The organism is Bacillus mexicanus, assembly GCF_050445615.1.
GTDB classification, from domain to species: Bacteria; Bacillota; Bacilli; order Bacillales; family Bacillaceae; genus Bacillus; species Bacillus mexicanus.
The window spans coordinates 230,687-287,332 of record NZ_JBCEYV010000004.1 but is presented as its reverse complement, the minus strand read 5'-3'; the positions used below and the strand labels follow the sequence as shown (position 1 = coordinate 287,332).

Genomic DNA, 56,646 nt, shown 5'->3' with positions numbered 1-56,646 from the left:
CATCTCCAAAGCAGGAATTGAGTGAACGGTCGCGGCCGTGGAAATTTTCACCGTTGCCAGATTGTACTTTTTCAATATCGGTCCCTGCGATGTATCGACGTGCTGTACCCTGACCATCGGGACAATCACACGCGTCACCACAAAAATGCCTGACTGAATATCTATTTCATGTTCATGGACTTCATAGCGCCACACTTTATGACGGATCTTCGGAACGATAAAAACCGTCACAATCGAACCCAGCAGCCAAACCGCTCCGAGCCCGCCGCTGATCCAGTATGGCCAGTGAAAATAATAGCTTAACACTGCAGCCGCTATGATGATAAGCAAGCAGACAGCGGATATGATGATTTCTTGAAGTCGCCAAACCTTTAATCCGTCTGGACTGATTTGGTTTTTTGGCTGGTCTCTCAAATTACCTACCTCCCTTTTTTTCGTTGGTTACCTATACGTCTCTTATATAGAAATGGTTTCATTTTTAAGCATACATAGAAAAACAGCATTCGTCAGCTGCAAGTTTGCTGAATAACCAATCGTAAACATAAAAAAGCCCAAAACGTCATGTTTTGGGCTTTAATTAATCGTATTAGTATGATTTTTTCTGGCGTCTGTCACCTGAAGAACGGCGATCGTTTGAACGCTTTTTGTCATAGGAAGAACGGTTGTTGTTGCTGCTTTTCCCTTTTCCGCCGCCGCGGTAGCCGCCGCCTTGTCCGTCTCTTCGCTTAGAAGAACGCTGGTTTTTGTAGCGTTTGCTGACCATTGGCGCTTCGTCTGTCAAGCGAACCGGTGTAGCATCCGGCTCTTTTGTAGACATTTTGATAGCCGCCGCAACCACTGTTACTGCATCATGATCTTTAAGCAGCTCAGCTGCCGCTGTCATGTAGAAGTTCAGGTTGTTTTCACTGATAGCCGTGCGAAGACGTTCAACAGTAACCTGCTGCTGGCCTTCTAACGCTTCATCAAGTGTAGGCTCCTTCATGTGGTCCATTTTGCGTTTTGTTGTTTGTTCAATTGCGCGAAGCATGCTTTTCTCACGCGGTGTGATGAACGTCATTGCCATACCTGTTTTTCCTGCACGGCCTGTTCTTCCGATACGGTGAACGTAGCTTTCAGGATCTTGAGGCACGTCAAAGTTGTATACGTGTGTTACACCTGAGATATCAAGTCCGCGAGCGGCAACATCAGTTGCGACAAGAACTTCGATTGCACCTTCTTTAAATTTGCGAAGCGCAACCATACGTTTCGCCTGCGTTAAGTCACCATGAATTCCTTCAGCCGCATATCCGCGAAGGTTCAGAGCTTCAGCCAGCTCATCGACACGGCGTTTTGTACGTCCGAATACGATCGCAAGCTCAGGAGACTGAATGTCAAGAAGACGAGTCAATGTATCGAATTTTTTACGCTCTTGCACTTCTAAATAGAACTGCTGAATGTTAGAAACTGTCATTTCTTTCGCTTTTACTTTTACGTGTTCCGGCTCAGTCATAAATCGCTCTGCAATGCGTTTGATCGGCGCTGGCATTGTCGCAGAGAACAAAAGTGTCTGATGCTCGCTCGGCACGTTTGAAAGAATAGATTCAATGTCGTCAATGAATCCCATGTTGAGCATTTCATCCGCTTCATCCATTACAACAGTGTTTACATTGTTTAAACGAATTGTGCGGCGGTTGATGTGGTCAAGAAGACGTCCAGGTGTTCCCACAATAATATGCGGATTTTTCTTTAATGCTCGGATTTGCCGTCCAATATCCTGACCGCCGTAAATAGGAAGCACCTTCGCACGCTTATCTTGTCCGATTTTATATAATTCTTCAGATACTTGAATGGCTAATTCACGGGTTGGTGCGATTACGATTGCTTGAATATTAGGAGACTCGTGGTTAATTTTTTCAACAAGGGGTATACCAAACGCAGCTGTTTTACCTGTACCTGTTTGCGCTTGTCCAATGACATCTTTATTTGAAAGTCCGAGCGGTATCGTTTGTGCCTGAATTGGTGTTGCTTCTTCAAATCCCATACGATTGATTGCCTTCATGAGATCAGAACTTAAATTAAAATCTTGAAACGTTATAGTCAAATTATTCAAACTCCTTCTAATTGCTGTTTCAGTAATGTCGTGGTTTACCACTTAAAAACTGCCCTTTAGACAGAAAGGACAGGATCCATACGTATACAAAGCCCGAATTACTTTATATTTTATATTACCATTACACTATTTGTTTTTCAATAAGATGAGAAGCAGATCGGCTTCTCGAATATGCCGGCTGGCTCATCCGCTCTCAAAAGTCCGGCGGAGAACTTCGGGTCAGCGGATGAAAGTCCGGACGAATATGTTCGCATTGCGAAATAACCTGTATATATTGTATCATAGCCGCAGCCTGCCAGACATACATAATTTCATGCCGGCATACATTAGTGTTTGCACATCATATTATTTTATGACGCAATATGCGTTTTTCCGCAGGATTTTTTTCTTATAAAAGCGGGCTCTCTATTAAATCTTTAACGATTTCTTCAAGCTTCATACCTCTGGACGCTTTGAATAAAATCAAATCTCCCTTAGACGCGCTTTCCTTCACCGCTTGGAGGAGATCTTTTTTCTCAGTGTAATGACTGACGCGGTCTTTTTCAAAATGTTTCAACGCGCCCTCCGCGATAAACGCTCCCAGTTTTCCGTACGTAAAGACGCGATCGATTTTCTCAGGGCTGATCACAGCGCCGCACTCTTTATGAAATGTTTCTTCAAGATCGCCGAGTTCAAGCATATCGCCGAGCACGAGCATTTTTTTCCCGTAGCCGTCAAGGCTTTCTGTCAATTGAATGGCAGCCTTCATGGATGTCGGGCTCGCATTATAAGCGTCATTGATAATCGAAACCCCACTGTCTGCTTTGATGAGCTCAAGTCTCATGCCAGTTACCTTTAGTCCGCTCAGCCCTTTTGCCGCATCCTCAAGTGTGATGCCGAAATAAGCTCCTGCTGCAATCGCAGCCATGGCGTTCATGACATTGTGCTTGCCGAGTATCGGAATAAAAAACGTTTTTTCCATTCCTTTAATTGTAAAATGGGTTCCTGCTTCACTCTGGCTGATATCCTGAAGCTGGTAATCATTTTGCGCACCAGTTCCGTACGTTTTCGTTTGGCAGCTGTATGCTTGTTGAAGGAGCGGTTCGTCTCCGATATAAATCAGCACGCCGTCTTCCTTCAGCCCGTTAATGATTTCCAGTTTCGCCTCCGCAATGCCTTCTCTTGAGCCAAGGTCTTGCATGTGGGATTCACCGATATTCGTAATTACTGCCGCATCCGGGTTTGCCAGACGGCTCAAAAGGTCAATTTCTCCTTTGGCGCTCATTCCCATCTCCAATACAGCGATTTCTGTATCTTCAGGCATGGCTAAAACAGTCAGCGGCAGGCCGATGTGATTATTGAAATTCCCTCCTGTTTTATGGACACGGTACCGGGTTCCCAGGACGGCGTGGATCATATCTTTTGTTGTCGTTTTGCCATTGCTTCCAGTTACCCCGATGACACGAGCGCCAAGCTCTTGCAAATAAGCTTTCGCAAGCTGCTGAAGAGCTAGAAGAGTATCGTCTACTAAAATAACCGCATGATTCTCAGGCGGATTTGGTTCAGACCGATCCCACAGAACGGCTGCTACACCGGCTTCAAATGCCCGCGGCACAAAAGTGTGACCGTCAAAACGTTCCCCTTTCAGCGGGATAAAAAGCTGATGTTGCTCCAGTTTTCTTGTATCAGTTGCCACTCCATGAATGATTGTTTGTTCATATTGCGGATTTGTCAGTGTGCCTTTGACCATCTCGGCAATGTTCTTTACTGTTCGCTTAATCAAGTGAGATTCCTCTCTTTCTTTTGTATATACGGGAAAAGACACTGCCCTCTTACCGGCAGTGTCCATCTACATTAGAATGTATGCTTAATGAATTGTTTCTCAGCGTGGCGTTCTTTTGCAAGTTCTACAAGCTGTTCAATCAAGTCCGCATATTCCACTCCGGCCTCTTTCCAAAGCAACGGGAACATGCTGAAAGGTGTAAAGCCAGGCATTGTATTGACTTCATTGATCAGAACCTCGCCGTCAGCTGTCAGGAAAAAGTCTGCTCTGACAAGACCTGAACCATCGATCGCTTTAAACGACTTAATCGCCATATCACTGATTTTCGCGTATTCCTCATCGGTCACAATCGCCGGGATTACAAGGTCCGTGTCGCCGTCCTCATATTTCGCTTTGTAATCGTAGAAATCAGTTTTCGGCGCGATTTCTCCCACAACAGAGCATTTAGGATCGTCATTTCCAAGTACACCAATTTCGATTTCGCGACCGTTAATTCCTTCTTCAACGACGACTTTTCGGTCATATTGGAATGCAAGCTCAAACGCTTTTTGCAGTTCTTCACGGTTTCGACATTTGCTGATTCCGACACTTGAGCCAAGGTTAGCCGGTTTTACGAAGCAAGGGTAGCCTAATTCCTGTTCGACCTGCTCACAGCTTTCTTCCGGAGAACGCGTCCACTCTTTCTTAAGGAAAGCTGCGTATTTCGCCTGAGCAAGGCCGGCCTGCGCGAATAAATGTTTCATGACTACTTTATCCATGCCGGCTGAGGAAGCAAGCACACCATTGCCGACATAAGGAATATTCAGCAGTTCAAGCATCCCTTGGATCGTACCGTCTTCTCCGTTTGGTCCGTGGAGGAGCGGGAATACGACGTCGATGGCTTCATTTTGCTGTGATACTTCCTGCGGAAACATCTCTTGGTTCAGAGCAGCTGGAGAAAAAGCACTGCCCCCTTGCTCAAATTGAAGCATTTTCACATTTGAAACAGGCTCAGTTAAACGGGCGCCTCTGACCCATTCGCCTTTTTCAGTTATATAAATTGGATGTATATCAAACTTCTCAGTATTTAACGCTTTGATTACAGCCAGAGCTGTCTGCAGAGAAACATTATGTTCTGCCGACTTTCCTCCGTACACTAATCCTAGACTTGTTTTCAATGGATACTCCCCCCACTACAATTCATCTTTACTATCTTATCACTTTCACGAGAAAATGATCTAATTATTTTTGGGCATGCTGATGTTGAAGGCATATGTATGTAATTCCTTTTTATTTTATATTAAAATGACATTGAAAAGGAGATGTGACATATGAAAAAAATCACAACAAACGAACAATTTACTGAACTGATTCAATCTGATAAAGAAATCGTCGTGAAATTTTATGCTGATTGGTGTCCAGATTGCACACGCATGAATATGTTCATCGGCGACATCTTGGAAGAGTACAATCAAAACGATTGGTATGAGCTCAATAAAGACGAGCTTCCTGATTTGGCTGAAAAATACCAAGTAATGGGCATTCCTAGCTTGCTTATTTTCAAAAACGGTGAAAAAACAGCTCATCTTCACAGCGCCAATGCCAAAACGCCTGAAGAAGTGACTGAATTTTTATCTGAACATATAAGCTAATTCGTTTGACAGTCTTATTTTATGTCGTCAGGCTCTACATGAACATGAACATGAGTGACATCATGTTCATGTTTTATTTTGTCTTCTACTTCATCTGCCACGCCATGTCCTTCTTCTACTGTAAGCTTCGGATCAACCGTGATGACCATCTCAATATGAACTGCGCTCCCTAGATATCTTGCTTTTACATCTTTTAAACGATGTACATTCTCAATCCTGCCAACGGTCTGTTTGTAAGGCTCCAAATCTTTCACATGAAATCCGTCTGTTAAAGAATGTGAAGCGTCTTTAAAGATATCCCATGCCGTCTTGCAAATGATGAGGCCAATGATAAAAGCTGTTACCGGATCAATCCACGGCAGCTGCAGCCGGGATGCTATCACGCCGATAAATGCTCCGGCACTAACAAAAGCGTCTGACCTGCTGTCCTTTGCCGCTGCCATCAGGGCAGAGCTTTTAATGGATGCGGCCAGCCGTTTATTATATAAATAGACGCCGTACATAAACACGGCACTGCCTAAAGCCGTCCATGCGGCGATTAGACTTGGCGTTTCTGTTGTTCCGCCCGTAATCGCTCTTCCTCCGCCGATTAACACTTCAATGCCGACAGTCATCATAAGAAAAGACGCAACAAGAGACGAAATCGTTTCAGCCCGATAATGGCCATATGGATGGTCACTGTCAGCCGGTCTTTGAGAAATGCGCAGCCCGATCAGCACCGCTGCTGACGCAACAATATCTGTCCCATTATTTAATCCGTCTGCTCTCAGCGCTTCAGAGTGATAGAGAGTCCCTATGAAGAGCTTCACCACAGTAAGAATGACATATGCCAAAATATTGAGGAGCGCCCCTTTTTCTCCCTTTTTCAGATTTTCCGTCCGCTCCATTGAATACCAGCCTCCATTCTCTGGCTTAGTATGGTTCAAAATATGAAAAATAGCAGAGACAGCATACAATGAAGAGTGACATTTCGACAGAAAATATTGCCCGGGAAACTTTTTGTCGATCTGTTGAACACTTTAATTTATCAGAAAAATAAAACTACTATTGTCTTTACAGGCTATTCTGAACATTGTATACTCGATTTAATTGATAATGATTATCATTTTTATTTGATTGGAGGTTAGTGACACAATGACACCTCAGTCAGCAGACATCAGAAAAACAAAGCTCATTCATCTGTTAATACAGAATGGTATATACAAAAAGTCAAAGCGTCATTTGTATGAATTGTCGCTGACGGAGTTAGAAAGCGAATATACACATGTCAGGAGGGCGCAGGGATATGCCGAAGCGTAAAGTGAAAACCTACCAACAACTGATTCAGGAGAACAAAGAGGCGATTATCGGGAATCCAAAGCTGATGAACATCATTTATGACAGGATCGACCGCAAGCATCAAAAAAACCTGCAAAAGCAAAACAATGCATAAAAAAGAGCCGTGAAGGCTCTTTTCCAGATTGTTGACAAAATCCTAAAACGGTTTGCGTTTTAGGATTTTGTTATCTTTTCTTCATGACTCAAATGCTTCGGCAGCCAATTTTTGGATCACCGCGTCATCCATCGGCGGGTTATGAAGACCGGCGCGCACATCGCGATAATAGCGCTGAAGCGGATTGGTTCGTTCAAGGCTTCTGGCTCCGACAATTCTCATTGCTTTATCGACAACAGACATTGCCGCATTTGTAACGATATGTTTCGCCGCACCGAGCTCACTTCTTAAATGAGGGCGGCGCTGAGGATCATCATACAATTGAGCGATATGAAAAAGAAAATGTTTGGCATTGAGCAGCTCAAGCTCCATTTCGCCAGTTCTTTGCTGTACGGCCGGGACATCTTTGATCGGCCCCTTCAAACTGTTTGGCGAATACTCAGATGCGAATTGGACCGCATAGTCTCGTGCCGCTCGAGCAATGCCCAGATAAACCGCCGGGATGTGAAGCAGCCAGCCATTCGGCTTCGCTCCCCGAGGCCCTTGAAGCAATTCCACCAGCTTCTCCTCTTCAAGCGTTACCTCATTCAGTACAAGGTCATGGCTTCCTGTCGCCCGCATCGCACTCATATCCCACGTTTCTTTAATCGACAAACCGGGGTCATCTTTATGAATGAGAAACACGCCTGTTGTTTGTTTTTCCTCAATCCATGCCGTCACTAAAAAATAATCCAATGCTTGTGACATCGTGGTGAAGGTCTTTCTTCCGTTCACTGTCCACTTGCCATTCTTTTTAACGGCGTTGGTGCCGGGACGCCCTCCTCTTGTCGGGCTTCCAGTTTGCGCTTCTGTCGCTGCCCTGTTGATGACGGCTCCGTTTTGAACTTCCTTCGCAATACATGCAAACACGTCTTTATCCCAGGTGTTTCCTTCTCCAAGCTCTCCGATTACGCTCAAATGCCAGCCGATACTTAGTGCTGTGGGAGCGTCTCCCCGCGCAAGCCGTTCTTGAAACAAAAGCATATCGTAAACAGAAATGCCTTCTCCTCCAAAAGATGACGGCAATGTTAATGACGTATACCCGGCATCACGCAGTTTTTGTATTTTTCCCACAGGAAAACGCCCCTGTTTGTCATCTTCAGCTGCTGTTTGCTGACATTCATCCGCAATCCGTCCGATTTTCTCCACCCATCGCCGCTGTTGATCGTTTTGTATAAATAATGACATCCGGAAGCCCTCCAATTTCTAATTCCGATAGATTTAATAAGTATTATAGATTTCCTGCCGGCATTCCGCAACTGTTAACCTTTCTCTCCGGAATTGAAAAAACGCCGTTCCTCTAAGGAACAGCGCGATTACACAGGATTTGCATCCCGGTCTTGTTTCATGCCGAGATAAATCAGCATATATGTCAGGTAACCCATTGTCATCACCAGACCGCCGAAGAAAAAGCTCGAAAAAATCGGCTCTTCAAAAGCAGTTACTGCCGCAAGCACAATCCAGCTTGCATACAGATAGACGATAAAATAACGGATACCCGTCTTCATTTTATATATCATGTACAGCCCCGCGAGAGAAAACAATCCAAGTGCGAGTCTGAAATAAACAAGATGTTCAAACTGAAACATGAATGACACAAATGAGAATCCCAACAGCAATACAATCGGTAAAGCGGTAATAAAGTTTCTCAGATCGAGACACCTCCGTTAGTACCTATAGTATAAACCAAAAGATCAAATCATATTGATTTACGTGAGCTTTTTCACAAAAATGTCATTCTTTTCCTCTAAACCCGAACATCCCTTTTGCAGAAGCACCACCAGCCAACGGCGATAAAAAATATGGCATGTATGATGATAATTCCTACTGAAAACCACGGCGTCATGCCTGAAAACAGGACTGTCTGTCCGCTGCTGTATTGAGTGAAATCAGTATTTGCAAAAAGCAAAAAGCTGCCCCATTTGTTTTCAAAGAGCTTCATGAGCTGAACAAGTGTACTCGCTCCATATAAAACAACAAAAGAAACGACAACTGCAACTGCGCTGTTGCGGAACAGCGAAGAACAAAGCAGTCCGAATAACCCCATCATGACAGCTTCAAGCCAATTTGACCCAATCAGCTCCAAAGTATTCATCAGCAATGTCTTTGAGTCTGCGCTTACGGATGTGCCAAAAAAGATGAGACCGAATAACAATGCCAAAATGTAGTATGCCAGATACAAATAGAAACTGACCAGCACAACTGTGATTAATTTGGACCAAAAAACCTTTTGGCGTTTTACCGGGCGAATAAGCAGAAATTTGATCGTCTTTTTATCAAATTCCATTGAAACAATTGTCGCTGCAATCACGATCGTTAAAGCCTGCAGCAAGATGTTCAGGCTCGGTGTATATGATAAATAGCCGATGAAGTTTTCATCTGTTCCGGCACTGATGACTATCCGTTTAATGATCAAAGCCATGAAAAATTGAAACACCGCCATCAGGATGAGAGATACCAGTGTGACCTTCCGATTGAAAAGTTTCATATGTTCATTCCAAATTAATTTAGACAAGCTCTTCTCCCTCCTCTTGATGAGCGGTTGTCGCTTTTATAAATTCATCCTCGAGTGATTGCGTGTAAGGCGTAATGGAAAAGACATTCAGGCCTTGTCCGACAAGTGAACGGTTTAGCTCCGGAATGTTTTCTTTCGCTATTTCAATCACAATTGCTCCGTCTTGCCGCTCCGCATGATATTGATTGCCTGTCAGCCAATTGAGCGCTTTTTCTTCCGGCTGCACTTCAATGACCGCTTTCTCTGTTTTTTGATCTGTTCCATGCAAGCTGACTTCCGCTTTGATCTCACCTTTTTGAATAATGATGACACGGTCGCACAGGTCTTCAACTTCACGCAATAAATGAGTGGCGAACAGGACTGCTGTTCCTTCTATTTCTGCGAGCTCCTTGATATGATCACGAAAATCTTTCATACCCGCAGGATCGAGACCGTTTGTCGGTTCATCTAAAATAAGAAGCTTCGGCCGGTGAATAATCGCTTGTGCAATACCGAGACGCTGACGCATGCCAAGGGAATAGGTTTTCACCTTATCGTGAATCGCTGATGTCAGACCGACACGTTCGACTACCTCATCAAGCCGTTCATCTGCAATCTTTTGATGCATATTCGCAAAGTGCTTGAGGTTTTCCCAGCCAGTCAAATACGGATAAAATTCAGGATTTTCGACGATCGCCCCAACGGCCTCCAGCGCTTTTTCAAACTCTGTATCATGATGGAATCCGCTGATTGTCACACTTCCGCTATTTTGTTTTAACAGCCCGACGATGATACGGATGAGCGTTGTTTTTCCAGAACCATTCGGACCGAGGAGACCGATGATTTCACCCTCCATGACATCCATGCTAATCTGTTTTAAAATTTGAGTAGACCCTATCTTCTTATCGAGGCCTTCAATATGTAAAATCGGCTCAGCCATAAAGCCTTCCTCCTTTTTCGGGCAAAAATAAACAGTGCCTAAACATTAGGCACTGTTTGTATTATAGCATTTATTGCTTCCAAATGTTTGGTTAAACCGATAGAGTCGGCGCTTGCTCAGGCTGCTTATTCTTCTCTGTTTCTGTAATGACGACGGCACAGGCCGCGTCTCCTGTTGTGTTCACTACTGTGCGGAGCATATCAAGCAGGCGGTCAATTCCGAGAATTAACCCGATCCCCTCAACAGGCAGGCCGACAGATTGAAGCACCATGGCGAGCATAATCAGGCCGACTCCAGGAACACCCGCGGTTCCGATACTTGCTAAAACAGCCGTCAGTATCACCATCAGCAGCTGAGTGAATGTCAAATCATGACCAAATACCTGCGCAATGAATACGGTGGCTACCCCTTGCATAATGGCTGTTCCGTCCATATTAATCGTGGCGCCGAGCGGCTGCACAAAGCTGCTGATCGGCTCAGGCACTTTTAATTTCCTCTGTGCCACATCCATGGATATCGGCAGAGTCGCATTGCTGCTGGATGTACTGAATGCAACGACCATGACCTCTGAGAAATTTTTAAAAAATGTAATCGGATTTTTTCTGGCTATAAGCGCAATCGTAGATCCGTAGGTCACGATTGCATGGATCAGTAATGCAATCGTGACCACAATCATGTACAAACCCATCGCTTTCATTGCACTGAATCCTTGGCTTCCGATAGCTGTCGCAATCAGACCGAATGTACCATACGGAGCGAATTTCATGACAAGATTCACCAAGTACATCATCAATTCATTTCCTTGTTCAACGACTTTGAGGAGCATATCCGCTTTTTTTCCGAGCATTGTAATCCCAAGCCCGACAAAAATGGCAAAAGCGATAATTTGCAGCATATTTCCTTCTGTTATCGCTTGAACTGGATTCGCAGGGATAATGTTCAGAAGAGTGTCGGCAATACTTGGGGCTTTTTCAGCAGTGAATTCGGCAGACGATATATCATACGTCCCGAACTCTCCCGGTTTAATAACAAGAGCTAAAATGATGGCAATGGTAATGGCCACCGCTGTTGTGATGAGAAAATAAGAAATCGCCTTGACACCGATTCTGCCAAGCTTCTTAGGATCACCCAGACCGGCTACTCCGAGTGTCAGTGAGAAAAAAACAATCGGAACGACAAGCATTTTAATAAGGTTTAAAAAGATGGTGCCAAGCGGACCGAATACAAACTTATTTAAATTTTCAAATAATTCAGGCGATGTGACATTAAAAACAATCCCTGTCACCGCACCTAGCACCAAGGCGATGATAATCTTTGTAGCCAGTTTCATCTGCATTCCTCCCCTTTTTTTGAAAAAAGCCCGCGAGAGACCCCCGCGGACTTTGAATCATCAAACCACAGGACTCTCTTCACGCTGATGAGGTTAGCTGACGGGTTCGGACGAAGAGATGTCCGTTTTTCAGATGAAAAATTAACCCCAAAAGATCGGGTCCCCCACTCCTTACGAAAGGATTAAGCGTGTGGCTTACTTTTATATGATTAGTTTATTTATACAGAAAAGTTCCAATTTTGTAAACTATTTTTTGTTACTTTTTTCTCGCGATCTTTTAGGTCCTTCTTCCTTGTTAGTGACATCTAGAATATCAAGAAGAAATACAAAGATCGGAATCCCAATAATTAAACCCCATATGCCGAAAAAGTGCTCAGAAAAAATGAGGACTGTGAAAGTGAAAAAGATCGGCAGCTCCGTTTTCGCAGACATCAGCTTCGGATTTAAGAAATATGTTTCGACCGCATGAATGGCGAATATGACGAGCACAATGTAGAGAACGTAAATTCCGCCGCCAGTGCTGTAGGCGATAATACTGAGCGGGATCAAAGAAATGACGACACCCGCTACAGGGATCAATCCAAGGAAGAACACCATAATCGAAAGCCCGAACAGCTGCGGGAAATGCATAATCGAAAGCGCGATAAACGTCAGCACACAGTTGACGAGCGCAATGATGAATTGAGCTTCAAGCACCTTGCCGAACGTTCTTGCAAATTTGCTTCCGAAAAAAGCAATCTCCTCATAAAAAACCGCCACTTTGCTCGTTTTAAATTTCGCCATGAATTCAGAAAGCCGCTTTTTCTCAAATAAGAAAAACATGCTGAGAATGAGCGCCATTACGATCTGCAAACCGAATGTGCTAATATCGGCCAGATACGTATACACCACATTGAAACCCTCTTTGACATACGAGCTGATATTAATATCTCCGAAAACACTTGTGATTTCATCAAAGAAAGGGATGGTGTCTGGGTGGTACGCAATATGTTTAATCTGCTTCACCAGCTGCTGAATCTGCGCCGCGACGACCGGATAAAATACAAATCCTCCCACAGTAAGCAAAACGGCCAACAGGATATAAAGAAACGTTATAACAACCCGCTGGCTCACGCGGAAGAACCGGCTTACAAACTGTCGTACAACAAGTTCTAACCGATCCATAAGAAAAGTGAAAATGAAGGTCAGCAATATTAAGTTGATCATGCTCTTAAATAGATATAACACACCAGTTAATACGACAAAGATGGAAAAACGTCTTACACCCGGGTGCTGAAAAAATTTAACTAAAGCGGTCATTTATACACTCCTGTTAGGACAAACGTCCTTCATTCAATATAGTATCCATTTGTAAATTATATAACAAAAAAATGCTGAGGTCTCTGTCCATACCTTAATAATTCTTAAACAATTAAAAAAACGGCCCTTGATGGACCGTTCCGGATAGTTGATAACATCCTAAAACGGGTTATCGTTTTAGGATGTTATCATTTTTTCAAAAAAATTGAAACTCTTGAAGTTCAGTAGGGACGAGCACCTGACACCGCATGCAAGAGTATGACACCGTTTTTTCAGACTGCTGTTTTCATTTTTTTCATGCCGTCAACAGCCTCTATGCTTTTGGCTTCATCGAATTCGTTTTCGCTTTTTGCAACAATGATCGTCGCGATTCCGTTTCCGATCAGGTTCACTATCGCTCTACCTTCACTCATAAACCGGTCGACTCCCAGCAGAAGCGCAAGTCCCTCCAGCGGAATGACCTGAAGCGCTGACAGTGTTGAGGCAAGGACGATAAATCCGCTTCCCGTCACACCTGCCGCTCCCTTCGATGTCAGCATCAGAACGAGAATAATTGTAATTTGCTGGCCAATGCTGAGGTCTACTCCAAACACCTGTGCAAGAAAAACAGTCGCCATCGATAAATAAATGGATGTGCCGTCAAGGTTGAACGAATAGCCCGTCGGAATGACAAGCCCGACAACGGATTTTGAACAGCCGTACCGCTCCATTTTATCCATCATTCGGGGAAGCACCGATTCTGAAGAGCTGGTGCCAAGCACGATTAGAAGCTCATCTTTAATGAAGCGCAAGTAATTCCACAGGCTGAATCCGTACAGCTTACAGATAAGATTTAAAGCAACAAATACGAACAGGAACATCGTAATATAAACCGACATCATTAAGCTTGCGAGCGGTTTGATAGAGTCAAGACCGAAGTGCCCGATCGTATATGCCATCGCCCCAAATGCCCCAATAGGTGCGGCGCGCATGATGTAGCCGATGATTTTGAAAAAGACGTGAGAAATCTTGTCGAAGAAATCAATGACGCTTTTTCCTTTTTCACCCAATGCCGCAAGACCGACTCCGAAAAGAATAGAAAAGAATAAGACCTGCAAAATGTCCCCTTTTGCGAAGGCATCAACCATGTTAGACGGAACAATATGTGTGATAAATTCAATCCAGTCGATTCCCTGACCGCCATTTTGCGTGTATTGTGATACATCTCCCTTTTCAAGCTTGCTGTAATCAAGACCCGCGCCCGGCTTCATCATATTGACGACAAATAAACCGATAATAAGCGCGAGGGTGGTGACAACCTCGAAATAAATAAATGCTTTTCCGCCTACTTTCCCGACCTTCTTCATATCGCCCATTTTTGCAATCCCAAGAACGATTGTGAAGAAAATGATTGGAGCGATCACCATTTTAACTGCATTGATAAATGTATCGCCTAGCGGTTTCATTTCTTTGCCGGCATTTGGCCAGACCAGCCCGACAATGACCCCGATGATGACCGCAGTTATGACCTGAACTGTTAAATTTTTAAACAGTTTCATATTCTTCATCCCCCTGTCCTATTCGCCTTTGTGTCTTTCTTACTATAATGATAGCGTTTTCATATAATTGGGGGAAGTTTATGATCATAACGGACATTTTGGTCTTTTTGGTCTCAGGTTTATCTTTTCAACACATAGCGATTGACGGGCCGGCCGACTCCGCCGTATTGAACGTCCAATTGAATCGCTCCGGTTTTCTCCAAATAATCAAGGTATCGTCTGGCTGTCACTCTGGCGATGCCGAGCGCCTTGGCGACCTCTTCCGCAGAAAGAGATGCGTTTTGTTTGTTCATAATAGCAGTAACTTCATTCATCGTGAAATGATTGAGCCCTTTCGGCAGATTTTGCACGGCCTGCTGCGGAATATTCAGAATCGCATCAAGCTGTTCCTGAGACAGCGTATCGCTCGCTTCTATTTTTTGTTTGTATTGCTTGTACTTTTCAAGCGCCTGTCTCATTCGCTCAAGCTTAAACGGTTTTAAAATATAGTCAGCCGCCCCATTTTGCAGCATAAGAGAGATCGTTTCTTTGTCTTTTGCAGCGGAGACGACAATGACATCGACTTCAATTTTTTGCTTTCTGATCTCCTGTAAGGTTTTGATTCCGTCTTTTTTCGGCATGTACACATCGAGAATGACGAGATCGGGCTGTTTTTCTTTAATCAGCTTGATCCCTTCTTCACCGTTTCCTGCTGTTGCACAGACGGTAAAGCCTTTGACAGTTGTGATGAAATCCTTATTTACCTCTTGAACCATCGGATCGTCTTCGATGAGCAGAACCTTCCATTCCTTACGAGCCATGCTGCAATTCCTCCCCCTTCATTGGAAAAACGATAGAAAAAGATGTTCCCTTACCCGCGTATGAATCAACCTCTATCGCGCCCGATCCTTTGTCTGTTATTTGTTTCACTAAATAGAGTCCATAGCCTGTGCCGCCTGCTTTATTGACCGTGAATCCTTTGTCGTAAATGCGCGGCATGTGTGCCGGTTCAATCCCGCAGCCGTTATCTTCTATTAAAATAGCAAGGATATCATCTGCTTGTTCGATGCTGATATCAATGCGTTTGTCATCAGACTGAACCGGTTCAAATGAACCGAAAGCATTTTCAATCAGGTTGCCGAGAAGCACGACGAGATCATGCTGATCAACGAGCTCAGGAAATTGCTGAAGACTGCTGTTTTCATCAATATGAACAGCAATGCCGAGCTCTCTTCCCCTTCTGGTTTTACTTAATAGCAGACCGGCAACGGCATCATTTTGAATCGAGCGGTGCAGAAATTCGGTCGCGTTTCCCTGCTCCGCTGACGTCTGGAATGCAAGCTGCAAGGCTTTTTCAGATTTCCCCAGCTGGATCAGACCGGCGATCGTATGCAGCTTATTCATATGCTCGTGATTTTGGACGCGGAGCGCTTCCACAAAGTTTTTGACGCCAGTCAATTCCTCTGCCATCTTCGCCGCCTCTGTTCTGTCCTGAAAAATCGCGACAGCCCCGATAACTTTTTTCTTCATGACGATTGGAATTCTGCTGCTCATGATCACCTTTCCGCTGACGCGAATTTCTTCATTATAAACCGCTTTGTTCCGCTCCACGATTTCGGGCAGGCGTGAATCCTTGAGAACCTCCCAGATGACCATGCCGATCAGATCCCCCTGCACCTCAAAGATCTGTTTCGCTTTTTCATTGAAAATCGTAATGATAAGCCGGTTGTCGATGGCAATCACCCCTTCGTTCATAGAGTGAAACGTCGCTGTCCGTTCTTCATACATGCGGACAATCTCATGAGGCTCAAGCTGAAACATTTGTTTTTTAATATGGCGGGCCAAAAGAAAGGAACCTGCGAGGCCGAAGCCGAGTGTCATCACAACGATGAATGTGATATCACGCTTCAAATGAAGCAAAATGTCTGTGATCCCCGGCAATGTTTTTCCGACAAGCACAACGCCTATCTGGTTCAGATCATGATCCTTCACCGGATAAAAAGCGCGGACCGCCGTGCCGATTTCGCCCTTTGCTTCTGAGAAATAAATGTGCTCCGCAAACGCCGCCTCTTCGTCGGCACCCTCGGATTTTTTGCCGATGCTTGTGCTGACAGGATGTGTGTAGCGGATGTGGTTCATATCCATGACGACAATATAGTCTGCCTCATTAATCATCCTGATTTCTTCAACTGCGTGGCGAAGATCTTCTGTTTGATTTTTTCGCGCCAAAGCCTCTTTTGCTTCTGTCATTTCCGAGACTGTCCGAGCAGTATTCATCAAACGTTTTTTCAGCTCCCGCTCCTCTGTGTGCTGGATATTGCCGATAAGCACAATGCCGCCGATCAAAAAGGAGAAAATGACGAGAATGTAGGATAAGATCGTGATTTTCCAACGGATTGAGAGCTTCTTTTTGTTCATCAGCTTCTCCTTTCAGGTCTTTACGAATGGCATGGCCCCTATTATTCTTAACTTAGGGGGAGGGCTGTTCATGAAAAGTTTGCTTGCATGTCTTGCACTGATGGCTGCCGGAATTGCAACCGCTTTATTTATCGGGTTCCATGATCATACTGGCCGTGAAAAGATTGTTTATGACGACGACCAGGAAGGCTTACAGGATCAACGCGTGTTTACATTCAGCCATGTGGTTGCTGAAAATACGCCAAAAGGGCTGGCCGCCAATAAGTTCGCCGAGTTGGTGAATGAGAAATCCGGCGGTAAAATAAAAATTGAAGTCTTTCCGAATGGAAGCCTGTATTCAGACATTGAAGAAATGGAAGCATTGCAAAACGGCGATGTTCAATTTATCGCCCCCTCCACATCGAAGCTCGGCATGCTCTCGCCTGAATGGGGCGTGCTGGATCTGCCGTATGCATTTACAAATTATGATGCCGTCAAAAAAGGGCTGAACGGCAGTATCGGCACACAGCTGTTTAATTCTTTAAAGAAAAACCAATTAAAAGGACTCGCCTATTGGACAAACGGCTTTAAGCAAATCACGACAAACCAAGGACCGGTCAAAGAACCGGATGATTTAAAAGGACAAGCTCTCCGCATTATGCAAAGCGATGTGATAGAGGATCAGTTCAAGCTGCTTGGCGCAGCGCCTCATCAGGAATCCTTCAATTCTACCTTTCAGCTGTTAGAGAACAATGTAGTCGATGGCGAAGAAAATACAATCTCAAATATCTATTCTAAAAAATTTTATAATGTTCAGGACTATTTGACAATAAGCAGCCATGGTTATCTTGGTTATGCTGTCATGACTGATGAGCATTTTTGGAAAACACAAACACCGGAAACAAGACGCGTCTTGACTGAAGCGATGAAGGAAACGACGGAGTGGAATGAAACGCATGCCGAAAAAATGAACAAGGGACAGCTGGAAGAAATCAAAAAAAATTCTTCTATTAAAATATATGAGCTGTCAGATCAAGAGAAAAAAGAATGGATGAAGCGCCTTGATCCTATTTACCGGCAGTATGAACTCATTTTGGGCCGCAAGCTGATTCAAGAGCTTTTAAAGCTGCGTGAAGATTCATAGCCCATCTTAATACGCTATTTTTCGTTTATCTTTCAAACGATCGGAAATATAAAAAGAGATAGATAAATGAAAAAGGAGATGGGTACATGTTTAAGCACACAAAAAGGCTGCAGCATCCTGCTAAGCCAGATCGTCCAGATCCATTATTCGCTAAAAAAATGCAAGAAATTTTAGGCGGGCAATTCGGAGAAATTTCCGTTGCCATGCAATACTTATTTCAAGGCTGGAGTACAAGAGGAAATGAAAAATACAAAGATTTGCTGATGGATACGGCAACTGAGGAACTCGGTCATGTTGAAATGATCGCCACAATGATCGCCAGACTTCTTGAGGATGCTCCGCTTGACCAGCAGGAAAAAGCTGCTGAAGATCCGGTCATCGGCTCTATCTTGGGCGGTATGAATCCTCATCATGCGATTGTATCAGGACTCGGCGCCATGCCGGAAAGCAGTACAGGCGTACCTTGGAGCGGCGGCTATATCGTAGCGAGCGGAAACCTGCTGGCAGACTTCCGCGCCAATCTGAATGCGGAATCTCAAGGCCGTCTGCAGGTTGCGCGCCTATTTGAAATGACGGATGACAAGGGCGTTAAAGATATGCTCAGCTTCCTGCTGGCGCGTGACACGATGCATCAAAATCAATGGCTCGCGGCCATTAAAGAATTAGAAGCACAGGAAGGTCCGATTGTGCCGGGAACATTCCCGAAAGCACTCGAAAAACAAGAGTTCTCGCATCAGCTAATCAATTTCTCTGAAGGCGAAGAAAGCGCCGGGCAAATCTGGCTGAACGAAAAAGCGCCTGACGGAGAACCGTTTGAATATGTAAAGGAACCAAAAGCTTATGGAGAAAAACCTGAGCTAAAACCAGCACCGCCTTTCGTTCATGATACACTTCCGGGACGCGAGTAAAGACAAAAGCCCAAAACACAATGTTTTGGGCTTTCATTATGCCTTCAAAACAGTCCAGTCTGGTTCGTATTGAATGTCTGGGTTATGTAACAGATCGTGCTCTTCGTATAGCGACACTTCTATCGAATGCATCACAGCCTTCTGTCCGTTTCCATCGTAAATGCTGTCGTGTTCATTCTTCATAAAATGATCATAGGCGGCTCTGTTTTTCCAAATGCTGATGATTTCTGCGGTTAGCAGTCCATCTATAGTTTTCCGCCAGCCGCCTGCCTGTTTGATGAAGCCATTTACATGTGATAATGCTCCCCACTGCGACTGCGATTTTGCAAATGCTTCAGCGTTTGCATCGTCTATTTCACACACAATCTTTTTGATCAGCATGATGCACCCTCAGTGATAACTGTTTCCGCATGCTTATGCTCGACACAGAGATTCACGGTTCTGACGTAAGAGCGCGTGCGGTGAACTGTGCCTTTCGGAATGAGCAGGCTGTCATTCGCTTTGAGTGCCGCGGTTTCTTTGTCCTGAAAATCGATCAGCAACTCCCCTTCAAGAACGATAAATAATTCATCTGAGTCGGGGTGATAGTGCCAGTCATATTCTCCCGTAAACACAGCAAGGCGCACGCAGTGGTCGTTGACCTCTGAGATTGAAAAATTGGCGTGCTTGTCTTTGACTTCATTTGCGATGGCGAGCAAGTTTTGCATCTCGGACATTAGTGAAAACCCCTTTTTCACTTATTGTATCGCAACACCGGCTTAGATCAAGAAATCCCCATCATAAAAAGCGATCCAGCTGATGCGCCGGATCGCTTTTTATTTACAGGTTGTCTGCCTTGTTGTTTTTGATTAGTCGTTGTTGCGGGCGTTTCCGCCTTTTGAGCCAATTTCTTGGTAGAATTCTTTATCATGATTTTTGCTTGTTGTCTCTCCGCCTTTACGGCCGATTTCTTGATAGAATTCTTTGTCATGATTTTCGCTAGTGGCTTCTCCGCCTTTTTCGCCGATTTCTTGATAGAATTCTTTATCATGATTTTCGCTAGTGGCTTCTCCGCCTTTTTCACCGATTTCTTGATAGAATTCTTTGTCATGGTTTTCGCTAGTGGCTTCTCCGCCTTTTTTGCCAATCTCTTGATAGAATTCTTTGTCATGGTTTTTGCTTGTTGTTTCTCCGCCTTTTTTACCTGCTTCTTCTCTGCTCATTTTGTTATTGTCTGCCATTTTGAATTCCTCCTTTAATTGGTGTTGGTTGTTGTATTCCCGCTGGCAATTCTTTTAAACAAACAAAACACATCGGGTGTGTTTTTGGACTGTCGAGAAGTTTTCCTTCAGTAAGTAAGCAATCCGTGATATGTCTATCGTATAAAAAATGATGTTTTGTCATAAGCGAAATTCGTAATAACAAGCACAAAACATATGAGGTGTTTCACATAAAAAAAGCAGGCGGAGCGCGGTGTCCGTCTGCTTTCTGCTATTACATTTCTCGTTGTGTTTCTTTCAGCCGCTCAAGGATGCGCCGCTTTTTATACAGCATCATGCCTGTTTCGGTAATATCGTTTAATGTTGAGCGGTTGGCTGCGGCGCCAAAGATCATTCCCGCAACCGGCACCAGCTGAAAAAGCTTTTTCCAGCCAAACGTATCGCGATAGCCTAAAATGACTTCACGCCAGCCTTGGATTTGAGATGCGACATTTTTATATGTACGGTCTTGATCATAGTCTTTTAATTCTTGCAAAATTGATTTTTTGCCGACAACATCAGCAGATGTCAGCTGCAAACATTTTACGATGAAGACACGCTCTTTTTTCTCCTTTGGGTTATAGCCGTAAGCAACCGCGATATCCTGTAACGTTTTTAACGACAGGCCAAGTACGGCCGGAATATCTGCCGCCAGCGTAAACACACCGCCCACTCCCGTTGTCGCGCCTTGAACGGTTGCCGTGTTGATTCTGTTTTTGCCCATTCCTTCAGCAATTTCATTCATGAGAGAAAGAGGCGCTTTTCGTACGTCTTCGAGTGATTCGACATTCTCCTCCGGCAGTTTCTTTTGAAACGCCCTGATAATTTGTTTTTCAGATGTCAGGTACTGTCCTCCTGTTTGAACAAAGCTGCCGACCTCATCCAAAAGCTTGCCGATCTTTTTTTGAATGAATGCCGGTGTCAGCTTGTCCAGCAGCTGAAACGGGAGACGGCTGAGCTTTTCCCAAAACCAGACTTTTTGCTGAGCTTTTTCCCATTTCTCTATCTCTTTTAATTGCTGATGTAAGTCTTCTGTTCGTTCTGTTATCACCTCATCCACACGCCCCTTCCGTTTTTTCTACTATATAGTATACCCTTCATTTTCTCGAACACGTTTTTATTTTTCATCTGCGGGTACCATTTTTATAAAAGGAAAAGGAGTGATGGAAATGCCTTGGTCGATGAAGGATTATCCCGCTTCACTCAAAAATCTGGATAAGCCGGTGAAGAAGAAAGCAATTGAGATTGCGAATGCGATGATTGATGAGGGTTATGAGGACAGCCGCGCGATTCCAATTGCGACAAGCAAAGCAAAGGAGTGGGCAGAAAACGCCTCTAAAAAAGAAATGGATGATTTCATCAAGCATGATGATGAGACAGAACGCGACGAAGATTCTAACAGCGGCGGAGACCATGAGCTCATGGATAAAGCAGAGCATGTCATCAAACATAAAAATGGCTGGGCGGTCAAAGCCGAAGGTGCCAAACGTGTCTCTGACATTAAAGAGACAAAAGAAGATGCGATTGAACGGGCAAAGGAAATTGCAGCACATAAAGGCACTGAGGTGATTGTTCATTTCGCTGACGGAAGCGTGCAAAGAAAAATCAAAAAAGAATCATAAAGCGATATGCTTTTCGATGTTTCGAATGCAGCATAAGCGGATATTGATTGATAAAACATTGATGAGAGGTGAGTATGATGATTAGCTTTTTAGTTTCATTAGTAGTTGCAATCGTAATTGGATTAATTGGAAGCGCCATTGTAGGAAACCGGATGCCCGGAGGAATTTTCGGATCTATGATTGCCGGGCTGATCGGCGCTTGGATCGGACACGGACTCCTTGGCACTTGGGGGCCGAGCCTTGCTGGCTTTGCTATTTTCCCAGCCATCATTGGAGCCGCCATCTTCGTATTTTTACTGAGCCTCGTATTTCGCGGGCTGCGTAAGGAAGCCTAGACCCATTTCATGCATGAGGCATCGTTTCGAACTGAAACGATGTCTTTTTTTATATGGACCTTATCTGAATCCCTACATAACATGTTACATATCAGGGAAGAATCCGGATGTGGCTTTTGAACATTTTCAGTTGACAAGAAACCGTGATGATCATATGATGTAGATAAAATAATTTGCCTTAAGGAAACTCTTTGTTGTTTGGCAAAAACCAATTAGAATTTAGGTGAGACATGATGAACAAGGATATCACAGCACAATCTCCCCGTTCCAAAGCAGTCCAAGATGCGCTTGACGGGAAAATCAGAGGGTTCAGAGGGCTGCTTCCTTTTCTGGGTCCCGCGTTTATAGCAGCTATCGCTTATATTGATCCCGGCAACTTCGCAACGAATATATCGGCGGGCTCTAAATATGGATATATGCTGCTCTGGGTGATTTTGTTTTCTAATATCATGGCGCTTTTAATCCAATCCTTATCCGCCAAACTCGGGATCGCAACAGGCAAAAATCTGCCTGAGATTGCCCGCGAAGAATTTCCAAAGCCGGTCTCAATCGGATTATGGATTCAAGGTGAGCTGGTCATTATCGCAACTGATCTGGCGGAATTTATCGGAGCTGCTCTGGGACTGTATTTGCTGTTTGGCATTCCGATGCTTGAAGCCTCTATTATAGCGGCGATCGGTTCTTTTGCGATATTAGAGCTTCAGCGCCGCGGATATCGTTCACTTGAAGCCGGCATTACCGGTATGCTGTTTGTAGTGGTGATCGCCTTTGCGCTGCAAACCTTTTTCGCAAAGCCTGATGCCGCGTCAGTGATGAAAGGCCTTTTTGTTCCGGCTTTTCAAGGCACTGACAGTGTGCTTCTAGCAGCGGGTATTCTCGGCGCAACCGTGATGCCGCACGCCATTTATTTACACTCTGCCCTTACCCAGCGGCGGGTGGTCGGCAAAACTGATGCTGAACGAAAAAAAATCTTCAGGTTTGAATTTATTGATATTTTAATAGCGATGCTGATTGCGGGGGCTATTAATGCAAGCATGCTGATCGTGGCTGCTGCTTTATTTTTCAAAAACGGCCTGTTTGTCGAGGATCTCGATGTCGCATTTCAGCAATTCGGACATCTTGTCAGCCCTGTGTCAGCGGCTTTATTCGGAATCGGCCTGCTCGTTGCCGGACTATCCAGTTCGTCTGTCGGCACGCTTTCAGGCGACGTGATCATGCAGGGATTTATCAAATACCGCATTCCGCTGTATGTGCGCCGGTTTATCACGATTATTCCGCCGATCTTAATCATTGCGTCAGGCGTCAATCCGACGACCGCTCTCGTGCTGAGCCAGGTCGTGCTGTCCTTCGGAATCGCCTTTGCCTTAATCCCGCTCATTATGTTTACAAGCAATAAACGGATTATGGGATCACTGATCAACACCAAATGGGTCACAGTGGCATCATGGCTGATCGCTGTATTAATCGTCGCTTTGAACGTGTTTTTAATTGTTGATGCGTTTCGTTAGAAAAAACCGGCTCTCGAGGCCGGTTTTTGATTTTGAGTAAAAAGCTCATTGATACCCTTTTTGTCAGAAATTTGTTATGATAGAAGAAAAAATCGGAGTTTTGATGATGTCATTATTTATTCTGTTTTATTTATGGATTGTTCCTATTGTCATCGGTATTTTATGTTCTGTTGCTGCCTATAAATCTAAGGGAAAAATGAGGATCGCGCCCGGCATCGCCATGATCGCGCTCAGTATCGTCTCCTTAATCACCGCGTTTACGGCCGGACACACGAATTTCCATGTGTTTATCGGCGGCATGTTTTTATTCGGCACTTTATTGGTTGGTTCTGCTTTTCCTTTCTTTTTTGGGCTCAAAAAGAAAGAGAAATAAACTCATAGAGATATGAGCGCTGTTAGATTTGATAAAAATAAACATATAAAACATACAAGGACAAATGCGCTGATCTTTCTGTTTTGAAAGAAGATGCATTTGTCCTTTTGTCCGTTTTGAGCATGGCGAATATCATGACAAGCTGCATAGATCATTCCTAGAGGCCCTAATAAATACACCGCTAATTTTATAGATTCAAACATGCTTTCCTCCTTTGATTTCATATACTGCTATGGTAACTTAAAATCCATTTGTTTCCAACACTTAAAAACAGGGGTCCTTAATAGGCCCCTGTTTTATTAAAATAACCGTTTTAAACTTTTCTTCAGTGACGGCATTTCAATTTTTTGGTTTTCGAAGAAGTTTTTCAGCATGTACTTGCTAAAGCCTTTTGCCTGCCCGTAGGTGATTTTTCCCGGCAGCGGCGGTTCATTTCCAATCGTGACGTCCACCACAACCGGCTGGTCAGCGCGCAATGCCTCATGGAAAGCCGGCGCAAGCTCTTCAGCTTTGGTTACCTTGATGCCTTTTGCCCCGCAGCTTTCTGCAAATGCAGCATAGTCGACATTTTGAAGGTTTGTGACAAAGTCGATATTGCCTTTGACCTGCTGCTCATATTCGATCATGCCCAGATTTTCGTTGTTTAAAATGACGACGGTGATCGGGAGTTTGTATTTGACGGCGGTCGGGAGATCCTGCATGACCATGGAAAAGCCCCCGTCACCGCAGACAGCGATCGCCTGACGCTCCGGTTCGGCCAAGCTTGATGCGATCGCTCCCGGCAGGCCGCAGCCCATTGTCGCAAGCCAGCTGGACACGATAAAATCCTGATTCGCATTCATTTTGAAATGACGCGTCATCCAGACTGTTACAGTGCCGACATCTACAGAGAGCACTGCATCATCGGCTGCTGCTTCCTGGAGACGCGCTACGACTTGCTGGGGTTTGAGAGGTGTTTCCGCCTCACTTTCATCTTTTTCAATTTCATTCCACCAATGCTGCATATGTTCCGTGCAGGCATCTAAGAATCTTCTATCTTCCTTCCGTTCAATATACTCGGTCAATTCACGCAGGCCAAGAGCAGAATCGCAGACAAGGCCGGCTGTCACCGGATAGCGTTTTCCGATTTTCGCCGGGTCTGAATCGAGCTGGATGGCCGGTGTGTCATCAGGCAAATAATCACGGTATGGGAATGACGTTCCGAGCATGATTAATAAATCGCATTCCTCCATTGCCTCGTAAGCCGGCTTCGTGCCAATCTGTCCGAGATTGCCGAGAAAATGCGGATGCTTATCAGGCACAACGCCTTTTGCCGGAAGTGTGACTACAATCGGCGCGGCGGCTTTATCCGCAAACTCCAGAAGTTCCTGTTTTGCCTTTTTCATTCCCCGGCCCGCCAAGATAATCGGCTTTTTGGCATTATTAATATATTGCGCACAAGTGACGAGCTGTTCCTTTTTCGGTTCAAGGTTCCCTTCAATATACACGGGTGAAGTGTACACAGGCTCGCGTTTAATTTTCTCTGCAAACAAGTCATCAGACACGCTCAATACCGCGACGCCTTTTTTGCTGTAGGCGGTGCGAATCGCTTGGTTCAAAAGATCCGGCAGTGACTCGGCACTATGTACCTCTCTGTTGAACACAGCTACGTCTTCAAACATTTGTTCAAGCTTAATCTCCTGAAAATAATCCCGTCCGACCTCGCCTGATGAAACCTGTCCTGCAATGGCCAATACAGGGGCGCCGTCCGCTTTTGCATCATATAATCCGTTTAATAAGTGTACTGCACCCGGTCCTGCGATCGACAGGCAGACACCGATTTTGCCGGTGAGTTTCGCTTCAGCCGCAGCCGCCAGCGCTGCCACCTCTTCGTGGCGGGTTTGAATAAATTTCAATTGACTGCTTTCGTGTCTTAATTCTTCAACAAACTCATTTATACTGTCTCCAGGGATGCCGTAAATATGATTAACTCCCCATTGTTCCAGCAATTCTGTCATCGCTTTTCCTGCAGTTTTTTGTGCCATGCCGTATCCTCTCCTTTTTCTTTTTCATACCACAGGAGAAACGCTTTAAAACCCGGAGACTTCTATCACTTGCCCAATCTTCTTTTCAACAGTCCGATTGCCGCGAGCATCCCTCTGTCTTTGAGGATGATGGTCGCATCTTGAACACCCTGCATAGCATCTTTGATTTGTTTTTTTCGATTGGGCACCATCAAAATTGGCAAACACTTCGGAGAAAACCACTTCAGCCCCGCTGTCTCTATGCCGTTTTCTATTGCTTGTCCGCCTGTTATGTATCCGGAAAACATGTGCTGTTCATCTTGAAATTTTGGTCTTTGATAGACACCTATTTTTGCAGAAAGCGATGCGCTATATCCCGTTTCTTCCGCTACCTCCCGGACTGCTGCTGCCTCAGCCGTTTCCCCGGGATCGACCATGCCGCCCGGCAGATCCCATAAAGGGACGTCTTTTCGTTTCACCAGCAGGATCCGCTGATTTTCGTTCAGTACGATCACAAATGCGCCTTGTGTATACATGGCAGTTCTCCTTTTCCCGCAAAAAAAGGACCAAGGTGATACCCTTGATCCTGTAGCTTTCTTTTAAAATGATACGGCAGCATGGCTGCCATTGTGCCTTTTTCCAGAGCAGCTAGTTTTCTCTGTTATTTATCCAAACCGAGTTTCTTCAGCTGTTCTGCCAGCGCGTTGTTAATCGGTTCGTCTTTCGTATTTTGTTTTTTCATATAAGAAGAAACGTCCCGTTTGGAAGCGCGTCCTTTGTCTTTGTTTTTTCGTTTTTCAAATACGGAAAGCTTCTCACGGTGCCCGCAGACACATGCGAAGGTTTGACCCTCACCTTGGCCGCGAAGCTCCATTTTTTTATGGCAGTTCGGGCAGCGTGCGTTTGTTTTTTTGGCAATCGTTTTTCTGCTTCCGCATTCACGGTCTTGGCAAACGAGCATCGTGCCGCGTTTGCCGTTCACCTTCAGCATCATTTTGCCGCATTCCGGACATGCCGTTCCTGTGATATTGTCATGTCTGAATGTCTGGCTGCTGTTTTTGATTTCTTTGACCGTTTGGTTGGCATAAGCTTTCATGTCTTTAACAAAGACAGTTGATTTTAGTTTTCCGGCGGCGATCGCAGAGAGCTTTTGCTCCCATTCTGCCGTTAAGGCCGGTGATTTCAAATCGTCCGGAACTAGCTGCAGAAGCTGTTTTCCTTTAGAAGTGATAAAAATATCTTTATCTTTTTTCTCGATTAAAAAGCTGTTGAACAGTTTCTCAATAATGTCTGCACGCGTTGCCACTGTGCCGAGGCCGCCTGTTTCTCCGAGCGTTTTGACGAGACCTTTTTCTTCTCCCTGCATAAAGGCGCTTGGGTTTTCCATTGCTGACAGCAGGGTTCCCTCGTTAAAGCGGGCAGGCGGTTTCGTTTGACCGCTTGTTTCCGTTAACGTGCGGACGGCAAGAGCATCGCCTTTTTGAAGGGCTGGGAGGGTCTGATCTCTGTCATCCTCATGCTCGTCATCTTCATCCGCCATATCATAAACGGCTTTCCACCCTTGTGACTGCACGGTTTTGCCTTTAGCGGTAAAGGTTTCTCCGCCGATCTCTGCTATGACCTTTGTTTCCTCATATTCAAACGCCGGCATTAATACAGCTAGAAAACGTTTCGCAATCAGATCATACAGCTTGCGTTCTTTGTCACTCAGACTGCTGAGAATGAGCGGCTCTTCGGTCGGGATAATCGCATGGTGATCTGACACCTTCGCGTCATTGACATAGCCTTTATGGGATTTGATGCCGCGGCTTTTAATTTGGCGGGCATATTGGGCATACGGTTTTACTTCCATGCCTTCCAGACGGTCTTTTAACGTCGGGACGATGTCACTGGATATAAACCTTGAGTCTGTTCGCGGATATGTGACAAGCTTATGCTGCTCATATAGCTTCTGCAAAACAGAAAGTGTCTCTTTGGCAGAAAATCCGAAGCGCTTGTGGGCGTCACGCTGCAGCTCAGTTAAATCATAAAGCGCGGGAGCAAAGCTTTTTTTCGCTGTTTTTTTCAGTTCAGCAATGACCGCTTGCTTTCCGTCAAGGTCTTTTAGCAAACGGCTTGTCACGTCTTGATTGAATGTTCTCGTTTGCTTTGATTTTTTATCCTGCCATGTCAGCGTCATGCCCTCGACCGCTGCGCGGATGCCGTAATAAGGAATAGGCGTAAACGCTTGAATGTCCGCCTCGCGCTTTGCAATCATGGCAAGCGTCGGTGTCTGTACACGGCCGCATGAAAGCTGGGCATTGAATTTTGTGGTGAGCGCACGGGTCGCGTTAATTCCCACGATCCAATCCGCTTCCGCTCTGGCGACAGCAGAATGATACAGGTTTTCGTATTCTTTGCCGCTGCGCAGCTTTTGAAAGCCTTCCTTAATCGCTTTATCTGTCACAGACGAAATCCACAGCCGTTTGATCGGTTTGCGGACATTCGCTTTTTCAATGATCCAGCGGGCGACAAGCTCTCCTTCCCGGCCTGCATCAGTCGCGATGACGATCTGGTTGACGTCTTTACGGGTAAGCTGGGATTTGACCGCATTGAACTGTTTTCCGGTTTTCTTAATCACAACAAGCTTTAAGGGTTCGGGGATAATCGGCAAATCCTCCAGCCGCCATGATTGAAACTCTTTTCCATAGCCTTCCGGATCAGCGAGTGTCACTAAATGGCCCAAAGCCCATGTAACAATATATTGATCACCTTCGAGATAACCATTTCCTTTTTTATGACACTTCAGTACCCGGGCCAAATCCCGGCCGACTGAAGGTTTTTCAGCTAATACAACTGTTTTTGACATGCTTGATCACTTCTCTTTCTTTCACGCTCATCCTGCTATTATAACAGACTTCGCGCAGTACTCTCTAACCGCGCCCATTTTTCGTGTCAATTTCTGAGAAAATGACGTGAGTGACGGTTTGCGCGTATGGCGATGTTTTGTTGATGAAATCTTCTACCGCTTCGAGGCTCTGAGCATTAATTTTCAGCATATAGCAGGCTGCACCCGCAATTCGGTAGCAAAATTCGATATTCGGCAATGTTTGAATATAGTTTTTGAACCGCTCGTAATCCCCGTTTTTGACAGTTGCTTCTACAATACAGGAAACGGGAAACCCCAGTTTTTTCTGATCGACCTCCAGTGTGTATTGCTTGATGATCCCAAACGATTCAAGCTGCCTCACCCGTTCTGTCACAGATGGCGGCGACAGCTTAATTTTTCTGCCTAATTCCCTCATCGACAAACGGCTGTCTTTCTTCAGCTCTGCAATGATATTCAGATCAATTTGGTCAAGTTTCATGTCAACATCCTTCTTTACTCATGTTGTACACATTATCTCGGGTATTTTTGCAAATGACAAGTACAGCCCGCTAGAGCTAGGTTGTAAAAATGAATGTTGTTTGAACATTTTCTGAAAACTATCATGTCCGCTCGCCGTATTGTTTATCATATAGAAAGAAAACACACCCACAAGGAGGGCGATTTATGTTGCAAACGCCGATCGGAAGACTTCGCACGATGGGTTTTATTGAAGGAATGTCACTCTTAACTCTTCTGTTCATTGCCATGCCGCTGAAATATTGGGCAGGCCTTCCGCTTGCCGTAACAATTGTCGGTTCGGTTCACGGCGGGTTGTTCATTTTATATTTACTTGTCTTGGCGTATGCGGCTTTCTCTGTCAAATGGCCGCTGAAATGGTCAGCCGCCGGATTTATCGCCGCTTTTGTCCCATTCGGAAACTTTTTGTATGACCGCGGATTAAGGAAATATAAATAAGGAAACGCGAAAAAGGCTGGATCTTTATGATCCAGCCCTTCTTATTAAAACCACTTTGTCAGCCACGCGATATAGTAGGCGCCCGGAATAAACATAAGCTGGGCGAGGAGTGTGCCCGCCACCCTTGAGGTAACCATTGTGATAGAGGCCCACTTTAAATACGTATAACTTCTTTTTCCTTTTGCCACGTCATCGGCGAGAACAGATACCTTAGGATCAACAAAAATGGCCAGCAGCATCGTCGCAATCCCGTTGATCAAACCCGATGCCATAACGGCTGTCGTACTGCGCTCCGGTGCCAGAAGGCCTGCATACAAAGCTGAAAGCACGCCGATCGTATAAATCGATGTAATCAGCATGTTGATGACAAACAAACGCTTCGGAATCAAGCGTATGTGAAATCCTTTCACATACGAAAGAGACGGCAGACGCAAATAGGAGAGCGCGTTTTTGAATCCTTGTTTCGAGAATCCCTTCCGAAACACTTGTAAAACAGAGCCGCCGCCGCTCGCCAAGTGAATTATCGCCCGTGAAAATAAAGCGACAAAAGACGGGAGCAAGAGAATACCCAGAATGGTGCCAACTGTCGACCCAAAAATCAAGAAGCGAAACTGCTCGCTGACAATCGACAGAGCGTTTTTTCCCGCGTCATCAATTAAATGTCCGGTAAAGGGCTGCTGCACCATGTTCGACATTCTGGATACGATGACCATGACATTGAATAGTGAAAGCGCAGACGCAATAAATCCTACGCGAGCCCCGGAAAGCCTTGTGGCATAAGCTAAGGTTTCTATCGAGTGAATCAGCAATAAAAAACAGAAAATAAAAAGCACCTGTGTTGTGATGACATGCACGTTATTCTTCCTCCAATTTCATCCTAGAGATAAGACTGTAAAGAAGATAGAGAGGTTTCAGTTTACAATAAAAAACCGCCGGCGTACGCCGAGCGGTTTGTCTTATTCTTTTCTATATGCAAATAAAGATTATATCATCCGCCTCATCAGGCGGGTTAGATTCATAAAGCATTGTTCCGAAGAATCATTCTGGAAAGTAAACACCATGGAAATTTCTTGAACACAAGACAACGAAAGCCCTACCTCTCAATCGTCACTGCGGCTCCGAAGCCGCGCCGGTGTGAATTGTAAAACAAAAAAGTCTTTTTTCCATCTCATCGTTAGGGGCGATTTGTTATGAAGGAAAAGAATAAGGACAGCTAGTATGCTGCTCGTGAAGCGGTAAAGCTTCTATCTCAAAACAGAAAAAAGAAGTTTACTTTCTTTTTTATTTGCTTATTTATCTTGCTTATCTACTCATGATAACATATCGCCCCTGCAAATGCAAACTTTTTTATAAGTCGAGTGAAACTGGCGTTTTTTCTCCGGCATTCATTAATCTGATATCCTCCGGTTCAATTTCAAGAATCACCAGATTCGGATCATCCTTACCGTCAAACCAGCGCTCTAATTGAGAATTCCAGATTTTGTCCTTCAGTTCGGCTGAATTGTTGATTTTGGCCTTTCCGGCAACTTCCACATACGCGTCACCAAAGCCTTCACCATCATAGCCTAATAAAATATGGACATGAGGGTTGTTCTCAATTTCTTCCGCTTTATGAGTTTCCTTGCTTGTCGGTGTGTAAATTGTCAGACCGTCATGGAAAAAAGTCATGTAGCGGGAATGCGGCTTGCCCTTTTGAACTGTAGCGAGCGAACCTACTTTATGGTGATCTAGAACATCAAATACTTTTTGTTTCATATCTTGCTGATTCATCGTGAATCACTCCTTTTCAACGTCTCCGCTTTTACTTTTCCACACACGAAGAAGATTTAAACAAGAAAATGTGCGCTTTATTTCGATTCTTTCCATTCACGCTTCAGCAAGCTGTAATAGACAAGGTCATGATACCTGCCTCCAATGAATAAGCCGTCCCGTGCCTTCCCTTCCTCCTGAAAGCCGAGCCGCTCCGGGACCGCTCTGCTTTTTTCGTTCCCGACAGCCGCACATATCGCAACACGGTTCAGCCCAAACTCTTCAAAAGCATACGAGATCAGAGTTCGGCAGGCGGCGGTCATGATGCCTTTGCCTTCATACTCTTTGTCAATCCAATAGCCAATTTCCGCTTTTCGATTCACTTGGTCTAAATTGTGGAGGCCGATCATGCCGCATAGGCTGCCGTCATAGAAGAGCCCAGCTTCGATGCCATTCAGGTCGGCATATTGCCGCCGCCAATCTGGAATAAGTGTTTCTCGATACGTTTCAGCGCTGCTTGGGTTTTCCGCAAAAAAGAGCCACCGGCCGAGACGCTGCTGATTTTCGATAATCAGTTCGGCAAGCCGATCCGCATCCTTTGGCTCCAGCAATCGAAAGATGATGTACTCATTTACCTTGCAGGTGAACATTCCCTCGCCCTCTTTCCTTTTTTACCCATTATAGCGGTGATTCTGTTTTTTCAATACAAAAAAGGATGGGCTGTTACGCCCCATCCTTAAATTCTTGGATCTGTAAAGATATCATGTTTATCTGTGCTCGTCGAAGACATTTCCGTCACAACGGCTCCTTCTTCCCCGGCCTGGAACCAATGCTTGGTGTTCGGCGGGATCGTATATTGCTCGCCTGGTTTAAGCTCAATTTCGTGCCAGACTGTATAGTATTCTTTGTCCTCTTGCGGAGGGAGAACCTTTGGAAGCTGTGTTTCTTCTCCTTCTACATAAAGATATACTTTTCCATAACGGCAGCGGAATGTCTCTTCCTTGCCTTTCTGGCCGTTGACCGGCGGATGGCGGTGTTCCGGGCAAGTCTGTCCCGGAAACAGCACCAGTTCCTTTGAGCAATAACGGTCTGTATTCACATAGATGAAGAGCTGGAGTCCTGCTTTTCTTTCTTTTCCTAAGCCGTAGTCCATCAGCTGAATTTGGTCTACTTCCTCATCTGTTAATACAATACCGGCTTTTTGATAATAGCTGTTTACTTCTTCTTTCGTGATACCCACATGTTTCACTCCCTCTTATGTCGTCACAAAACTGCCGCCATTAACGTGCAGTGTTTGGCCTGTCATGTAAGATGACTCGTCTGAAGCAAGCAGCACATAAGAGCCAACGAGCTCAACAGGCTGTCCCGGACGGCCCAGAGGCGCATTTTTTCCAAATTGAGCGACTGTCTCTTCTGAGAATGTAGACGGAATTAATGGCGTCCAAATTGGTCCCGGTGCAACTGCATTCACTCGGATTCCATCACTGGCAAGCGCCTGTGCCATTGTTCTTGTAAAGGCATTGATCGCACCTTTTGTCACTGTATAATCAATCAGCTTCGGGTTTCCTACGTACGGATTGATGGATGTCGTGTTGATAATAGTACTGCCCGGTTTTAAGTAATCAATTGCTTTTTTAGTCAAATAAAATTGTGAATAAAAGTTTGTTTTGAATGTGCGGTGAAGCTGTTCACTTGAAATATCTTTGATACTGTCCTTAGGATGCTGTTCACCGGCATTGTTGACAAGAATATCTAGGCCGCCTAGCTCCTTGACCGTTTTTTCAACCGCCTCATTGCAGAATTCCTCTTCGCCTACGTCACCAGGGATCAGCAGGCATTTTACGCCTTCTTGTTCTATGCGTTTTTTCGTCTCTTCTGCGTCCCCATGCTCATCTTTATATACAATGGCGACATCCGCACCTTCTTTTGCGTATGCAACAGAGACCGCGCGTCCGATCCCGCTGTCACCGCCTGTAACAAGCGCTGCTTTTCCTTTTAATTTGCCAGAGCCTTTATAATGTTCGTATTCGTACACCGGGGTTGGATTCATTTCACTTTCAAGTCCCGGCTGACGATTTTGGATTTGTCCCGGCAGTTCATTTGGATAATTTGTCATGATGAATCTCCTCCTTTGTTTTCATGTCTATTTGTTGTGTACCTCACAAATTCTTGCGATAAACATGGTTCAGCACCTTCACATTGTTTTATCAGAAAAATGTTTCACATGAAACGTAAGGAGGAAATAACTTGCAAAGGGGGTTGCTGAATGATTAATATGCTTTCAAAAAAATTCAGCAGGCCAAAGGGCGTAATCGGTATGATAGCCGGGTACATCATGGCTGCTGAAAATCAGACACTGAATCAGTGGACAATAGATCAACTGGGGATCACACATGGGGACAGCATTTTAGAAATCGGGTTTGGGCCGGGATACTGCATGCAGCAGATGCTGAAACGTGAGAAAAGCATTCATCTTTATGGGATTGATGTATCAAAGGCTATGCTGAAGCTGGCCGCCCGCAGAATAAAATCGAAAGGTGTGTGCCTCATACAAGGAAGTATCGAGACATTTCCTCTCTCCGACTCGTTTTATGATAAAGTCATTTCCGTTAACAACTACACCATCTGGAATGACCAGACAAAAGGCGTGAAACAGATTTATCAGGCGCTAAAGCCCGGCGGAAAAGCTGCGATTACGATGCAGCCGCGGGAGGCTGATGCCAGTCCCGAGAAAACAAAATCATTTGGACAACAGATGATTGCCGACTTCCAAGCAGCCGGATTTGAAGACATAGAACTGCAATTTAAACATATTAAGCCTCAGCTTTCCGTCTGTGCAACCGCAAAAAAGCCCGCCACATAATGAAGTGACGGGCATTTTTTTATGAATGTACGGCCTGCTTGCGCAAGACGTCCTTTTTCACCTTGCCGAGGTTATTTTTCGGCAGTTCGTTCACAAACTCAACTTCAGGTATTTTATAAGCGGACAGGCGTTCTTTACAATATGCGATGACGTCCTCTTCTGTTAAACGCTTGCCGCCGTTTGTCACGATAAAAGCGCGCGGTTTTTCTCCGTACAGCGGGTCTGGTATACCGACCACAGCCGTTTCAAGAATTCCCGGGATCTGCTGGATAACTTCCTCAACCTGATCCGGATAGACGTTATCGCCTCCGTAAATAATGACATCCTTGTAGCGCCCCGTGATGAAAATAAAGCCATCTTCATCCACGTAGCCTGAATCTCCGGTTTTGAACCAGCCGTTTTGCAGCACTTTTGCCGTTGCTTCAGGATTGTCTTCATAGCCTTTAAATAAGAATGGCGTGTGAACAACGATTTCGCCGATCTCACCTTGACGGAGCTCTTCTCCCGTCTGCGGATCTTCGACTTTCACCTTCACACCCTCCACAGGTTTTCCTGCTGATGCCGCTTTATCCATTCCCATCTCAGGCATCCATGTGCTGATTCCCCAAGCTTCAGTGCTTCCATAGCCGTGTGCGAGCGGAATGCCGATATCAGAATAGCGGCGGATCAGGCTGCTCGGCACTTTTGTACCGCCTGTCATTAAAATCACGAGCGAAGAGATGTCGGTTTGGTGCTTTTCCCATGCTTCGAGCAAATACGTGTAAAACACAGGAAGAGCCATCACGCTTTGAATTTTTTCTTCTTCAATGACCTTCAGCATATCAACAGGATCTTGATCCTTTGTAAAAATGAAACTCGTTCCTGCAAAGGTTCCCAGCATGATGCAAATGAGCGCACTCGTATGATAAATCGGGTGGCACGCAAGAAAACGAAGCCCCTTCATACGTGTTGCTGAGCTAGTGGATTTTTCTACGTATCTGTATATGCCGCCATGTGTGATCATGCATCTTTTCGGGTTTCCTGTCGTTCCAGACGTAAACATCAGAAGCGCCGTATCATCAGGGGAGACCATTTCAGTTTCAGGCAAATGGGCAGGACCCGCAAACAGAGCTTCAAATTCATCAGATGTTTCGTAAGCTGTACCTGTTTCCATCATAATCTGGAGTGAAGACAGTTCAGGAAGAACTTCATTGAGTGTCTCTTTAAACTCCGCTCCGTAAAACATCGCTTTCGGTTCACTCGCTTTTAAAATGCCTGTCATTTCATATGGTTTCAGCTGCCAGCTGACAGGCACCACAACAGCACCTATTTCAAGCGCTGCGAACATAACAGTTGATGCAGGATGGCCGTTTTTGCAAAGCAGTGCGACACGGTCTCCTTTTTGAATTCCTTTTTGCAGCATGGCATTTGCCAGTTGATTAATCCGCTTACGGTATTCTTTATATGTCAGTGTATGAGCTCCGCTTTTTACAGCCTCTATTTCTTCGCTATCCGGCATGTCATGCAGGATCAGATGCTGTAGTGTTTCCATATCGTCATCTCCTATATTCTCATTAATCTTCAATTATTTGTTAGATTTTCTTCCTTGCATCACCCATTTTAACCCAAAAAAGATAACTTGTAAAACTATTTCATTTTGGAATTATTCCATTGATGAATGATAAAATAGTCCTATTTTTCTTATTTTGTACCCTATCCACATAAAAACACACGTCAATTTTTTGACGTGTGCCCTGCCGGATTACAGTATGTTTTTCTCCTGCATCCATGTGAAAAATATGCGGTTTAACCGTTGGTAGAGTTCAGGTTCTCCCTCTTCCTGAAACCCCGCCAGGCTTTCGCTGCTCTCAATAATCGCCGAGCTGATCGCGCTTAATATCTCCGATCCTTCAGCAGATAATGAGCCCGGCGCCATCATAACGAGGATGCGTGTCATGAGGAGGGTATTTCCGTCCATGCCATTCACTTCATAAGAGGTGTTAAGATCATATATTTTGAAAAAAGGCAGGACAATTTCATCATTTTTGAGATGATAAAGCGCCATGTTTGTTTCCGGTATTCCCAATCCGCCTTGTTTTTCCCGCTCCGCCAGGCAAACCGCCGCTTTTTTCGGATCATGGATCAAGCCCTCTTTCTTCAGCTGTTGAAAAAGCTCTAGGTGGAGCATATGATGATCCGGTTTTGTACTGAGGTGAGTAAGCGTAAAGTGACGCAGAACATCTTGAGTGACAGCCATATACCGCCCCATGCTTTCCGCCGCTTCCAGCATATCAGGTACGTCAGCTTGCTGCTCCTCTTTCTTCGGGCTTCTTTTTTTCTCAAGTATAAGCGGAATGTTCCGCTTGATATACTGCTTCACCTGATTTGCGTCTTCTTCATTTAAAAGCGGGCTGACCATAATATAATCGATGTTTTTGTAAGGAATCGGGACGGTGGAAACGATCATATCATAAGCGTGAACATCTTTGCTCTTCAGCTCGATCAAAGATGACATGTCAAATGATTGAATGTCCGGCAGTTCTTTCTTTAGTCTGGAAGCAAGCATTTTCGACGAGCCGATTCCGCTTGAGCAAACGACAAGCGCTTTCAATTTTGCTTCTTCTTTTTTGATTTCAAGAGCAGAGCCGAAGTGAAGAACGATAAAAGCGATCTCATCATCAGAAAAAGACATACCCGGAAAATACTGATCGACACCTTCCTCGACCGCCATATATAGCAGAAAATAATCGCGTTTGATCTGTTCCTTCATTGGATTGTATATCTCGATATTCTCTTTAATGCGGCTGACGGCTGGCTCCAAGTGGGCGATCAGCCCTTCATATAAAGAGTAGTTTTTCGTAAGATCGATTCTGATTTTTTCTGAAATAAAAGCAATGAGCCGTTTCGTTTGCAAGGCCGTTTCCAGTTCGATTTCCTGTGCTTTATACTCTGTTTTGTATTTGCGGTTGGCGCTTCGAAGATGGATTGTCATATAGCCGACCTCCGTCTCTGGAATCGTCACGTCGAAAGCACGTTCAAGCTCGCCCGCGATCTCAAGCGCGGAGCTGTATTCTTTTGCGTTCTTCAAATCCTCAAGCTCAGTTTCCTCCATGGTAATGGTCTCCCCAAGCTTGATGCGTTCGATCGCATACGTCAGATGGACAACGAGCGCTATATAAGAGCTGTCGGATAACGAAAAGGCGATTTTTTCTTTCAGACGAAATAAGATCCCCTCCATTTTTAACAGCTCGCCTTTGCTGACGACACCGAACATTTTCTCTGAAGAATCGTTTTTTCCTTTGATGTTTACTTCAACCGCTTCCAAAAACATTTGGATGTCGAGGCGGTTCACAATGAGGTTGCCGACAATTTTTCGTTTTGCATTTTCCGGCCCTATAAGCTGGATGCCAAACCCCCTTTTACGGATCAGTGTCAGTCCGAAAGGTGAGATCCATTTCTCCAACTCGTCTAAGTCATAGCTGATTGTGGCGTTCGTCACCTGCAGATCTTGGGCCAGCGTGTACAGCTTAACAGGCTCCTGAGACTCTAATAACGAACAAAGGATGAGCAGTTTCCGTTCATCAGTGCTGTATTCATGCTGTTCATATGATAAATCGGTCAGCATCTTTTGTTTATCCTCGGAACTTCCCACCGCCTTCAATCCTTTGCCGGGCTGTTTATCGAGCATAAGCCCGGCCGCCTCCATCAATGGCTTAATGGATTTCAGCTCCCTGTGAATGGTTCTTGTGCTGACTCCCATCAATTTAGCAAGCTCAGTTACGGTTACATATCGGCTTTGCAATAACAAGTGCTTTAACAGTTTTTGTTCTCTGGCAGTCATATACATAAAAAGGCCTCCTAGACAATCATGATGTGCAGATGAAGCCGCAAGGAAAAAGTGAGGTCTTCTTTTAAATATAAAACGCTTTCATTGAAGATTCAAACACTTATAAATGGAAATTTGGCACTAAGCGGTGTGACAATATTGAAAAAGCACCAGCTGCTAAGCTGGTGCTCTTTGTTAAGTATATTGTAACATGCGCGGCTGCATAAATGCGAAACCACCGATTCTGATCAAGTTGTATGTCAGCGCATGTACAGCGAAGGGTATTTTAATTTGATTGAAATTGCTTCTTCGCTTTCTCAACAACGTAGTGACTGCCGCCGTGATCCTGCACATTTTGGATCATCATTGCGATTAGCAAGTCTTTGTTTTTATAATCATAGCCGACGAACCAGCCATTTTCCGCGCCGTCTTTATCATCTTGTGATGTTTTCAGCTCGGCTGTTCCAGTTTTTCCGGCAACAGTGATTCCGTTCACGACAGGCTGATATGCTGATCCGCGCTCATCTTCCACAACGCCTTTCAGACCTTTTGTAATGTCTGCCGCCCCTTCCTTCGTGACCACTTGCTTATGCCAGACATCAGCTGTTTGTGAGTCTTTTTTGATCAGCGTCGGTTTGACAAGATCTCCATTATCGACAAATGGCGTGTAAGCAGCTGCCAAGTGAAGCGGAGACATTTGCATCTGCCCTTGTCCGTACCCTGTATCCGCAAGCAAAATGTCTGAATCGAGCTTGCCATTTGCGATAGACGATTGCTGGATCGGGAATTCATATGGAATATCCTCTGAGAAGCCGAACGTTTTCATGCCTTTTGTGAAGGTGTCCGCTCCCATATCAAGCGCATTCTGGGCAAAGTAAATATTGTCTGACGTAATAAGGGCATTTTCTAAATTGACCTGCTGAAGGCTCTCTGATACACGTGTGACTGAATAGCCGCCCCAGCTCGAATCCTTTTGCCACTTTTTCCCTTTAATTGTTTTCTTCTCATCTGCTTTTAGGGTGCCGTTTTTGATTCCGATAGCAGCCGCAATCGGTTTAATCGTAGAACCCGGTGCATATGTTTTGTTGAACTTCGCTGAGAATGGATTGTTTTTATCTTCGTTTAGCTTTTTCCATTCCTTATCGTCCCAGCCGAAAATAAATCCGTTCGGATCATAAGAAGGCGCGCTGACAAGTGCAAGTGTTTCGCCTGTCTTCGGCTGCAGCGCGACTGCCGTCCCGCTGTCATCCTTCAGCTCATCATACAGCTTTGTTTGCGTTTTGATATCAATTGTAAGATGAAGATCCTCGCCGTCCTTCGCTTTCTTTTCAGCGATGACTTCTCCGGTTTGCGGCACGTAGATTTTCCATCCGGTTGTGCCTCTTAGCTTGTCTTCATACACATTTTCCAGTCCGGCGATGCCGATCTTAGATGTATCGCTATACGTACCATCTTTCTTTTTCTTTAATTCTTCCGCAGTGATGGCGCGGACATAGCCTGTCAAATGGGCTGATTTTTCGCCATATGGATAGTAGCGGGAGCTGACATTTGTTCTTGTCACCCCTTGCAGTGAGGTCGCCTCAGACACTACATTTTGCTGGTCAGGCTTGACCATTTTGACCGGGACAAATGAGTCGTCTTTCACCCAGCCTTGATCCAGCTTTTTCTTAATATCGTCTTCAGTTATATCCAGTTTTTTCGCGAGATCTTTCATGATTTTTTCTTTTTTATTGCCAAGCTCCCCGGGAATAATTCCAATTTCCGGAACATCCGTGTTGACAGCTAAGCCTTTCCCGTTTTTATCGTAGATTTGGCCGCGTTTCGGTTCAATACTCATAATTTGCACTGTTTTGTCATCAGACAGCTGCTTGAAAATAAACGATGGGTCCCAATCTATATTCCATGACTCCTCGTCATCTGTTTTTTCTTTTTTCAGCACAGCGGTATTTTTGAAGCTGACTTTACCCGCGTTCGTGTCCATGCTGACTTTATACGGGATGTGCTTCATCTTCTCGTTGTCTTTATCGTCCTCATCCACTTTTCCCGCAGTGACTTTCAGATTTTTTACGCCTGCCTGTTCGTAGATGGCTTTATACCTATTGACGAAATCTTTTTTGGAGATTTCTTTTTTGACATCTTTGGTCAGGCTTTGATACATGTCATCGAATTGTTGATCGTTCCACTGTTTCACGAATGCTTCCATGCGATCCTCTGGCGAATCTGTTTTGGAGCATCCGATTAATCCAATCAATCCGATGCATAGAAATACTAGTAGAATACACTTTTTTAACATGACTTTCCCCTGCCTTCCATTTGTTATTTTCTCTTAAATGAATTGGTGCGTGCAAGATTTTTTTAAAAATAAAGGAAAAGGTTCCCGTTTTTACAGAAACCTTCTGTCGATTTCGATAGATGATTTGAAAAGAGGAAAATAAGGGATGACATGGTCAGAAAGGCACAATACGCACATGAGAGAAGGGCTTGAACAAGAGGTTGAGAAGGCGTTCCGGCTGAAGGGCTTTATCACTCTTCTGCTATTTGCTGCTTGGGGAGGCGGGAAACACTTGAGGGCCATACGGAAGGCTTTCGCGGTTCCAGAATATCAAGAGTGGAAAGCCTCGCTTCATCGGTTCTGACCGTATTCCCGATGGTCGGGCATTTTCAGGGTGTGTAATAGATTTATATAATATGAAGCGTAAAACCGATAAGAGAGATAGACCATACGAAAACGGCGGTATAAATATTAAAAGCGCCGGAGCCGTCGTTTTCTTTATTCCGCTCTTCAAGCCCCTGCATAAACATAACAGCACCAAGAAAGACGAGCATAACCGATTGGATAACAGAGGTGTGTTCCGTATAGTTAAAAGCAATAAGCGCCAATAAAATAATGATAATCGCAAAAGACATTTTAAAAATCCGAAACAAAAGGACCATCCTTCCTAATATACGAAATATTGAACGCTATGGCTATATTTGCCTACATCCTCCATTATTCTAGCGCACTTTTTTATTCTGTAGAACAGGAGACAGGGAAATTTAAGTTTCTTTTAATGTTTCATTTACACATAAAAAAGGCACCCCTTTATAAGGTGCGCTTTCTATGAAACTGACAATTCTTTATAGCCTAACCGATGAACGGCTTCGGCCATTGCTTGATAGCCTTTGCAGTTCGGATGGACACCGTCTAGGGACAGATATTCCTGTTCTTTACCTTTAAAAATGCTATAGGCATCCGCGACTTTGACATGGGGCGCTGCTGCAAGTGTTTCTAAATGGGAATTAAAAGACCTGATCCATTTGCCAGCGATCGCAATGCTGGGAAACGGATTGTATAAGTTGAACACACGGATGGCGTACGGGGACGGATTCTCTCCTTTGATCTCGGCGATGTTGGCAATCATCTTTTCAAAATTCTCATGGCAATGGGCGGATACACGGCTGAAAATCGTTTCATCCTTAGATGTTTGGTAAGCTAAAACCGAATCGATGAGATCGTTTCCGCACCCCGTGATCGTTATCATATCAGCATGTCGAATGCATTTTTGCACATAAGGATTTGACAGGAGCCCCAGAATCTCTTCTGTATTCAGGCCTGATTTGGCAAAGATGGATATGGCCGTTTTTCTTTTCAAGTCAGCTTCCATCATATCTCCGAAACGCTTGACGTACCCGGGTGAAAACAGCCCGGAGCCTCTCCCTGTCGTCAAAGAATCCCCCAGTGCTGTATATCGAAGCACCATGTTCTTTCCTCCACTCCTGAACGTCGATACGTTAATGTACGCAGCGGAGAAAAGATTGGCTACTCATGTATACCCTATTTTTCTTGAAATCTGTAAAGCGGCGTCCTTGACCTTTTCTGTTAAATAGGGGAGCCTGTCTTCTGTAAATCTCGCTTCAAAGCCTGCAATGCTGATCCCGGCTGCCACCTGACGTTTATGATTAAAGATCGGGGCGCCGATCGCCGCCGTATAGTTTTCAAGTTCTGAATAGCTGATGGTATAGCCTTTTTCGACGGAAGCATCAATCACCTGAAGCAATGTTTCAGGATCGGTAATCGTGCCGGAACCAATTGACTTAAGCTTGTTGTGTTTGATGTATGTTTCGATTTCTTCGCGGGGAAGAAAGGACAAAATACTTCTGGCGCACGCTCCCGCATAAAGAGGAGAACGTCTGCCGACCGCCGTGTACAGCCGGACAGTCTGCGTCCCTTCTATTTTCTCAACGTATATCGCTTCATTGCCGTCCCTCATGATCAATTGCACAGCCTCGTCCACTTCCCGGCACAGCTCTTCCATCACCGGTTTCGCTATTTTTCTGATATCCATCCTATCAGCGACAAGCTGCCCGAATTCTAAAAACACTAATCCGAGCGAATATGCGCCGGACGCATCCCGATTGAGAAATCCCATCTCCTCCAAAGAGCTGACCATCCGGTGAACAGAGGTTTTCGGCATACCTGACAACGATACCAGTTCACTTAAGGTGAGGCTTGGTTCACGCAAAAACAAATTAAGCAGAGCCATAGATTTGACTACAGTTTTGTTTTTATTCTGCATCATTCATCCCCTTTTTTATGTCAGCCATTCCATCTTCATTCTCGTTTTCAGTTCTTTTATATGCTGCTCCCGTTCAATCGCAAGCGCTTCCGCTTTCTGAAGGGATACAGGCTCAAACTGGACGTGCTCGCCCGGCATAATTTGCGAGACAATCGGCAGATCAACAGATATGATATGCGCGATCCTTGGATAGCCTCCTGTCGTTTGCCGGTCTGCAAGCAGGATAATCGGGTTGCCGTCAGGAGGCACTTGTACTGTTCCGAACGAAACTGCTTCCGATACCATCTCAAGCGGCGCCTTCAGTTCAAGCGGTTCTCCTTTGAGCCTGTACCCCATACGGTCGGACTGCGGCGTGACCCGAAATGTTTCTTCATAAAAACGCGTTTTCGATTCTTCTGTAAAAAAGCGAAATTGTTTGCCTTCCAGCACTCGAATAACAGGATTCTTTTTCAATGGCAGAAACCTTCCGCGGCTGACCGACCATTTCGGGGCAGCAAATTCCTGCTTTTCAAGCTGCGGGCTTAATCGGGAAAGGATGGTGAGCGAAAGAGGGGAAGCCTCTCCAATAGTCAGTTCATCTTCCTTTTGAAGCGCTCTGCCATGAAGTCCGCCAATTCCTGCTCTGACGTAGGTGCTTTTGCTTTCCATGACGTGAGGCACATCGAAGCCGCCGGCAGCCGCTAAATAGGCACGGCTGCCGAGTTTGCAGGGTCCAAAGCTGACCGTGCTGTTTTCCTTGACGAGCACAGGCTTCCATAAAGGCGCTTCCTCATCATTAATACGCAATGTAAAGTCCGCCCCCGTTACCGCAATCAGCGTCGTTTTTGAAACATAAAATGACGGACCAGGCCCCATTAGCGTAATTTCAAGACCGGCTTCATTTTCACTGTTTCCGATCAGCAGGTTGGCAATGCGCAGTGAAACTGTATCCATAGCGCCGCTTGCCAGTACGCCGTATTTTTGATAACCCGTTCTGCCTATATCCTGAACCGTTGTGAGCAGTCCGGGCTTTAACACTTTCATGCTCAATTAGATTCCTCCTTATAGGCGTGATAGTCTTCTTCTGAGATGCGGACGAATTTCACAATATCTCCCGCCTGCAATAATGTTGGCGGGTTTTCCTGTGACCGAAAAAGAGCCAGCGGTGTTTTTCCGATCAGCTGCCAGCCGCCCGGTGTTGAAATCGGATAAACGCCTGTCTGTAATCCGGCAATGCCGACTGAGCCCGCGGGAATCGACGGTCTTGGCGATGACTTTCTTGGAGCGGCAATGCGTTTTGACATTCCGCCTAAGAAAGGAAAACCAGGAGCAAAACCAAGCATATACACTACATATTCTCCGGTTGTATGAATGTCGATGACTTCCTCCGGTGACAGCTGATTGATCCGCGCCACCTCTTCTAAATCCGGTCCGAATTCACCGCCATAGCAGACGGGAACTTCAACTATGCGGCGGTTATTCTCATAATCAGCGGCTATTTCCTGCAGCCGATCTTCGATATCGCGCTTGACCTTCTCAAAAGGCGAACTTATCCCTTGAGGCAAATGCTTGTACACCTCATACATATCATAAAACACCGTCAAACTTGTAAAAGCCGGGATGCATTCAATATATCCCGGAAATGGCTGTTCTTCTATATAAGCGGCCGCGGCATGGACAAGACCGTTGACCTGTTCGTTTATTTCTTCTCCGAATCGGATCATCATTGCAGAATCACCGAGCTGTTCGATCTCACATCGTACAGTCATCTTTCTCACCTCTTTTATTTCTCGTTCGTTAGGAGGACGAGAGGATACAGCACCGCAAACGACTCCTCTCATCTATCTGTAATGAGCAGGTCCCCCGGCGCATGTGTGATGACCATTTCAGGTTTTACATTCATAACCGGCTAACATCGGATCGGTTATTTTCCCCTCTCGTATCAGGCACGCATCCTCTGGCGCCGTTTTGTTTACTTGCTCCGCCTTTATTTTATTAACTCCACAATTTAGGAAGTTGTGTTAATAACGTGTAGAGTCCCATAATAGCCATGACGATCACAACAAGTGCCCCTGAAACAGTCAGCCAAAGCGGATGCTTATAATCACCAACAATCTTTTTCTTATATGCGGCAATCAGCAAAGTACCGAGCGCGATCGGCAGAATCAAGCCATTCAGCGAACCGACAAGCACGAGGATTTTCGCAGGCTGTCCGATTGTGATAAAAGCTAACGTAGAAATCACGATAAATCCGATAATAATACCGCGTGAATTCTTTTCAATTTTCGGAGAAAAGGTTTTAAAGAACGAAACAGATGTATAGGCCGCTCCGATAACAGAGGTAATGGCCGCAGACCACATGATTAATCCGAAAATTTTATAACCGACGTTTCCAGCAGCAAGCTTGAAGACTGAAGCTGCAGGGTTGCTTTCATCGATGTGCAGGCCTTTTGCCACAACGCCAAGCACAGCTAAGAAAAGGGCAATTCGCATAATTGATGTAATCAAAATTCCGGCGACCGAGCTTTTTGTCACCTGCGGGATGGATTCCTTCCCTTTAATGCCTGCATCAAGCAAGCGGTGACCGCCAGCAAAGGTGATGTATCCGCCTACTGTCCCGCCGACAAGTGTTACAATTGCAAATATACTAATTTGCTCAGGAGCAAAAGTATTTGCCACAGCATGTCCGACTGGCGGCGCAGACGTGATTGCGACGTACAGCGTTAAGATGATCATGGCAAAGCCCGCGATTTGCGTAAAACGGTCCATCGCTTTTCCTGCTTCTTTAATTAAAAAGATTAAAATGGCAATGACAGCACTGACCAATGCGCCTGTTTCTGGTGTAATGCCGAATAGGACTTGAAGACCCAGACCGGCACCTCCGATATTTCCGATATTAAAAGCTAATCCGCCAAGCACGACGAGTATAGCGATGAAATATCCCAGTCCCGGAAACACCATATTCGCAATTTCCTGTCCGCGTTTTCCAGAAACTGCAATGATGCGCCACACATTCGTTTGCGCGAATATATCCAAAATGATAGAAATCAAGATGACAAAACCGAAGCTTGCTGCGAGTGTGTTTGTGAATGTTGCAGTTTGTGTCAGGAAACCCGGGCCTATCGCTGATGTCGCCATTAAAAAGGCGGCACCCATCAGTAATGACCAGTTGCCCGCTTTTTTTCCTGCCGTTTTTTTCTTCTGCTCCATCTATTGTTCCTCCTTTATGTCTGCTTCTGTGCTGAAATAGCAGTCACTTCAATTTGTGCCGCTTTAAGATCTTTTCTGATTTTTTGCACAAATGTCAGCGCGTGGGCCCCATCACCATGAATGCAAACGGTATCTGCTTTTAAAGACACATCGTGGCCTTGCTGAGATGTGACCGTTCCTGCCTTCACCATTTTGATCACCTGGGTGACAGCCGCATCATCGCTTTCAATGAGTGCATTCGGCTGAGAGCGCGGTGTCAGTGTGCCGTCCGCTTGGTATGTTCTGTCGGCAAACACTTCACTAGCTGTTTGCAGTCCGATCCGTTCTCCCGCTTTTACGAGCGCGCTCTCAGCAAGACCGAAAAGAATCAAGCCGGGATCGATCTTGTAGACAGCTCTCGCAATGGCGTCCGACAGCTTTTGATCGACTGCAGCCATATTGTATAAAGCGCCATGCGGCTTGACGTGCTGCATGTGAAGCCCCTCTGCTTTCAGAAAACCAGAGAGCGCGCCTATTTGATAAACGACGAGATCATATGCTTCCTCAGGAGAAATCGCCATATTGCGGCGCCCAAAGCCTAGTAAATCCGGCAAACCCGGATGCGCACCGATTTTCACGCCTTTTTCTGCCGCAAGCGCAACGGTTTTCCGCATGACACCGGGATCTCCGGCATGAAATCCACATGCGATATTCGCAGATGTGACATACTCTAAAATATCTTGATCAAGGCCTATCGTGTAGGCTCCGAAGCTTTCTCCTAAATCACAGTTCAAATCAACTTGAAACACAGAATCCCTCCTGCCAAAGCAAACGATGTGCTTTATGTATTTATTGTTCCGAAATTCGGAACTACTATTCCGAATCTTTGAACTTTGCTTTATTATAATTTAATCATCTCAGTTTGTGAAATACTTTTGTCAGAAAACCTACCATGGTCCCAGAAGAAAACCTGCCAAACTAAAAGAGAGTCCCTCTTAGGACTCTCTTTTCTATAATACCCACTGGCGAATCGCTTTAGCGACACCATCCTCACTATTTGTCTCTGTGATCCAATCAGCCGTTTCTTTCACGGTGTCTTGCGCATTGCCCATCGCGACGCCCAAACCCGCTTCTTTAATCATTGCGATGTCATTGAGGCTGTCACCCATCGCCATCACATTTTTCATCGTAAAGCCGAGTTTTTCAGAAACCTTTGCAAGAGCTGCGGCTTTGTTGATGCCAAGCGCGTTGACTTCAATGTTTGTCGGGCTTGAATTGGTGATTTCGAGCTCTTTATTTTTTCTCAGCTCCTCCAGCACCTCGTTTCGGATGTCGTCATCCTCAATCTCAAAGCCGAATTTGAGCCATTTATGGTCTGTAATATTTTCAGGAAACTCGCCTCTCCATACCTTATCAACGGTAGAAGCCCAGAAGTTGGTGTTATGCTTATTCCGCAACTCCCACATCATTTGAATATGATCCGTATGGAGCAGCTTTCGTTCCACCAAATTAAAATCCGAGTCCCAGATTTCGCTGCCGTTTGCCGTAATTAGAAAGGATGACAGCTTTAGCGATTCCGCCAGCTCCCGGCACGTCATCAGCGTCCGGCCTGTGCTGATCACCACGTGCACGCCTTTATCCTCGGCTTCACGTATGGCTTTGCGGTTTTCATCTGAGATCAGCTGCTCGTCATTCAGCAGCGTGCCATCCATATCAATTGCAATCAGCTTGATATCTACATCTTCTCTTTGAATAGACATATATGTACCTCTCTTTATCTTTTACTTGTGCTTCTTTCTATTCTAATACATTATACCCGGCGGAACAAAAAAGCGATTTCACATGTTTGAGGCGTGACATTAAGAGGAAAACAAATGGTGAGGTGATAGTATGACAGAAAGAAAACAGCAAAACAAACCAAATGAAAATCCTGAACACAATGACTTAACAGATCCGATTCCGAATGAAGAGCTCAAGGAAAACATGAATGATGAAAAACATAAACGGCAGCAAAGAGACCACTCACAAAGCGAACGGGATTATGATACGAAATAATAGAACCCCTCACAAATTGGTGTGAAGGGTTTTTTTCATTTTTCTATATAAATGCTGATATCAGCTTCAGCAACAGGCTGCTCTCCTACTGACGCCTTGGCATGTCCGAACACAAACCCGCGCCGATTGCGCGTCACTTTAAACGTAAGATCAAGCCGATCACCAGGTACGGCCGCTCCAAGCTTTTCCGCCTTCTCCACAGAAGACAGTAAGCCCAAGCTATTCTCAGCTGTCATTCCTGTAAAAGCCGCGGTTTGCGCAAGCGCTTCAACCACAAGTGAAAAAGGCATTTCTGTTTGCGTGTCAGTAATAAACCAGTCGTTCTCACTGACCAGCTTATAAGCTGCCGCATGTTTGCCGGGCTCGCTTTCCGTCACGCCGTCAATAAACAAAAAAGGATAGCGGTGAGGCAAAGGAAATGAGTTCATTTTATCTCTCCTTTTTTGACTATTATCAATCAGCCGGAAGCTGAACGCCGGGAGGCAAATCTTTGTGAGTGCAGGGCAACGATTGTGAGTCCTACTCTGTTTCATCCGGTTGTTCTTACACGCGCATACATGTTGTCCGCGGCGCTCAGTCCATTAGGTTTTTATTTTGCTTGTCTCATCTCACCGAACGGATAAAAGACGAGTGATTCAGTACCGACGATATCTTCCTCAGATGGCATCCCCATTCCGTTTCTGCTATCCATCGAATTGAGACGATTATCTCCCATTACAAAATATTTGCCGGATGGAACCTCGACTTCAAAGTCAGCTGTTAAGCTTACACCCATCTCTTTAGACTCTTGTCTATGTTCCTTAAGGTACGGCTCTTCCACTTTTTTATCATTTATGTAAAGCTGATCATTCCTCATTTTCACGCTGTCACCTGGTAAACCGATCAAACGTTTGATAAATGAGCGGCCGCTCGTTTTGTCTTGAATGACTATGATGTCGCCTCTGTGAAAACCGCCTGTATATTTGGCTCCTTTATCCACAAAAATTCTTTCCGAGTCTTTAAGCGTCGGAGCCATTGATGAGCCTTCAACAAGAAAAGGCCTGTAAAACGCCATTCTGACCGTAAAAATAAGCACTGCGATTAAAATGATACTGAGTACAACGATCCATTTCGTTTTTCTTTTTTTCTTTACTGTAATTGTTTCTGTATTCAACTTCCTTCACCCATTACCTTCCTAAGAATTCCAAATCATTATACAGCATTTGATTCTTTTTGGTTAGTCTTTGGCGGACTTTTTCGTCAGGCAGACGTATGGACCTCGTCTTCAGACACCTCAGCAGCAGCCATCCCGGGTATTGCCGCAATCTCGAATTGTTTCCCCTTCCCCGGTTATCGAAAATGTTTTTCACTAAAAAACCCCCGCGACATGCTGTCATAGGGTGATGATTTATTGGTTGAGTTTTTTTAAAATGATGGCATGCAGCAGCTCATGAGACTGAATGCCGCACACCTCTTGAAGCACGCCGCTGTATCCTTTTTCTTCAATTAGCGCTTGCAGTTCAACCGCTTCAGGGTCGCCAGTAAAATCAAAGCGCAATGCGGCGGCAATCCCTTCCGCCAGTGCATTCGGTTCTTTTATTTTCTTTGCCGGGCCTACGAGTCTATCATTCTCTCCCAGTTTTCTCAGAGGTGATCTCGCCACACGGGTCACATCGTCTGTAATGAATGAATTTTCAAAGCGTCCGATGATTTTTTTGATATATTGTTCATGTTCGGCTTGCTTAAAGCCATACGTTTTAATGAGATAGTTCCCCGTTTCAAGCAGCGCCGAATGAACAACACGGCGGATTTCCGGATGGTCGATTGCTTCTTTGACTGTTTTCAGTCCGCGCTGATAGCCTATATACGCTGTTACTGCGTGTCCGGTATTGACGGTAAACAGCTTCCGTTCGATATACGGTGTTAAATCATGAACAAACAGCGCACCTTTTATGACGGGGGTTTTCCCTTTAAAGCCTGATTCATCAATGATCCATTCGAAAAACGGTTCAACTGATACTTTGAGCGGGTCTTCATGATGCTGAACCGGCACGATCCGATCAACGGCTGAGTTCGGAAAACCAACCGTTTCACTGACAGATTCCCCCTCCGCTTCTGTTAGATGGCTGTATACCTCTTTCTTCAAGAAGCTGCTGCCGCCGATCATGTTTTCGCAGGCGATGATGTTGAGGGGAGCTGCATGGCTTCTTCGTCTTAATCCTTCTGCGATAGACGGCGCAATCAGCTTTAACACGTTCGGGCCGACCGCTGTGGTGATAAGCGCCGCGTCATTGATGAGCCGGTACAGCTCCTCTTGCTGGCTGCTGCTATTGATGGCGCTGACCGGACCGATCACCTCTGATGAATGCCCCTCTTCTGCCAGCTCCACTGTGTATGCTTTTTTTTCATTAAGGAGGTTGACCATCGTTTCATTCACATCCGCAAACACGACATCATAGTCGGAATGGTAAAGCAGCGCGCCGATAAACCCCCTCCCGATATTTCCCGCACCGAAATGTAAGGCGATCATGTCAGTTCACCTCGTCGAAAATGGCGATCATATCTTCTTCGCTGTTAGCAGAGATCAGGCGTTCAATGTTGTCTTCTTCCGAGCAGATAATGGCGATGTTAGATAAAATGTCTAAATGCTCATTATTTTTGCCGGCAATCCCGAATACCACTTTTGCCGTGTTGCCTTCCCCGTACTCGACACCGTCTGGAATCTGGATGATTGAGATTCCAGAGTGAAGCACCTCGCTTTTTGCTTCTTCTGTGCCGTGGGGAATCGCAATGAAATTCCCCATAAACGTACAAGACGTTTCTTCCCGTTCAAACATTTTGCCAATGTAATCTTCCGTCACATAGCCATTGTCAATCAGCGTTTGGCCTGCGATTTTGATGGCTTCTTCTTTTGTTGCGGCTGTTTGATTGAGTTTAATATTTTTCTTTGCGAGTACTTGCATGTGTATCACTCTCTTTCTTTGAGTTTACTTTTTCAGCTTTTCGAGAAGCTCGTCGTATTTCGGGCTGTTTAAAAAGTTATCTACTGATATGTGCATCGCGTTCGGCAGCTTCGCTTTCGCGCGGTCTGTCAAATCTTTGTGGGTAATGACAATGTCCGCATCGCTTGGCAGAGTATTAATGGATGTGTTGGCTACACTTATATCAAGCTCTGCTTTTTTCACTTTGTTTCGTAAGATGGATGCTCCCATGGCACTTGATCCCATTCCCGCATCACATGCAAAGATAATTTTGTTTGCGCTTTCATAAGATATTTCAGATGTTTCCTCAGCTTTCGTTTGCTCCGTTTCTAAAGCAGCGGCTGCTTGGCTTTTCTTCCCTTTCATGGCCTGCATTTTTTCAGCTGCCGCAGCGAGGTCTTCTTCGTTTGCTTTAGAAGATTTCAGGATCACTGCTGATACGATGAATGAAACAGCTGCTGCGACCAACACTCCCGCCAATACGCCGAAGTAGCCGCCTCTTGGCGTCATCGCCAGCAATGCGATCACGCTTCCAGGTGATGCTGCTGCGACAAGTCCGGCATTAAAGATTGTAAACGTTAAGAGGCCGCTTGCTCCGCCGGCAATCGCCGCCAGAATCAGAACTGGTTTCATCAAAATGTACGGGAAATAAATTTCGTGAATCCCGCCCAAGAAATGGATGATCGCCGCACCGGGAGCCGTTGATTTTGAAGCACCTTTGCCAAAGAACATGTAAGCCAGCAAAATGCCGAGCCCGGGTCCTGGATTTGCTTCTACTAAAAACAGAATGGATTTTCCTGTTTGGGATGCTTGCTCGATTCCGATCGGGCTTAAGATTCCATGGTTAATGGCATTGTTGAGGAACAGCACTTTTGCCGGTTCCACAAAAACGCTGGCTGCGGGCAGTAAATTAGCGTGTACAATGACTTCCACACCGGCCGCCAGCAGTTTGTTTAATGTCAGGACAACCGGACCGATGGCGTAAAACGCGAGAATCGTTAAAGCCGCGCCGACGATCCCTGCCGTAAAGTTGTTGATGAGCATTTCAAAGCCTTGTTTGACTTTTTCCTTAAACAATTTATCAGTCTGTTTTATGAGATATCCGCCAAGCGGCCCCATTATCATTGCGCCTAAAAACATTGGAATATCCGCCCCGACAATCACTCCGATTGCCGCTGTCGCACCGACGACTCCGCCGCGGTGATCGTAAATCATTTTTCCGCCTGTATACGCTATCAAAAGCGGCAGTAAATATGTGATCATCGGGCTGACAAGTGTATTCAGCTGTTCATTCGGAAACCATCCCGCCGGAATAAACAGCGCGGTAATGATTCCCCACGCGATAAACGCACCGATATTCGGCATAATCATTCCGCTCAAATAACTGCCAAAGCGCTGTACTTTCACCTTCATGCCGCCTTGCTGCCGTCCTTGCTGCTGCATATATAAACCCTCCCTGTTTGCTTGTCGTTGTGAGATAGAAAAATATGTTCAGAGAATGCCTTCCCTTTGACTCTATATTAAAGCGCTTACAATTATTTGCACAATTGAAAGTAAAGAGGACTTTGGCACATGAGTGTGACGATTTTTTAAAAACAAAAAAGGCCCTGATATCAGGAGCCTTTTCTCTTTCCTTTATATATAATGTTGCCATTTTGAATCACGTACTTGGCGATCATTCGCTCACTCACAATAAACACAGGATAAGCGCACACTAACGCAAAAACAGCCATCGGCACATGCTGTACAGCCGGAAGTATTGAGCCAGCCGCATTGCGGAGGAGCAGCAGCAAATAAATGAGCAGCACGATGACCGCTAATGACACCAGCATAATCGGAGCTGATACTTTATATTCATAAAGCCGTTCTCGGCAGTGTCCGCAGCGAAATTGACAAGGCACATTTGACGATCTGACCATGTCTCCTGTCAAAGGTTTGCCGCAGTTCGGGCATACTGTTTCGTTCATAGGGTATTCCTCACTTTCCATTCCATACATCTATTATAACAGAGTCCCTTCTGTTTCGTTTTGTTGAAGTTCAACATATTTTCACACTTTTTATCATAAAGTTACTTGTCAGTACCTCTAAAATCCCCTACGCTTAAATATATCTAAGGAAGGGGATGAATGAATGCTTCCTATAAATAGACAGCAACACATTCTGAAGTGGCTGAAAGAAGAAGGCGCACTCAAAATTTCTGACATTAGTGCGAGATTCGGCGTTTCTGAAATGACGATATACAGAGATGTCAATCAGCTTGTTCAGTCACATCAGGTCATGAAAACGGCGGGCGGCATCACGCTTCCTGCTCAAACATCACATGCGGAGCATATGTGCAGCTATTGCCTGAAGCCGGTCACTCAGACTCATTCCGTACAACTGATTACGGTAAATCAAGAGATTGAACAGTTATGCTGCTCACATTGTGCGCTGTTGCGTTACGCAGATAAAACGGAAGAGGTTTCACACTTGATTTGCAGAGATTTTCTGTTGCACACAACAGTCAGTGCCGGATCGGCTTATTTCGTCGTCAATGCCGAATTAAATCTGCATTGCTGCCAGCCGCAGGCGATTCCATTTGCGACTCTCGATCACGCCGAACGATTTCAAAAAGGATTCGGCGGAGCTGTCCGCACCTTCGACCAGGCGTTGGAAGACATGCTTCACGACAGAAAAAAACGCTGCACCTGCACCATGACATAACATATACAGCGGAAGGAGGTGTCTGAGTAATGAAGCGAAATAAATGGTGGATCATCCTCCTGCTTGTTCTTGTTTTCCTGCCGAAAACAAGCTTTGCTCACGCCTATATTGTTACATCTTCACCTGGGGAAAACAGTGAATTAAAAAAAGCTCCTTCACAGGTGGAAATCGAATTTAATGAACCGGTTGAAGAAGGCTTTCATTACATTAAAGTCTATAATTCAAACGGCGATCGTGTGGATACAGATAAGACTGAAATCAAAAAAAATGACAGTCACATGATGTCAGTGAAGCTGAAAAAAAATCTGCCGAATGATGTGTACAGAGCGGAATGGAATGCTGTGTCCGCAGACGGGCATCCGGTCTCCGGCGTCATTCCTTTCAGCATTGGGAAAGCGGATGGCGGATTCAGCAGCCAAAAAGCCGCAGGTTCAGCGCTAAATCCGGCAACAGCCGCAGATCGCGCGATACTGTATACAGCCTTATCGCTGTTCATCGGAACGGTTTTCTTCCATCTCTTCTGGTATAAAGGAGATTCAGAACAGCTCGCCAAACGTACGAAACGTATTTTGATCGTCTCAATCACCGCATTGGGGCTGGCGCTTTTGCTTCAGCTTCCGATTCAAACAAAAGCGAACGCGGGCGGCGGCTGGGGCAGCGCCTTCCAGCCGGGCTACATCTCAGAAACACTATTTGAGACAGCAGGCGGCACAATTTGGATCATACAGGCCGTGCTGTATGTGCTGCTTGCACTATCTGTGATCCCAGTGATACGAAAAAAGCGCTACTCATCCTTTGCCTATTGGACAGCGCCGCTCATTTTCTTTTTCGGTCTCCTGCTTGCCAAAGCGTTTACCGGACATGCGGCTGTCATTCAAGAAAAAGCGGTCGGCATTTTGATGGATTTCCTCCATTTATCTTCCGCTTCCATCTGGGTCGGCGGAATAGCGACACTCGTTTTGCTGCTCGCAAAAGAATGGAGACAGCCTGATAAAACGCTCGCATGGGAAACGGTAAGCCGGTTCTCCCCTTGGGCGCTCACTGCTGTCGGCGTCATTTTGTTTTCAGGCTTGCTCAATGGATTTTTCATCATTCGTTCGATGGATTCACTTTTCCATACGGCGTACGGTCAAGCACTTTTAGTGAAAAGCGGTCTGTTTGTTTTGATGCTGATCTTAGGAGCAATGCATTTTCTGCTTACCAGAAAACAGCGCCGCCCGGGAATCAGCCGAACGCTGAAAGCAGAATGGGCAATCGGTATCGCTGTATTCATCACAGCGGCCGTTTTTACAAGCCTGCCAAGTCCGCCTGAACCGGCGCCTGAACCGTTCTACCAAACAAAAGCGATCGAGCAAGGACAACACGTGTCTCTCAGCATCAGCCCTAACCAGCCTGGCAAAAACGTATTTGAGCTGCGGGTCACCGACCATAACGGCGAACCGGTGAAAAACATCCAGCAAATCACGTTAACCATTTATAAAACAGGTCTGTCAGGCAGTGAGAACAAAAGCACATTCCAATTAAAAGAGACAACAAAAGGCGTCTTTCAGGATGAAAACCTATCCATGAATGAAAAAGGAAACTGGAAGTTCAAAGTCCATGGACTGACAGGAGATTTTAAGGAAATCAATCTTATATTTACAAAAACCAATTAAAGGAGTGTTTGAATTGTTGAAAAAAATCGCATTCACACTATGTCCGGCTATTATTGGCGCTCTCTTATTTTTTACGGCCTCTGCCAGCGCGCATGTGTCTGTAAAACCTGCTGAATCAGCGGCAGGCTCTTGGGAAACGTATACGATGAAGGTTCCTTCTGAGAAGAATCTGCCGACAACAAAGGTTGTCCTCAAAATGCCAAAGGATGTTGAATTCCAGCAATACGAACCAATTCCAGGCTGGAAGGTATCCACTCAGAAACATGATGACAAATCAGTGTCCGTGACGTGGGAAGCGACAGATGGCGGCATTCAAGAAGGTCAGTTCCAGCAGTTTACCTTTGTTGCCAAAAACCCTGATAAAGCGGCAGAAGCGGCTTGGGACGCATACCAGTATTACAAGGACGGCAGCATTGTCGAGTGGACTGGTGACGAGGATGCGGATACGCCTCACGCTATTACAAACATTACCGCTGCAAAGCAAGTGACAGATGAACACGGCGCCACGAAAACGAAAGACGACGCTGAAGAATCAAACTCCTCAGCACTGGACATCACAGCAATTGTGCTGTCTGCGGCTGCCATTATTTTATCTGTAGCAGCGCTTGTCAAGAGAAAGCGATCCTAATAAAAAAGCGATCCAGAATCATATCTGGGTCGCTTTTTTTGATTAACCTCGTCCTGCCTGGAAGGAAGGATACTTCGTCATTCCGCCGTCCGCAAACAAGGTGATGCCTGTGACATAGCTGGATTCCTTCGAAGCAAGCCACACTGCCACTGCGGCGATTTCCTCCGGTTCACCGATATATCCCATCGGAATCATACTTTCTACGTCTGCTTTCTGTTTAGGGTCAGCAAATTTTTCAGCATTGATTGGCGTATTGATCGCACCCGGCCCAATATTATTGACTCGAATACCCTTCGGCGCGTATTCCAAAGCCAACGTTTCAGACATCAGCTTAATTCCGCCTTTACTTGCTGCGTAGTGGACAAATAACGGCCACGGAATCATTTCATGCACACTGGACATGTTGATGACATTTCCTTTGATGTCATTTTCCACGAAATATTTAATCGCTTCACGGCTTCCTAAAAAGGCACCCGTCAAGTTCGTGCTGATGACTTTGTCCCAATCCTTCAGTGGCATCTCATGAGACGGTACAGGATTTTCAAGTCCGGCATTGTTAATCATAATATCAAGTGTGCCAAACTCTTTTATTGCCGTTTGCACGATATTTTTTACATCTT

60 protein-coding genes, 2 pseudogenes and 1 riboswitch (2 of these 63 only partly in view) are annotated in these 56,646 nt (G+C 45.2%); of the genes and pseudogenes, 16 read left to right on the top strand and 46 right to left on the bottom strand.

The features are described from left to right. From AAGG74_RS20680 to AAGG74_RS20665, 4 genes are all read right to left on the bottom strand, one after another. Positions 1-414: the 5' portion of a PH domain-containing protein gene (locus tag AAGG74_RS20680; RefSeq protein ID WP_429677037.1), read on the bottom strand. 66 nt of this gene lie to the left of the window's left edge; only the first 414 of its 480 coding nucleotides appear in the window; its start codon is at positions 412-414; its stop codon lies beyond the left edge, outside the window. A gap of 172 nt (positions 415-586) precedes the next feature. Then, a complete protein-coding gene (gene cshA / locus AAGG74_RS20675) occupies positions 587-2,080 on the bottom strand; it encodes a degradosome RNA helicase CshA (protein WP_162104089.1) in 1,494 nt (497 codons plus the stop codon). A 397-nt stretch (positions 2,081-2,477) separates the two neighbouring features. After that, the gene (locus AAGG74_RS20670; protein ID WP_429677035.1) at positions 2,478-3,851 is read right to left on the bottom strand and encodes a UDP-N-acetylmuramoyl-tripeptide--D-alanyl-D-alanine ligase; all 1,374 of its coding nucleotides are present in this window, start codon (positions 3,849-3,851) and stop codon (positions 2,478-2,480) included. A 71-nt stretch (positions 3,852-3,922) separates the two neighbouring features. Continuing rightward, positions 3,923-5,008, bottom strand: coding sequence for a D-alanine--D-alanine ligase (locus AAGG74_RS20665; RefSeq protein ID WP_162104087.1), 1,086 nt, complete (start codon positions 5,006-5,008; stop codon positions 3,923-3,925). A 153-nt stretch (positions 5,009-5,161) separates the two neighbouring features. Here AAGG74_RS20665 and AAGG74_RS20660 point away from each other — a divergent pair, with 153 nt between their 5' ends. Continuing rightward, positions 5,162-5,482 (top strand): thioredoxin family protein, encoded by a 321-nt coding sequence (locus tag AAGG74_RS20660; RefSeq protein WP_429677034.1) that lies wholly within the window; start codon positions 5,162-5,164, stop codon positions 5,480-5,482. A gap of 14 nt (positions 5,483-5,496) precedes the next feature. Here AAGG74_RS20660 and AAGG74_RS20655 read toward each other — a convergent pair whose 3' ends face one another. Then, positions 5,497-6,369: a cation diffusion facilitator family transporter gene (locus tag AAGG74_RS20655; RefSeq protein WP_429677033.1), complete on the bottom strand. Its 873-nt coding sequence runs from the start codon at positions 6,367-6,369 to the stop codon at positions 5,497-5,499. Positions 6,370-6,616: 247 nt separating this feature from the next. Here AAGG74_RS20655 and AAGG74_RS20650 point away from each other — a divergent pair, with 247 nt between their 5' ends. Further along, entirely contained in the window at positions 6,617-6,781 is a 165-nt protein-coding gene (locus AAGG74_RS20650) for a Fur-regulated basic protein FbpA (protein ID WP_162104084.1), read from the top strand. Then, the gene (gene fbpB, locus AAGG74_RS20645; protein WP_429677032.1) at positions 6,768-6,914 is read left to right on the top strand and encodes a Fur-regulated basic protein FbpB; all 147 of its coding nucleotides are present in this window, start codon (positions 6,768-6,770) and stop codon (positions 6,912-6,914) included. Before AAGG74_RS20650 ends, fbpB begins: the two co-directional genes overlap by 14 nt. Positions 6,915-6,995: 81 nt before the next feature. Here the strand turns inward: fbpB and AAGG74_RS20640 are convergent, their stop codons facing one another. The 9 genes from AAGG74_RS20640 to dctS all read right to left on the bottom strand — a co-directional run bounded on the left by AAGG74_RS20640 (position 6,996) and on the right by dctS (position 16,951). Then, a complete protein-coding gene (locus AAGG74_RS20640) occupies positions 6,996-8,141 on the bottom strand; it encodes an acyl-CoA dehydrogenase family protein (protein ID WP_429677031.1) in 1,146 nt (381 codons plus the stop codon). Between the two features lie 128 nt (positions 8,142-8,269). Next, the gene (locus tag AAGG74_RS20635) at positions 8,270-8,605 is read right to left on the bottom strand and encodes a hypothetical protein (protein WP_162104171.1); all 336 of its coding nucleotides are present in this window, start codon (positions 8,603-8,605) and stop codon (positions 8,270-8,272) included. Positions 8,606-8,700: 95 nt separating this feature from the next. Continuing rightward, positions 8,701-9,468 carry a DUF2705 family protein gene (locus tag AAGG74_RS20630; protein WP_429677030.1) on the bottom strand — a complete coding sequence of 256 codons (768 nt, stop codon included), beginning with the start codon at positions 9,466-9,468 and terminating at the stop codon, positions 8,701-8,703. Further along, positions 9,461-10,387 (bottom strand): ABC transporter ATP-binding protein, encoded by a 927-nt coding sequence (locus AAGG74_RS20625; protein WP_225493559.1) that lies wholly within the window; start codon positions 10,385-10,387, stop codon positions 9,461-9,463. The genes AAGG74_RS20630 and AAGG74_RS20625 overlap by 8 nt, the downstream gene beginning before the upstream one ends. Positions 10,388-10,478: 91 nt before the next feature. After that, the gene (locus tag AAGG74_RS20620) at positions 10,479-11,717 is read right to left on the bottom strand and encodes a dicarboxylate/amino acid:cation symporter (RefSeq protein WP_429677029.1); all 1,239 of its coding nucleotides are present in this window, start codon (positions 11,715-11,717) and stop codon (positions 10,479-10,481) included. A gap of 68 nt (positions 11,718-11,785) precedes the next feature. After that, a riboswitch (cyclic di-AMP (ydaO/yuaA leader) is annotated at positions 11,786-11,916 on the bottom strand. Between the two features lie 47 nt (positions 11,917-11,963). Then, positions 11,964-13,016: an AI-2E family transporter gene (locus AAGG74_RS20615; RefSeq protein ID WP_162104078.1), complete on the bottom strand. Its 1,053-nt coding sequence runs from the start codon at positions 13,014-13,016 to the stop codon at positions 11,964-11,966. A 272-nt stretch (positions 13,017-13,288) separates the two neighbouring features. Further along, a complete protein-coding gene (gene dctP, locus AAGG74_RS20610) occupies positions 13,289-14,554 on the bottom strand; it encodes a C4-dicarboxylate transporter DctP (RefSeq protein WP_162104077.1) in 1,266 nt (421 codons plus the stop codon). Between the two features lie 119 nt (positions 14,555-14,673). Next, positions 14,674-15,354, bottom strand: a complete 681-nt coding sequence (dctR, locus tag AAGG74_RS20605; protein WP_429677027.1) for a two-component system response regulator DctR — start codon at positions 15,352-15,354, stop codon at positions 14,674-14,676. Continuing rightward, positions 15,344-16,951, bottom strand: a complete 1,608-nt coding sequence (gene dctS / locus AAGG74_RS20600) for a two-component system sensor histidine kinase DctS (protein WP_429677026.1) — start codon at positions 16,949-16,951, stop codon at positions 15,344-15,346. Before dctS ends, dctR begins: the two co-directional genes overlap by 11 nt. A gap of 70 nt (positions 16,952-17,021) precedes the next feature. On the opposite strand from dctS, the gene AAGG74_RS20595 reads away from it, so the two are divergent. Further along, positions 17,022-18,074, top strand: coding sequence for a TRAP transporter substrate-binding protein (locus tag AAGG74_RS20595; protein WP_429677025.1), 1,053 nt, complete (start codon positions 17,022-17,024; stop codon positions 18,072-18,074). 86 nt (positions 18,075-18,160) lie between these two features. Next, positions 18,161-18,982, top strand: coding sequence for a manganese catalase (locus tag AAGG74_RS20590; RefSeq protein WP_162104073.1), 822 nt, complete (start codon positions 18,161-18,163; stop codon positions 18,980-18,982). A gap of 36 nt (positions 18,983-19,018) precedes the next feature. On the opposite strand, the gene AAGG74_RS20585 is transcribed toward AAGG74_RS20590, so the two are convergent. The 4 genes from AAGG74_RS20585 to AAGG74_RS20570 all read right to left on the bottom strand — a co-directional run bounded on the left by AAGG74_RS20585 (position 19,019) and on the right by AAGG74_RS20570 (position 21,271). Further along, positions 19,019-19,363, bottom strand: a complete 345-nt coding sequence (locus AAGG74_RS20585; RefSeq protein WP_429677024.1) for a YdbC family protein — start codon at positions 19,361-19,363, stop codon at positions 19,019-19,021. Then, positions 19,357-19,698, bottom strand: a complete 342-nt coding sequence (locus AAGG74_RS20580) for a cupin domain-containing protein (protein ID WP_429677023.1) — start codon at positions 19,696-19,698, stop codon at positions 19,357-19,359. The genes AAGG74_RS20585 and AAGG74_RS20580 overlap by 7 nt, the downstream gene beginning before the upstream one ends. A gap of 132 nt (positions 19,699-19,830) precedes the next feature. Continuing rightward, positions 19,831-20,202, bottom strand: coding sequence for a glucose starvation-inducible protein GsiB (gene gsiB / locus AAGG74_RS20575; protein WP_162104070.1), 372 nt, complete (start codon positions 20,200-20,202; stop codon positions 19,831-19,833). Between the two features lie 253 nt (positions 20,203-20,455). Continuing rightward, the gene (locus AAGG74_RS20570; RefSeq protein ID WP_162104170.1) at positions 20,456-21,271 is read right to left on the bottom strand and encodes an EcsC family protein; all 816 of its coding nucleotides are present in this window, start codon (positions 21,269-21,271) and stop codon (positions 20,456-20,458) included. A 118-nt stretch (positions 21,272-21,389) separates the two neighbouring features. On the opposite strand from AAGG74_RS20570, the gene AAGG74_RS20565 reads away from it, so the two are divergent. From AAGG74_RS20565 to AAGG74_RS20550, 4 genes are all read left to right on the top strand, one after another. Next, positions 21,390-21,842, top strand: a complete 453-nt coding sequence (locus tag AAGG74_RS20565) for a DUF2188 domain-containing protein (protein ID WP_429677022.1) — start codon at positions 21,390-21,392, stop codon at positions 21,840-21,842. Positions 21,843-21,919: 77 nt separating this feature from the next. Beyond that, positions 21,920-22,177, top strand: coding sequence for a GlsB/YeaQ/YmgE family stress response membrane protein (locus tag AAGG74_RS20560; RefSeq protein ID WP_003225121.1), 258 nt, complete (start codon positions 21,920-21,922; stop codon positions 22,175-22,177). Between the two features lie 230 nt (positions 22,178-22,407). Beyond that, the gene (locus AAGG74_RS20555; RefSeq protein ID WP_162104067.1) at positions 22,408-23,685 is read left to right on the top strand and encodes an Nramp family divalent metal transporter; all 1,278 of its coding nucleotides are present in this window, start codon (positions 22,408-22,410) and stop codon (positions 23,683-23,685) included. Positions 23,686-23,791: 106 nt separating this feature from the next. Continuing rightward, positions 23,792-24,058, top strand: coding sequence for a hypothetical protein (locus tag AAGG74_RS20550; RefSeq protein ID WP_429677021.1), 267 nt, complete (start codon positions 23,792-23,794; stop codon positions 24,056-24,058). A gap of 299 nt (positions 24,059-24,357) precedes the next feature. Here AAGG74_RS20550 and AAGG74_RS20545 read toward each other — a convergent pair whose 3' ends face one another. The 4 genes from AAGG74_RS20545 to lrpC all read right to left on the bottom strand — a co-directional run bounded on the left by AAGG74_RS20545 (position 24,358) and on the right by lrpC (position 29,408). Continuing rightward, a complete protein-coding gene (locus AAGG74_RS20545) occupies positions 24,358-26,082 on the bottom strand; it encodes a pyruvate oxidase (RefSeq protein ID WP_429677020.1) in 1,725 nt (574 codons plus the stop codon). 65 nt (positions 26,083-26,147) lie between these two features. After that, positions 26,148-26,597 (bottom strand): NUDIX domain-containing protein, encoded by a 450-nt coding sequence (locus AAGG74_RS20540; protein WP_162104064.1) that lies wholly within the window; start codon positions 26,595-26,597, stop codon positions 26,148-26,150. Between the two features lie 125 nt (positions 26,598-26,722). Next, a complete protein-coding gene (locus AAGG74_RS20535; RefSeq protein ID WP_429677019.1) occupies positions 26,723-28,909 on the bottom strand; it encodes a DNA topoisomerase III in 2,187 nt (728 codons plus the stop codon). 64 nt (positions 28,910-28,973) lie between these two features. Continuing rightward, positions 28,974-29,408, bottom strand: coding sequence for a transcriptional regulator LrpC (gene lrpC / locus AAGG74_RS20530; RefSeq protein WP_162104062.1), 435 nt, complete (start codon positions 29,406-29,408; stop codon positions 28,974-28,976). Positions 29,409-29,593: 185 nt separating this feature from the next. On the opposite strand from lrpC, the gene AAGG74_RS20525 reads away from it, so the two are divergent. Then, the gene (locus AAGG74_RS20525; protein WP_429677018.1) at positions 29,594-29,884 is read left to right on the top strand and encodes a DUF3817 domain-containing protein; all 291 of its coding nucleotides are present in this window, start codon (positions 29,594-29,596) and stop codon (positions 29,882-29,884) included. A gap of 44 nt (positions 29,885-29,928) precedes the next feature. Here AAGG74_RS20525 and amj read toward each other — a convergent pair whose 3' ends face one another. The 5 genes from amj to AAGG74_RS20500 form a co-directional block, all read right to left on the bottom strand. Continuing rightward, a complete protein-coding gene (gene amj, locus AAGG74_RS20520; protein ID WP_225493568.1) occupies positions 29,929-30,738 on the bottom strand; it encodes a lipid II flippase Amj in 810 nt (269 codons plus the stop codon). 493 nt (positions 30,739-31,231) lie between these two features. Next, the gene (locus tag AAGG74_RS20515; RefSeq protein WP_162104059.1) at positions 31,232-31,654 is read right to left on the bottom strand and encodes a pyridoxamine 5'-phosphate oxidase family protein; all 423 of its coding nucleotides are present in this window, start codon (positions 31,652-31,654) and stop codon (positions 31,232-31,234) included. 77 nt (positions 31,655-31,731) lie between these two features. Next, complete coding sequence (locus AAGG74_RS20510) at positions 31,732-32,283, bottom strand: GNAT family N-acetyltransferase (RefSeq protein ID WP_429677017.1); 552 nt, start codon at positions 32,281-32,283, stop codon at positions 31,732-31,734. A gap of 86 nt (positions 32,284-32,369) precedes the next feature. Beyond that, positions 32,370-32,873 (bottom strand): D-lyxose ketol-isomerase, encoded by a 504-nt coding sequence (gene lyxE, locus AAGG74_RS20505; RefSeq protein WP_429677016.1) that lies wholly within the window; start codon positions 32,871-32,873, stop codon positions 32,370-32,372. A gap of 15 nt (positions 32,874-32,888) precedes the next feature. After that, positions 32,889-33,749 carry an SDR family oxidoreductase gene (locus tag AAGG74_RS20500; RefSeq protein ID WP_429677015.1) on the bottom strand — a complete coding sequence of 287 codons (861 nt, stop codon included), beginning with the start codon at positions 33,747-33,749 and terminating at the stop codon, positions 32,889-32,891. Positions 33,750-33,899: 150 nt separating this feature from the next. On the opposite strand from AAGG74_RS20500, the gene AAGG74_RS20495 reads away from it, so the two are divergent. After that, positions 33,900-34,496, top strand: coding sequence for a class I SAM-dependent methyltransferase (locus tag AAGG74_RS20495; RefSeq protein WP_429677014.1), 597 nt, complete (start codon positions 33,900-33,902; stop codon positions 34,494-34,496). Between the two features lie 19 nt (positions 34,497-34,515). Here the strand turns inward: AAGG74_RS20495 and AAGG74_RS20490 are convergent, their stop codons facing one another. The 3 genes from AAGG74_RS20490 to AAGG74_RS20480 form a co-directional block, all read right to left on the bottom strand. Then, complete coding sequence (locus AAGG74_RS20490) at positions 34,516-36,027, bottom strand: class I adenylate-forming enzyme family protein (protein WP_429677013.1); 1,512 nt, start codon at positions 36,025-36,027, stop codon at positions 34,516-34,518. Positions 36,028-36,237: 210 nt separating this feature from the next. Beyond that, positions 36,238-38,322: a BglG family transcription antiterminator gene (locus tag AAGG74_RS20485; protein ID WP_429677012.1), complete on the bottom strand. Its 2,085-nt coding sequence runs from the start codon at positions 38,320-38,322 to the stop codon at positions 36,238-36,240. Positions 38,323-38,587: 265 nt separating this feature from the next. Continuing rightward, a complete protein-coding gene (locus tag AAGG74_RS20480; protein WP_429677010.1) occupies positions 38,588-40,594 on the bottom strand; it encodes a penicillin-binding transpeptidase domain-containing protein in 2,007 nt (668 codons plus the stop codon). 145 nt (positions 40,595-40,739) lie between these two features. Here AAGG74_RS20480 and AAGG74_RS20475 point away from each other — a divergent pair. After that, positions 40,740-40,975: pseudogene (locus tag AAGG74_RS20475) on the top strand (antibiotic biosynthesis monooxygenase family protein). A 5-nt stretch (positions 40,976-40,980) separates the two neighbouring features. Here AAGG74_RS20475 and AAGG74_RS20470 read toward each other — a convergent pair. The 9 genes and pseudogenes from AAGG74_RS20470 to AAGG74_RS20430 all read right to left on the bottom strand — a co-directional run bounded on the left by AAGG74_RS20470 (position 40,981) and on the right by AAGG74_RS20430 (position 47,785). Further along, a complete protein-coding gene (locus AAGG74_RS20470; protein WP_162104052.1) occupies positions 40,981-41,226 on the bottom strand; it encodes a YczI family protein in 246 nt (81 codons plus the stop codon). A gap of 173 nt (positions 41,227-41,399) precedes the next feature. Continuing rightward, positions 41,400-42,041: a spore germination lipase LipC gene (lipC, locus tag AAGG74_RS20465; RefSeq protein WP_429677009.1), complete on the bottom strand. Its 642-nt coding sequence runs from the start codon at positions 42,039-42,041 to the stop codon at positions 41,400-41,402. Between the two features lie 63 nt (positions 42,042-42,104). Continuing rightward, a complete protein-coding gene (locus AAGG74_RS20460) occupies positions 42,105-42,857 on the bottom strand; it encodes an IclR family transcriptional regulator (RefSeq protein WP_429677008.1) in 753 nt (250 codons plus the stop codon). Positions 42,858-42,872: 15 nt separating this feature from the next. Next, positions 42,873-43,880, bottom strand: a complete 1,008-nt coding sequence (locus AAGG74_RS20455; RefSeq protein WP_429677143.1) for a 5-oxoprolinase subunit C family protein — start codon at positions 43,878-43,880, stop codon at positions 42,873-42,875. A 2-nt stretch (positions 43,881-43,882) separates the two neighbouring features. Next, positions 43,883-44,605 (bottom strand): 5-oxoprolinase subunit PxpB, encoded by a 723-nt coding sequence (gene pxpB, locus AAGG74_RS20450; RefSeq protein WP_429677007.1) that lies wholly within the window; start codon positions 44,603-44,605, stop codon positions 43,883-43,885. Positions 44,606-44,673: 68 nt separating this feature from the next. Beyond that, positions 44,674-44,739, bottom strand: a pseudogene (locus AAGG74_RS20445) (hypothetical protein); the annotation flags it as partial. 92 nt (positions 44,740-44,831) lie between these two features. Continuing rightward, complete coding sequence (locus AAGG74_RS20440; protein ID WP_429677006.1) at positions 44,832-46,046, bottom strand: NRAMP family divalent metal transporter; 1,215 nt, start codon at positions 46,044-46,046, stop codon at positions 44,832-44,834. A gap of 14 nt (positions 46,047-46,060) precedes the next feature. Further along, positions 46,061-46,834 carry a 5-oxoprolinase subunit PxpA gene (locus tag AAGG74_RS20435; RefSeq protein ID WP_429677005.1) on the bottom strand — a complete coding sequence of 258 codons (774 nt, stop codon included), beginning with the start codon at positions 46,832-46,834 and terminating at the stop codon, positions 46,061-46,063. 201 nt (positions 46,835-47,035) lie between these two features. Further along, positions 47,036-47,785, bottom strand: coding sequence for a phosphoglycolate phosphatase (locus tag AAGG74_RS20430; protein ID WP_429677004.1), 750 nt, complete (start codon positions 47,783-47,785; stop codon positions 47,036-47,038). A 130-nt stretch (positions 47,786-47,915) separates the two neighbouring features. Here AAGG74_RS20430 and AAGG74_RS20425 point away from each other — a divergent pair, with 130 nt between their 5' ends. Next, the gene (locus tag AAGG74_RS20425; RefSeq protein WP_064814604.1) at positions 47,916-48,080 is read left to right on the top strand and encodes a hypothetical protein; all 165 of its coding nucleotides are present in this window, start codon (positions 47,916-47,918) and stop codon (positions 48,078-48,080) included. 35 nt (positions 48,081-48,115) lie between these two features. Here AAGG74_RS20425 and AAGG74_RS20420 read toward each other — a convergent pair whose 3' ends face one another. The 6 genes from AAGG74_RS20420 to AAGG74_RS20395 all read right to left on the bottom strand — a co-directional run bounded on the left by AAGG74_RS20420 (position 48,116) and on the right by AAGG74_RS20395 (position 53,007). After that, positions 48,116-48,508: a 3-hydroxyacyl-ACP dehydratase FabZ family protein gene (locus AAGG74_RS20420; protein WP_429677003.1), complete on the bottom strand. Its 393-nt coding sequence runs from the start codon at positions 48,506-48,508 to the stop codon at positions 48,116-48,118. A gap of 161 nt (positions 48,509-48,669) precedes the next feature. Continuing rightward, a complete protein-coding gene (sipU, locus tag AAGG74_RS20415; protein WP_162104043.1) occupies positions 48,670-49,233 on the bottom strand; it encodes a signal peptidase I sipU in 564 nt (187 codons plus the stop codon). 234 nt (positions 49,234-49,467) lie between these two features. After that, entirely contained in the window at positions 49,468-50,589 is a 1,122-nt protein-coding gene (locus tag AAGG74_RS20410) for a mannitol-1-phosphate 5-dehydrogenase (RefSeq protein ID WP_429677002.1), read from the bottom strand. Position 50,590: 1 nt separating this feature from the next. Continuing rightward, positions 50,591-51,022, bottom strand: coding sequence for a PTS mannitol transporter subunit IIA (locus tag AAGG74_RS20405; protein WP_429677001.1), 432 nt, complete (start codon positions 51,020-51,022; stop codon positions 50,591-50,593). 24 nt (positions 51,023-51,046) lie between these two features. Next, positions 51,047-52,483: a PTS mannitol transporter subunit IIBC gene (locus AAGG74_RS20400; protein WP_429676999.1), complete on the bottom strand. Its 1,437-nt coding sequence runs from the start codon at positions 52,481-52,483 to the stop codon at positions 51,047-51,049. 170 nt (positions 52,484-52,653) lie between these two features. Beyond that, positions 52,654-53,007 (bottom strand): hypothetical protein, encoded by a 354-nt coding sequence (locus tag AAGG74_RS20395; RefSeq protein WP_429676998.1) that lies wholly within the window; start codon positions 53,005-53,007, stop codon positions 52,654-52,656. 163 nt (positions 53,008-53,170) lie between these two features. On the opposite strand from AAGG74_RS20395, the gene cutR reads away from it, so the two are divergent. From cutR to AAGG74_RS20380, 3 genes are read left to right on the top strand one after another with little or no spacing between them, the layout of a single operon-like run. Then, on the top strand, positions 53,171-53,743 hold the full coding sequence (cutR, locus tag AAGG74_RS20390) for a copper uptake transcriptional regulator CutR (RefSeq protein ID WP_429676997.1): 573 nt from the start codon (positions 53,171-53,173) through the stop codon (positions 53,741-53,743). A 29-nt stretch (positions 53,744-53,772) separates the two neighbouring features. Continuing rightward, positions 53,773-55,398, top strand: coding sequence for a copper resistance CopC/CopD family protein (locus AAGG74_RS20385; protein WP_429676995.1), 1,626 nt, complete (start codon positions 53,773-53,775; stop codon positions 55,396-55,398). A gap of 13 nt (positions 55,399-55,411) precedes the next feature. After that, the gene (locus AAGG74_RS20380; RefSeq protein WP_162104036.1) at positions 55,412-56,026 is read left to right on the top strand and encodes a YcnI family copper-binding membrane protein; all 615 of its coding nucleotides are present in this window, start codon (positions 55,412-55,414) and stop codon (positions 56,024-56,026) included. A gap of 42 nt (positions 56,027-56,068) precedes the next feature. Here the strand turns inward: AAGG74_RS20380 and gdh are convergent, their stop codons facing one another. Continuing rightward, a protein-coding gene (gdh, locus tag AAGG74_RS20375) for a glucose 1-dehydrogenase (RefSeq protein WP_162104035.1) crosses the window boundary here: on the bottom strand, positions 56,069-56,646 show its 3' portion. It continues 208 nt past the right edge of the window; 578 of the gene's 786 nt are visible here — the last part of the coding sequence; the start codon falls outside the window, past its right edge; it ends in the stop codon at positions 56,069-56,071.

Excerpts from the sequence above, each read along its gene's own strand:
- AAGG74_RS20660 (WP_429677034.1), top strand. The coding sequence starts at position 5,162 with ATGAAAAAAATCACAACAAACGAACAATTTACTGAACTGATTCAATCT.
- AAGG74_RS20655 (WP_429677033.1), bottom strand. The coding sequence starts at position 6,369 with ATGGAGCGGACGGAAAATCTGAAAAAGGGAGAAAAAGGGGCGCTCCTC.
- AAGG74_RS20650 (WP_162104084.1), top strand. The coding sequence starts at position 6,617 with ATGACACCTCAGTCAGCAGACATCAGAAAAACAAAGCTCATTCATCTG.
- fbpB (WP_429677032.1), top strand. The coding sequence starts at position 6,768 with ATGCCGAAGCGTAAAGTGAAAACCTACCAACAACTGATTCAGGAGAAC.
- AAGG74_RS20640 (WP_429677031.1), bottom strand. The coding sequence starts at position 8,141 with ATGTCATTATTTATACAAAACGATCAACAGCGGCGATGGGTGGAGAAA.
- AAGG74_RS20625 (WP_225493559.1), bottom strand. The coding sequence starts at position 10,387 with ATGGCTGAGCCGATTTTACATATTGAAGGCCTCGATAAGAAGATAGGG.
- AAGG74_RS20620 (WP_429677029.1), bottom strand. The coding sequence starts at position 11,717 with ATGAAACTGGCTACAAAGATTATCATCGCCTTGGTGCTAGGTGCGGTG.
- AAGG74_RS20615 (WP_162104078.1), bottom strand. The coding sequence starts at position 13,016 with ATGACCGCTTTAGTTAAATTTTTTCAGCACCCGGGTGTAAGACGTTTT.
- dctP (WP_162104077.1), bottom strand. The coding sequence starts at position 14,554 with ATGAAACTGTTTAAAAATTTAACAGTTCAGGTCATAACTGCGGTCATC.
- dctR (WP_429677027.1), bottom strand. The coding sequence starts at position 15,354 with ATGGCTCGTAAGGAATGGAAGGTTCTGCTCATCGAAGACGATCCGATG.
- dctS (WP_429677026.1), bottom strand. The coding sequence starts at position 16,951 with ATGAACAAAAAGAAGCTCTCAATCCGTTGGAAAATCACGATCTTATCC.
- AAGG74_RS20595 (WP_429677025.1), top strand. The coding sequence starts at position 17,022 with ATGAAAAGTTTGCTTGCATGTCTTGCACTGATGGCTGCCGGAATTGCA.
- AAGG74_RS20590 (WP_162104073.1), top strand. The coding sequence starts at position 18,161 with ATGTTTAAGCACACAAAAAGGCTGCAGCATCCTGCTAAGCCAGATCGT.
- AAGG74_RS20585 (WP_429677024.1), bottom strand. The coding sequence starts at position 19,363 with ATGCTGATCAAAAAGATTGTGTGTGAAATAGACGATGCAAACGCTGAA.
- AAGG74_RS20580 (WP_429677023.1), bottom strand. The coding sequence starts at position 19,698 with ATGTCCGAGATGCAAAACTTGCTCGCCATCGCAAATGAAGTCAAAGAC.
- gsiB (WP_162104070.1), bottom strand. The coding sequence starts at position 20,202 with ATGGCAGACAATAACAAAATGAGCAGAGAAGAAGCAGGTAAAAAAGGC.
- AAGG74_RS20565 (WP_429677022.1), top strand. The coding sequence starts at position 21,390 with ATGCCTTGGTCGATGAAGGATTATCCCGCTTCACTCAAAAATCTGGAT.
- AAGG74_RS20560 (WP_003225121.1), top strand. The coding sequence starts at position 21,920 with ATGATTAGCTTTTTAGTTTCATTAGTAGTTGCAATCGTAATTGGATTA.
- AAGG74_RS20555 (WP_162104067.1), top strand. The coding sequence starts at position 22,408 with ATGATGAACAAGGATATCACAGCACAATCTCCCCGTTCCAAAGCAGTC.
- AAGG74_RS20550 (WP_429677021.1), top strand. The coding sequence starts at position 23,792 with ATGTCATTATTTATTCTGTTTTATTTATGGATTGTTCCTATTGTCATC.
- AAGG74_RS20545 (WP_429677020.1), bottom strand. The coding sequence starts at position 26,082 with ATGGCACAAAAAACTGCAGGAAAAGCGATGACAGAATTGCTGGAACAA.
- AAGG74_RS20540 (WP_162104064.1), bottom strand. The coding sequence starts at position 26,597 with ATGTATACACAAGGCGCATTTGTGATCGTACTGAACGAAAATCAGCGG.
- AAGG74_RS20535 (WP_429677019.1), bottom strand. The coding sequence starts at position 28,909 with ATGTCAAAAACAGTTGTATTAGCTGAAAAACCTTCAGTCGGCCGGGAT.
- lrpC (WP_162104062.1), bottom strand. The coding sequence starts at position 29,408 with ATGAAACTTGACCAAATTGATCTGAATATCATTGCAGAGCTGAAGAAA.
- AAGG74_RS20525 (WP_429677018.1), top strand. The coding sequence starts at position 29,594 with ATGTTGCAAACGCCGATCGGAAGACTTCGCACGATGGGTTTTATTGAA.
- AAGG74_RS20515 (WP_162104059.1), bottom strand. The coding sequence starts at position 31,654 with ATGAATCAGCAAGATATGAAACAAAAAGTATTTGATGTTCTAGATCAC.
- AAGG74_RS20510 (WP_429677017.1), bottom strand. The coding sequence starts at position 32,283 with ATGTTCACCTGCAAGGTAAATGAGTACATCATCTTTCGATTGCTGGAG.
- AAGG74_RS20500 (WP_429677015.1), bottom strand. The coding sequence starts at position 33,749 with ATGACAAATTATCCAAATGAACTGCCGGGACAAATCCAAAATCGTCAG.
- AAGG74_RS20495 (WP_429677014.1), top strand. The coding sequence starts at position 33,900 with ATGATTAATATGCTTTCAAAAAAATTCAGCAGGCCAAAGGGCGTAATC.
- AAGG74_RS20490 (WP_429677013.1), bottom strand. The coding sequence starts at position 36,027 with ATGGAAACACTACAGCATCTGATCCTGCATGACATGCCGGATAGCGAA.
- AAGG74_RS20485 (WP_429677012.1), bottom strand. The coding sequence starts at position 38,322 with ATGTATATGACTGCCAGAGAACAAAAACTGTTAAAGCACTTGTTATTG.
- AAGG74_RS20480 (WP_429677010.1), bottom strand. The coding sequence starts at position 40,594 with ATGTTAAAAAAGTGTATTCTACTAGTATTTCTATGCATCGGATTGATT.
- lipC (WP_429677009.1), bottom strand. The coding sequence starts at position 42,041 with ATGGTGCTTCGATATACAGCACTGGGGGATTCTTTGACGACAGGGAGA.
- AAGG74_RS20460 (WP_429677008.1), bottom strand. The coding sequence starts at position 42,857 with ATGCAGAATAAAAACAAAACTGTAGTCAAATCTATGGCTCTGCTTAAT.
- AAGG74_RS20455 (WP_429677143.1), bottom strand. The coding sequence starts at position 43,880 with ATGAAAGTGTTAAAGCCCGGACTGCTCACAACGGTTCAGGATATAGGC.
- pxpB (WP_429677007.1), bottom strand. The coding sequence starts at position 44,605 with ATGACTGTACGATGTGAGATCGAACAGCTCGGTGATTCTGCAATGATG.
- AAGG74_RS20440 (WP_429677006.1), bottom strand. The coding sequence starts at position 46,046 with ATGGAGCAGAAGAAAAAAACGGCAGGAAAAAAAGCGGGCAACTGGTCA.
- AAGG74_RS20430 (WP_429677004.1), bottom strand. The coding sequence starts at position 47,785 with ATGTCTATTCAAAGAGAAGATGTAGATATCAAGCTGATTGCAATTGAT.
- AAGG74_RS20425 (WP_064814604.1), top strand. The coding sequence starts at position 47,916 with ATGACAGAAAGAAAACAGCAAAACAAACCAAATGAAAATCCTGAACAC.
- AAGG74_RS20420 (WP_429677003.1), bottom strand. The coding sequence starts at position 48,508 with ATGAACTCATTTCCTTTGCCTCACCGCTATCCTTTTTTGTTTATTGAC.
- AAGG74_RS20410 (WP_429677002.1), bottom strand. The coding sequence starts at position 50,589 with ATGATCGCCTTACATTTCGGTGCGGGAAATATCGGGAGGGGGTTTATC.
- AAGG74_RS20405 (WP_429677001.1), bottom strand. The coding sequence starts at position 51,022 with ATGCAAGTACTCGCAAAGAAAAATATTAAACTCAATCAAACAGCCGCA.
- AAGG74_RS20400 (WP_429676999.1), bottom strand. The coding sequence starts at position 52,483 with ATGCAGCAGCAAGGACGGCAGCAAGGCGGCATGAAGGTGAAAGTACAG.
- AAGG74_RS20395 (WP_429676998.1), bottom strand. The coding sequence starts at position 53,007 with ATGAACGAAACAGTATGCCCGAACTGCGGCAAACCTTTGACAGGAGAC.
- cutR (WP_429676997.1), top strand. The coding sequence starts at position 53,171 with ATGCTTCCTATAAATAGACAGCAACACATTCTGAAGTGGCTGAAAGAA.
- AAGG74_RS20385 (WP_429676995.1), top strand. The coding sequence starts at position 53,773 with ATGAAGCGAAATAAATGGTGGATCATCCTCCTGCTTGTTCTTGTTTTC.